This window comes from Salibacter sp. (genome assembly GCF_031581065.1).
In the GTDB taxonomy this organism is placed as follows: Bacteria; Bacteroidota; Bacteroidia; order Flavobacteriales_G; family Salibacteraceae; genus Salibacter.
On sequence record NZ_JAVLBN010000021.1, the window covers coordinates 1 to 40,739 of the forward strand.

Consider the following 40,739-nt stretch of genomic DNA (forward strand, 5'->3'; position numbering starts at 1 on the left):
GAGAGCAGCGAATTTCCCTCGATATTTCATAACTTTAGAATGAAGGGTACACCCAAAAGTCCCACTTTGTAAAGTGAGGTCGTCATCATTCAGTTTTTGTATCTTATTTGTACCTAAATTTTGCAACTAACAGACTATCAATAGCTATTACTTTTTGTATCGGAAAGTAGTATTAAAAGTTTTCACAACCCCGCCTTAATGTAACTCCAACCCTGTTCTTGTTTTCTAACAACTTCAGCAATGCCCATTTTCACATACTTAGCAACATCGATAACTTTGTCTTTTGAAATGTTTTTCGCGCTGAGCGTGTTTTCACAAGCAACAAAGACTACACCCATTTCGCTCAGGTTACGAATTTCATCAGAAAATGCAGACTTATCTTCGATCAAATAACCGATGCCAACTGAGTGAACAACAACTTGAAATTCTGCTTCAGGCCATCCCTGGTTGAGGTTATTCAACTGTCTGGTCAATGATTTTTGACTCTTGATATTATTGTCAGTCAACTGAAATACAATTTTATGCCCAGCTCCATTATCCTGTGCTTTTGCATTGAAAAATGTGAGGCTAAATACCAATATTGTGAGTAACTTAAACCATTTCATACTATCATCTATTTTGTGATTTAAAACTGATACAATATTCAGGATTTTAATTCATTCTGTAAGTGATGAATGTTACAGTTTGTATTGTGTAACTGAATTTAAAATGAGGCTACTCAAAATAAATACATCGAACATGAAATAAATACTTAAACTTTAAAAAAACAGCACTACCTCACCTAAAACGCCTCAACCGTAGACACCTCCTCGTGGTTATTTTCTTCGAGAATACTGAACTGGAAGAATTTAAAAAAGAGGAAGTAAACACAATACTCGACATCGCATCTAAAACAATGGCCGAAAAACTGAGCCACGAACTCGTACAGGCTACTTACGAACTTAGAAATGCCGGTATTCAAACCATCCGTACCAAACCGGAAGACCTCTCGACAAACACCATCAACAAATATTTAGAATTGAAATCGAGGGGGATGATTTAGCATCAAATACATTACTCCTAATTTTTCATTAAATTTGTTACCTGAAAATGAAAAAACTCATTTCCATATCACTATCGATCATCGTGTTGATCGGGAATTTGTGGCTCACGCAGGGCATTCACTTTTGTGGTGGTGAAATTGCAGACATAAGTGTTGCTGCCGGAGAATCTGAATTAGATTGTGGCATGGAGCGCAAAGTTGAAAAGTCGTGTCACCACCATCATCATGACGATGGATCTGACCAAATAAAAAAGAAATCGTGCTGCGAAGATGTTTACCACAGTTTAGTACTCGATATTGATTATCAAATTTCTGATATTCAAAAACTTCCGCTCATAAAATTTGCGGTTGCATTTATCTCTACTTATATCCCTGACCTCATTCAGCCTCAATCGCTTGCTAATCTCGCACATTACGAGGCTCCTCCTCCTGAATCATCCTCATTTCAGGCTCTTTTCCAAATTTTCAGACTGTAGAATTTGGTGCATCACCTTGCTGAAGCGCACAGCGCATTCATTCTAATCGTGTTGTATCAAATTTTTCATCATGCTCAACAGAATAGTTCGTTACTTTTTACAGAATAAACTCGTGACCTCTATCCTACTCCTCGCCTTTATTGGATGGGGAATCGTCACGTCTCCCTTCAACTGGGAAACAGGATTTTTACCGTCAGATCCGGTGACTGTAGATGCCATTCCTAATATTGGCGAAAACCAACAAATTGTCTTTACTGAATGGGCCGGGCAATCGCCACGAGATGTAGAGGATCAAATTACGTATCCGCTCACCTCTTATTTACTGGGAATCCCGGGAGTTAAATCGGTACGCAGTTCATCGATGTTCGGATTTTCGAGTATCTACCTGATTTTTGAGGAAGACATAGAATTTTACTGGTCACGCTCACGAATACTTGAAAAGCTAAATTCCATTCCACCCAATCTGTTACCGGAAAACGCTTCACCTTCTTTGGGGCCGGATGCTACAGCACTGGGGCAAGTTTACTGGTATACCATTGAAGGTCGTGATGAACAGGGCAATCCGACTGGAGGCTGGGACTTACACGAGCTGAGAACCATACAGGATTATTACGTAAAATACGGCCTCAACTCTACTTCCGGAGTCTCTGAAGTGGCATCAATTGGCGGGCATGTCAAGGAATATCAGATTGATGTTGATCCCGCAGCACTCAAAGCCTATGACATTTCATTGAGCGAGGTTGTCAATGCTGTTCGCCAATCAAATCGCGATGTAGGAGCTAAAACACTTGAGATCAACAAGGCAGAATACCTTGTACGCGGACTCGGCTACATAGAAAAGGTTGAAGACATCGAACAATCGGTTCTGAAAGTGAACAACCACAAACCGATTAAAATCAAAGATGTAGCACGTGTCAAAATCGGTCCTGCTCAACGTAGAGGTCTGCTCGACAAAGAAGGTGCTGAAGCTGTTGGCGGAGTTGTAATCGCCCGTCACGGTGCAAATCCGATGAAAGTGATCGAAAACGTAAAAGCAAAAATCGCTGAAATTTCGCCCGGCTTACCTTCAAAAAAACTAGATGATGGCACTTTGAGCAAACTGGAAATTGTGCCGTTTTACGACCGCTCCGGACTCATCCAGGAAACGCTGGGAACGCTGGAAGAAGCGCTGACACTTGAAATACTCATTACCATTATCGTGGTTATTGTCATGGTTTTCAATCTGCGTGCCTCGCTCCTCATTTCAAGTCTGTTACCCATCGCTGTTCTCATGGTTTTCATCGCCATGCGCTATTTTGGGATCACCGCCAATATCGTAGCCCTTTCGGGAATTGCTATTGCCATTGGGACTATGATCGATTTGGGTGTTATACTCTCAGAGAATGTGCTCAAGAAAATTGATGAAGAAAGAGATAACGGTCAGAGCCGTAAGCCAGCTTTTCGTCAACTGGCAGACTCAGTTTACAATGGCGCTGCCGAGGTGAGCACCGCAATCGTAACGGCTGTCATGACAACCATCGTGAGTTTCATCCCCGTTTTTGCATTGCAGGGAGTCGAGGGGAAACTCTTTACACCGCTGGCTTTCACCAAAACATTTGCGCTTGTTGCCGCACTTATCGTTTCGTTGCTAATCCTTCCGGCACTGGCGCATTGGTTTTTCGGAATTAAAGTCAGGCGTAAACTGTGGCGCTCGGTTCTGAACAGTTTGCTATTGATCACAGGAGTCGTAGCACTGTTTTACAACAAGTGGTGGGCGGGACTCACACTGTTTGGTTTTGGTTTAACCGGACTCATGCGAAATGCTGATTGGGTTAAAAATAAGGTTAATAACACAATTGAAAATACGAGCGGGATTTGGCAAAAAATGTGGCAAATTTATCGCTGGAAACTGCAGTACAGCGCGTTGCTTATCACTGTTTTTTCAGCTTCCTGGTTATTAGCGATCAACTGGTTGCCGCTGGGAGCGCAAAACTCAAACTGGGCAAACTTCTTCTTTGTCATCATCCTGATCGGGATTATCCTCACAGGCTTCAAACTGCTCGAATACTATTATGGGCAAATTCTGAACAGAATCCTCAACCGCGCTAAAACATTTTTAGTGATTCCGGCTGTGCTCATGCTTTTTGCTGTCGTTATATGGCTGGGATTTTCAACCGTTTTCGGGTTTGTTGCAAAAGGATTTGATCAGGCGGATGTCAACATTCGTAAAACCAGTGCCTGGTCTGCAATGAATCACACATTCCCCGGAATCGGTAAAGAATTTATGCCGGCACTTGACGAGGGAAGTTTTTTGCTAATGCCTACTTCCATGCCACATTCCGGAATGGAATACAACAAAGAAATTGTGCAACTTCTCGATACACGGGTTTATGCTATCCCAGAGATCAAATCAGCCGTTGGAAAAATGGGACGAGCAGAAACAGCTCTCGACCCTGCTCCTATCTCGATGTTCGAAAACATCATCCGCTACAAACCAGAGTATATACTCGATGAAGATGGTCGAAAAGTTCGTTTTGCAGTCAATGAAAACAGTCATTTTATTCTGAGCGATAGCAATAACTTTTTCAATTACTCAAACCAGGAGTTCACAAATAAAAATGGTGAAGCTCTCGGTCAGAACCGACAAGATTCGCTTTTCACAGCTATCGGGAAAGACTTTAGTACAGCATTGATTCAGGATGCTAACGGACGCTACTTCCGTAATTGGCGACCTAAAATTCAATCTACTGATGATATTTGGAATGAAATCGTAAGGGCGACAAAACTGCCTGGAGTTACAAGTGCTCCAAAGCTCCAGCCTATTGAAACACGACTCGTCATGCTGCAAACCGGCATGCGGGCACCAATGGGGATCAAAGTTTTTGGTCCGGATCTGAAAACGATTGAAAACTTCGGCTCTGAACTCGAAAAAATTCTAAAAGAAGCTCCGGGTGTGAAAGATGAAGCGGTCTTTGCCGAGCGAATTGTAGGTAAGCCTTACCTCAATTTGGATCTGAAGAGAGAAAAAATGGCGCGTTACGGATTGACAGTGGATGATGTTCAAAATACCATCCAAACCGCAATTGGTGGTATGAAAGTCACGTCAACCGTTGAAGGCCGCGAGCGATTTGATGTGCGAATCCGCTATCCCCGAGAGTTGCGAAATAATCCTGAAACGATTGGCAATATTTACATCGAATCGGCAAGTGGAGTGCAAATTCCACTTTCAAATGTAGTCGATATTCAATATGAACGCGGACCGCAGGTTATTAAGAGTGAAAACACTTTCAAGGTTGGCTATGTGCTGTTCGATAAAACCGATGAAACAGCCGAGGTTGAAGCAGTTCAAAATGCTCAACGATTGATCGATGAAAAGGTGGAAAGTGGTGAATTAACCATTCCGAGCGGAATTAGCTATGAATTCTCCGGTGACTATGAAAACCAGGTAAGAGCTGAGAAACGACTCTCCGTTATCATCCCAATTGTTCTCGTGGTAGTATTCCTCATTCTCTACTTTCAATTCAATTCTGCCAGCACATCCTTTATGGTTTTCACCGGAATTGCGATGGCTTTCAGCGGTGGCTTCATGTTGATCTGGCTTTACGGACAGGGCTGGTTCATGAACTTCAGTATTCTCGACATGAACTTCCGGGACATCTTCCAGATCAAAACCATCAACCTAAGTGTTGCCGTGTGGGTTGGTTTCATCGCGCTTTTCGGTATCGCAACTGATGATGGAGTATTGATGGGAACCTATCTCGATCAGAGTTTCAGGAAAAGGAGTCCTGAGAGTTTAGGTGAAGTCAAAAAAGCAGTTATTGAAGCCGGAAAAAAACGAATCAGACCGGCAGTTATGACTTCGGCTACTACGCTGATAGCACTACTCCCGATTCTTTCCTCAACAGGAAAAGGATCTGATATCATGGTACCGATGGCAATCCCTGCATTTGGCGGAATGATCGTAGCGGCTGTTAGCTACTTTGTGGTACCGGTACTGTATTATTTGAAGAAGAAAAAGGAGTTAGTAGAAAATTGAAATATGCGTTTTTAAGCGCGAATAATTCAACAATAAAAGCGAAAAAATGAGAATTTTCAAACAACATAAAATAGCAGGAAGAACTGGTTTAATGACTGGAAATCTTGCTGCTTCTGGCTTCGTTCAGGAGCGTAAGCGGATGAACGTATCTCGTCCCGAGCTTGCCGAGGGACATATTCCTCATCTATTCCTGATGCTGGTAACAACGCTGATAATGGTTTTGGCTACCATAAAACCAGTTTCAGGTCAGTCGTTAGACTCTCTATACAAAGAGGCTCTCGAAACAAACCCGGGAGTGCAGGCTCAATACCAAAAGTTTGAAGCACTGATGCAAAAATCAGCCGCTGTGAGCGGAATGCCCAGTCCGCAGTTGTCATTGGGTTACTTCATCAATCCAATTGAAACGCGTGTTGGTCCGCAAAGAGCGCAGATTGGCCTTTCTCAGCAGTTCCCGTGGTTTGGTACTTTAAAGGCAAAAGAAAGCGCTGTTGCCTACCAGGCCGAAGCGCAGTTTCAAAAGTTTGAGGAAGCAAAACTCAAACTCTATGCTGATCTCTCCAGGGCTTACTACCCGCTGGTTGAGTGGAGCGAAAAACTAAAAATACTCGAATCTGAAAAAGCTTTACTAAAAGAGTTGAGGCAGCAGGCGATCTTTCAACAGGAATCTGGTAATGCCAGCAGTGTTGATGTGATTCGGGCAGATTTACTGATTGACGATATCAATACTGAAATTGATATTCTCAAAGCTGAACGTTCAGCTCTTCAATCTCAGTTAAATGAGTTGATCAACAAAGAGGAAACTTTCAAAATAGAACCGACAGACAGCCTCAACAGAGCATTTTCGCTTTCCGGCTCTGACCGTGAATCAATGAAGAATCATCCTGCAGTAAAGCGTTATGAACAGGAACAAAAAGCCTTTGCTGAACAGGAAAATGCAGCGACAAAGGCAGGATTACCGCAAATTGGTGTGGGCATCAATTATTTTGTGGTTACGGAACGTTCAGATGCTCAGTTGCCAAAAAACGGACAGGATGCATTGTTGCCACAGCTGTCTATTTCTCTGCCAATCTACAGAAAGCAGTACCGGGCAGCACGAAAAGAAGCTATTCATCTTCAAAAAGCTGCTGAGTTTGAAGCTCAGCATGAAGTTAACCAACTCCAGAGTGAATTGGATAATGTATTATTCGCTATCGACCGTGAAATGAAGCTTATTGCCCTCTACAAAACAAAGATCGGAAAGGCTGAAATGGCAGTTGAATTATTGCTGGATCAATACCAAAACGGACAAACAGATTACGAAGAAGTACTGCGATTACAATCAAAACTTTTCGACTTCAAACTGAAAGAATTAGAATCAGCTAAAAAACTAAATATCAAACAGTCAGAACTCATTTACTTAACTAACGATTTAACTAAATAGTCATGAAAAATATCATTCAAAATAAATACGTCATCGCGATTATCTGCCTTGCGATCGGTATCGCTGCCGGATTGTGGTTTGCTCCAGATCAACAAGCTGTAAAAACACATCAGCACGAAACGAAAGAAGGTGAAACCTACACCTGCTCCATGCATCCACAGGTTCGTCAAAATGAGCCGGGCGACTGCCCCATTTGCGGAATGGATTTGATTCCGGTTGAAGAGTCCGGTAATGATGAATCTGCGAGCGCAGTTAAAATGTCGGCAACCGCTAAAAAACTGGCAAACATTCAAACATCAGTTGTAAAACGATCAGAGCCGGTTAAGACTCTCCGGCTCGATGGTGAAATCGTGCCGGATGAAACAGCAGATGTTAGTCAGGCCGTGCATTTTGAAGGTAGAATTGAAAAGCTCTATGCAGATTATGAGGGAAAATACATCTCGACCGGAGATGAAATCGGGAAAGTTTATTCGCGAGAAGTGATGGTCGCACAACGCGAACTCTTGCAGGCTATTGAAAGCGGAAATGAATCGCTCAAAGATGCTGCTGTAGCAAAGCTCCGTAATTACAAGATCTCAAAAAAATCAATCGATAAGATCTTAAGCTCCGATAAAATTTATGAAACACTCCCCATCTATGCGCATAAAAGCGGAATCATTACTAAAGTTAATGTCAGCGAAGGAGATCACGTACACAAAGGAGATGCACTCTACACATTGACCGATTTATCGAGCGTTTGGCTTATGCTCGATCTTTTCGAAAAAGACCTTCAGTGGGTTGAAACCGGTGATTCTGTTCAGTTTGAAATAGAAGCTCTTCCAGGTCAATCTTTCAATGGTATTATCGATTACATCGATCCTATTATTGACTCCAAAACACGAACAGCCGAAGCCAGGGTTATTGTTCAAAACCAAAAGAGAAATCTCAAGCCCGGCATGTTTGCCAATGCAACAGTCAAAGCAAGGTTGAGCGGCAACTCACAAATTACAATACCAAAATCTGCTGTATTGTGGACAGGCAAAAGAAGTGTCGTTTATGTATCTTCAAAAAGTGATGAGTTTGAAATGCGTGAGGTTGAATTAGGAAATAGCCTTGGCGAAAAGCAAATCATCGCTGGCGGATTAGAAGTTGGCGAAGAAATTGTGACAAATGGTGCTTTTTACGTGGATGCAGCAGCTCAACTGGCGAATAAACCCAGCATGATGAACAGTTCACAGTCAGAACCGAAATCAAACGGAGAATCTGATAAACAAATATCTCAACTTATTGTCAGCTATCTCGCACTCAAGGATTCTCTTGTCAACGACAATTTTAAGGGAGCTAAAAAAGCAGCAGAACAAACGTTGAAACTGACCGAGAATATGAACATGAAAGCTATGAGTCACCAGGCACATACGGCTTATATGGAACTGAATAAAACCATGAAATCAAATCTCAAAAAAGCTGTAAACGCAGAAGATATTGACCCTTTGAGAAATGCTTTTCTGGATATTTCTAATTCAATGATCAAACTCGTAAAAAGTACGGCTCTGACCGATAAACTCTACATCCAGCACTGCCCTATGGCTAACGATTACGATGGTGGTGACTGGCTGAGCAAAGAGAAAAAGATCAGAAATCCGTATTTTGGATCGAGTATGTTGACCTGTGGTTCTGTAACAGGTGAAGTGAAATAAGTTTAAAAGTTTAATGTTGAAGGTTTGAGCGTTTAATTTTAGTCAAATGAAATTATTTCCCCTGTAATCATTATAATTGCATGCTTTAGCAAACCCTCTTATCGAGTCACGTGAATAAATCAAAGCCACGCGTTGCAATAGTATTGCTCAGCTATAACAGTCTCAAATTAGTCCGCGAGTTTTTACCCAAAATCATCGCGACAACCAATCATGTTGAAGGTGTTGAGATTGTGGTAGTTGACAATGCTTCAACTGATGATCTATCGCCCTGGATGGCTGAAAATCACCCCGATATTCGCGTGATCAAGCTGGAAGTCAACAAAGGCTTTACCAATGGCTACTGCGCTTCTCTCCCACAAATTGAAGCAGAGAATTACGTACTTATCAGCTCAGACATCGAAGTGACTGAAGGTTGGTTAGAACCCGGACTCGAATTACTCGAGTCAGACCCGAAAATAGCGGCTGTTCAACCAAAAGTCATGTCCTTTGACAAACGCGAATATTTCGAGTATGCCGGTGCAGCAGGAGGCTACATCGATCACCTCGGATTTCCGTTTTGCCGCGGCCGACTTGTTGACAAGGTGGAAAAAGATGAAGGTCAATACGATGATGTACGCGAAATATTTTGGGCTTCAGGAGCTTGTTTGTTCATCAATGCTGATGCTTACCACAAGTCTGGTGGATTAGACAACGACTTTTTCGCACACATGGAAGAGATCGACCTCGCCTGGCGACTCAAACTGATGGGTTACAAAATCATGTTTCAGCCCAAAAGTAAGATCTTCCACATGGGCGGATTTGTGATTCAGTATGGCAGTCCGGGAAAGGTATTCCGCAATCACCGCAACAACCTGATCATGCTTACCAAAAACCTACCTGCTTATCAGTTGTTCTACAAAATTCCGTTCAGGCTCCTCCTCGATTATGTGGCTATGATCAAGATGATTTTAGATGGCAATCCAAAATCGAGTCAGGCCGTATTTAAAGCGCACTGGCAATACACGATGATGCTGGGCAAATGGCTCAAAAAGCGTAAAATCGTGAATTCTCTCAGATCAAAAACACCCAACCATTTTGGTATTTGTCCTAAAAGCCTTGTGTATCAATTCTTCATCAGGAAGGTTCGCAAATTCCCTGAACTAAAATGGGACCCGGCTGAGAAACGATAACCTGCAAAATCTGGCTCTGATCGTTAATTGATGATTTTCTTCAGTTATGTTTCTCTGACGTTTTTGTATTTCATCCATTACTAATGAATGACTTTATCCATTAGTAAACAATAATTTTACATCTTTGCTTTAAATGACAAAGAATGCTTAGACAAGAACAAATAAGCGAGATAATAGATAGTCAACAGGAAACATTTCTTCAAAAAGGAGATTTAGTTACCAGAAAGGCTTTAGCAGATGTACCTGTTGTAGATAATTTTGCAACTATCATAACAGGGCTAAGGAGATGTGGTAAAAGTACTCTTTTACTGCAATTACTAAGAAAAGATTTTAATGATGCCCTTTATATAAATTTTGAAGACATTAGGCTTACAGCTTTTGAAACTTCTGACTTTGCCAGACTTCAAAAAGAAATTGAAAGAAGAGAATTGCGAGTAATCTTTTTTGATGAAATACAGTTGATAGATAAATGGGAAATATTTGTTCATCAGCTTCTCAATTCACATTTTCAAGTTTTTATAACAGGTTCTAATGCTTCTTTATTGAGTAAAGAAATGGGCACACATTTAACTGGTAGACATTTATCAATGGAATTATTTCCATTTTCATTTACTGAGTTTCTTTCATTCACGAAAACAAAACCTAATAAAGATTCTTTGTCTCTTTATCTTCAAAATGGCGGTATGCCAGAATATGTCAAAAATAAAGAGCCGCTCATACTTGGTAAACTCATTGATGATATTTTAATCCGTGATATTGCTATCAGATATGGAATTAGAGATGTTGAAACTCTCAAAAAATTGACAATCTTTTTGATTTCCAATGTTGGCAAACCAGTTTCGGGCAATAAGCTTGCAGGAACTTTTGGCATTAAATCTACTACGACAATTGTTGAATATTTCAATTATTTACGAGATTCATACCTGATTGACTTCTTACCCCAATTCAGTTACTCGCTTAAAGCTCAAGCCAGAAATCCCAAAAAAGTTTATGCTATAGACACTGGGTTTATTGATGCTGTTTCAGCTTCATTTACTAAAGACAAAGGAAGAAAGTTAGAAAACCTGGTATATCTGCATTTGAGAAGACAAACAAAAAACCTGTATTCATTTAAAGACCAGGGCGAATGTGACTTTGTAGTTTTTGATAAAGATAAGGCTACTAAAGCAATTCAAGTTTGTTATAAAATCACTGACGAAAACTTTGAAAGGGAATATTCAGGTTTAATTGAAACAATGAACTTTTTTAAATTGAAAAAGGGAATAATGGTGACAATGGATCAGGAAGATAAGTTTGATAAAGATGGTTCTTCAGTTGAACTCATTCCGGCATATAAGTTCTTGACAATAACAGAATAATAATCTATGAGACGATAAGCTGCAAAATCTGGCTCTGACCGTTACCATCTTGAGCATTTGTAATAGCTTTGAGCCTCCATGGAGACGAAGTTTGTAGATGTTATTTTGCCGTTGCCCGTACCGCGTCCTTACACGTATCGCGTGCCCAGGGACTGGAACGAAAAAGTTTGCGAAGGCGCGCGGGTTTTGGTTCAGTTTGGCAAGAAAAAGATCTACACGGCTATCATCTACAAGGTTCACCACACGCCTCCACAGCATTACCGTGCAAAATACCTAAGTGATCTGGTTGATGAATTTCCTATCGTTCAGCCTAAGCAAATTGAGTTGTGGCGATGGATTGCCGATTATTACATGTGCAGTTTGGGAGAAGTGATGGCTGCTGCACTCCCGGCCGGACTCAAAGTGAGCAGTGAAACCATCATCATGCTCAATCACCACATGGAAATCGATTTCGATCAACTAACAGATCGCGAATACCTGATTGCTGAAGCACTCGAGAGCAATGAAAAGCTCACTATGCAGGAAGTCTCTGATATACTGCAGCTCAAAACCGTTTATCCCATCGTTCAGGGACTTATCGCCAAACAAATTATCCTCATCGAGGAAGTTGTTAAGGAGCGCTACAAACCCAAGATGAACGATTTTGCAACCCTCTCTCCCAACTACCAAAGCGAAGAACAACTCAAGCAAGCATTCGATGAGCTCAGCAATGCGCCAAAGCAGATGCACGTGCTCATGAAATTGCTCCAACTGGGCAAAACACCTCCCGAAAAAGTTGAGGCAGTAAAAAAGACCACATTGCAAAAAGAAGCACAGGCTTCATCGGCACAGGTAAAAGCCCTGGCAGAGAAAGGAATTATTGAAATTGAATCGCTGGAAGTTGGCAGGCTCCCCAGTTATCAGTCAGAACCGGGCGAAAAACAGCTCAACGATGAGCAGCAGGCTGCTTTGGAGTCGATTGAGTCACAGTTTGAAAAGAGCCGAAAACCTGTTTTACTGCAGGGCGTAACAGGATCGGGAAAAACCGAACTCTATATCAAGCTCATTCAAAAAACACTCGATTCTGGTCGGCAAGCTCTCTACCTCTTACCCGAAATCGCGCTCACCACGCAAATCATTTCCCGACTCGAAAAACATTTTGGTGATCAAATCCTGGTTTACCACTCGAAATTCAATGCCCAGGAACGTGTAGAGATCTGGCAGAAATTACTCAAGACTGAACAGCCCAAACTCATACTGGGAGCCAGATCGGCTATTTTCTTACCGATGAACAATTTGGGTGTGACCATTGTAGATGAAGAGCACGAACAGTCATTTAAGCAGTACGATCCGGCACCGCGCTACAACGCTCGCGATACGGCTGTTGTACTATCGGCTATGCACGAAGCCAATATGCTCCTCGGCTCTGCCACACCGAGTATCGAAAGCAGGTTCAATGCTCACAGCGGAAAATACGGCTACGCCTTTATGGGGTCAAGACACGGAAATGCCCAAATGCCTGATATGGAAGTCGTTGATCTCCGTGAACAGTACCGCAAGAAAAAGATGAAAACGCACTTTGGCGAACCACTCTACGAAGCGGTTAAAAAAGCTTTAAGTAATGGCGAGCAAGTGATTCTTTTTCAGAACCGTAGAGGCTTTTCGCCATTCGTTCAATGCAATACGTGTGGGTGGACTCCGGAGTGCAAAAACTGCGATGTTACGCTCACCTATCACAAGTTTTTGCAAAAGCTGAAATGTCACTATTGTGGGTACAATATCCCGCATCCAAAGACTTGTCCCGCTTGCGGATCACCGGAAGTTCAACTGAAAGGATTCGGAACAGAAAAAATCGAATCGGATATTGAGATCTACTTTCCTGAAGCACGCATCAAACGAATGGACCTCGACTCTACCCGTGGTAAAAACGCTCATCAGCAAATTATCAACGAGCTTGAAACCGGTGAAATCGATATTCTGGTGGGAACGCAAATGATCACAAAAGGACTCGATTTTGAAAAAGTAAGTGTCGTGGGAATCCTCAACGCTGATCTCATGCTCAATTTCCAGGATTTCAGAGCACACGAACGTGCTTTTCAACTCATGACACAGGTTGCAGGCAGGGCCGGCCGAAAAGACAGGCGCGGAAAGGTGTTTATCCAAACCTTTGATCCCGATCACCCTGTGATCAAACAAGTGAAAAAGCACAACTACGATGCAATGTACAATGTGCAGGACCACGAGCGTTTAAACTTTCATTACCCGCCCTATTACCGACTCATCAAGCTGACAGTCGTCCACCGCGACAAAGACCTTGTCCTCAACGGCTCCAACGAATTAGCCGGTATGCTGAGGCGTATCCTGGGCGATCGCATTTTAGGTCCGGAATACCCTGCCGTTGCCAGGATCAAGAACAAGTACCACCGTCAGATCCTCATCAAGTTAGAAAAGCAATTACACCTCGGTAAAATCAAGGAACAAATCGCTTCCCTCCTCACCGACTTCAACCAAATAGACAATTTCAAGAGTGTGCGGGTTATTGTGGATGTTGATCCGGTTTAGTTGAACAATTAGATCACTATTGGGTCAAAAAAAATCAATAAAGCTAATCGTATGAAAGCATTTTTAGATTAGTAAAAACAAGCTCATTATTAATTTAACCCTTATTTTCCCCACCTTTGCACAAAATCGACAACGTTGAAATTCAGAAAACTGACAAATCGCGAGCTGGAAGCGCTCGAAAAAGACTTTATCACGTTCCTGGCGGCTAACAGTATTACGGCTGCAGATTGGGAAAAACTCAAGAATAATGAACAGAAAAAGGCCGATGCGCTCATTGAACTGTTCAGCGATATTGTGTTTGAAAAAGCATTCACGAATTGCAAATGTTTAGAGCAAGTTGGCTCGCACGAGTTCCGCACGTACCGCTTTTTCGATGACGAGGTAAAGATGATCGCTGTGCGGGTTTCCCGCGATCTGACCGTAAACCTCACAAAAGGAAAACTGGGCGATACGCTTAATGACCTGCTAAAAAACAAAACAGATTCGGTTGAGATTTACGAGGCTACTAAAAAGTACAACAAACTGCGCGAACAGGAAATGTTTGATATCATGGAATCCGGTGCTTACATGGCCAATGACGAACTCTACAACCAACTGAAAGAGCTCATTTCTTAAATTGCGGTATTTTTTCAAAACAAAACGCTGTTCCTTGCGTCTATTCACGAATGCACTTTCTTTGCAATAGATTTACAATGACCGCATGAGTACCATAATTTCCAATCAAAATCAACGGGATTTAGAGTTCGACAAACTGCGCGATCTGGTAGCGGATTATTGTGAAACCAATACCGCTGCTGAAATCGTGCGCGACCTCTCTCCTATGACCAACGTGAAATCGCTGGAGTTCGAACTCACGTGTGTCAAAGAATACGTTGAGTCGTTTGAGGAAATTACGATTCCGGGCTTTCAGAGCGGAGAGATCAAAACTGAGCTCAAGCGCCTGCAGATAGACGATGTGGTTCTCGAAGCTGAGCAGTTCATGAACATCGCGGCACTTTCGCGCGGAATCAACAGGCTCATCGTGTTTTTCCAAAAGAACGAAGAGCTCTATCCCACCCTGGCTAAGCGAATCGCTCACCTCGAACAGTCGAATGAAATTGTGGCACTGGTAGAAAAGGTACTCGACCGCCACGGTACGGTAAAGTCCTCAGCATCACAAACGCTCAGTCAGATCCGGAAGTCTCTGCAATCGGTGCGCAAAAGTGCCGAGCGCGAATTTCAAATAGCGCTGTCCCGCTACCGCGATGCAGGTTTTCTTGACGACACGAAAGAAACCTACATCAACGGAAAACGCGCTTTGGCAGTACCGGCTGAGCACAAACGCAAGATCAAGGGCATGATCCTGGGCAGTTCAAACTCTGGGAAAATCGCCTTTATAGAGCCTCAGAGCGCTATTCCGCACAACAATGAGCTGGCGATGCTCAAGCAGGAAGAACAGGACGAGATCTACCGCATATTGCGTCAGCTAACGAATGACATAAAAGTACATGTCCCTGTTTTGGAAGCCTATCAGCACGTACTGGTCGATATGGACTTTGTGCAGGCCAAAGCACATTTCTCAAAACGCATCAATGGCATTTTGCCCGAGCTGCACCCCAATGAACTGCACATCAACTTTCAAAAGTGTCTCCACCCGCTCTTGTGGCTCAAGAATGAAGAAAAGAAAGAAAAGACCATCTCGCAAAACATCACGCTCGACAAGGAAAAGCGCATCCTCGTGATTTCTGGTCCCAACGCTGGCGGAAAAAGTATTTCCCTCAAGACAGTGGGATTGTTGCAAACCATGCTGCAAAGCGGATTGCTCATTCCGGTTGAGGAAGGCTCTAGCTGTGGTATTTTTGGTCAGATCCTGACCGACATAGGCGACAACCAGAGTATCGAAAACGAGCTCAGCACTTACAGCTACCGACTCAAAAACATGTACCACTTCCTCACTGTAACCAACAAGAAAACGCTCTTCTTAATCGATGAATTCGGAACCGGGTCAGATCCGGAACTGGGTGGTGCACTGGCCGAGGTGTGTTTTGAAGCACTCTACAAAACCGGAGCTTACGGAGTCATCACAACGCACTACGCCAATATCAAGATCATTGCTGATCAACTCGAAGCAGCCCAAAACGGCAGCATGCTCTTTGATCGCAAAACACTGATGCCGCTCTACAAGCTATCGGTTGGTCAGCCCGGTAGTTCCTTCACTTTTGAAGTAGCTGAGAAAAACAAAATACCAAAGGAGATCATCGAACAAGCGCGCAATCGCGTGCACTCCGGCAAGCTCGACCTCGATGAGTCAATCGGTACGTTACAACGCGAGAAACTGGCTCTGACCGAAAAGAAAAACGAACTGCATAGCAAAATAGAAAAAGCAAAACGCTCAAAGGAAGATTTTGAATTCAGACGTGAAGAACTCGAATTTAAACTCCTCAGACTCCAGCAAACGCAGCAGGAGAATAATGACTTCATCAATTTCGGCAAGAAACTGAAAGGGTTTATCGATTCCTACAACGGTAAGAACCTCAAGAAGGTGATCAAAGATTTTGTGAAATTCCTCAAGATTGAATACACCAAGAATCAAAAACCTGAGCAGAAAAAAGAGAAGCAAAAAAAGAAGTTAGCCCCTATTGAAAAGCAACGCGAAAAGAGCGATTTGATCAAACCAAAAAAACGAAAGTATCAAAAGATTGAGGTGGGCGACAAAGTAGTGATTGAAGGCGGAAGCCAAAAAGGCGAAGTTATTGATATTGAAGGTAAAAGAGCTACTGTGCTCTTTGGGAACTTTAAGACTACTGCAGACCTCAAAAAACTTCACCAGGCGTAATATTTTAGAAGATGAAAGTTTGAAAATGGATTTTGAATCCATAACCAGTATCTATTTTATTTGTAAAACTTTTTGTACTCATTTCAAATAACTACAGAAAAGGCAACATCTATATTAAGGAGTAATTATAATAAGTCGTCAATTAACAAAATAAAGAGTGACAAATTTTTTTTTAAATAAAAAGTAATTAAATTTGAATATGTCAAATTAAAAAATTATAATGCTTATGAAAACTACAAGTTTTTTAACGTTCATTACCCCCCCTTACTAGTTGCAGGGGTGTTCCTTTCTTCATGCACTAAAAATCAGGATATTTCTGAAAGTCTTGTAAAAGAAAAGAACGCTAATAGAAATAATAAAGTGAATTCAACATCACCAGACGAGAAATACGGTTCGTCTGAAATAAGTACCCTAGAAGAAAAGAGAGCATATGAATGGGTAGATGACAAGCTTGATTGCTCTCAGCCTGGTTCAGGATGTAAAGTACCCTCTTCAAGTGCTGATGCACAAGATCAATTTGTTGATCAGGTACTTGAATTAATTAACATAGGAAATAATGATCTTGACAATTATTTTTTAAATAACGATTTAAGTACTGAATTCCCTAATCTATACAATGATGATTTTTTAGGGAAACTTGTCTCAGGAGAACGCAATTTAAACTTTGAGTTCCCATATCTCTTTATCAACAATGATCAAGATGAGTTAGTAGAAGTTTACAATTATGAATCAACTTTGTCTGATAATAATGTTTTAGCTCAACTCCAGATTGCAAGTTACAGTAAAGAAGTAGCATTTAGTGATGATGAGGGAACTGTTTGGGAGTGTCTTCAATCAGGAAATAATTGCAAAGTAAGTAGTGTAAGCTTTCATGCTCAATGGCTTGCTTCAAATCCCTCTTATACTTTTGCTCCTAATATTGAAGATATAGACGACATTGAAATTAGTCAAGATGGAAATAGTAACAGAATTTTAATCACCTCATCTTCAAATGAATATTATGGAGTTGAATTTTAAAGTGTTTAATATTGATTTTATGCAACCCAAATACTTATTTGGGTTGTTTTTTATTATAGCTTTAGTGTTAATAGGTTGTAATAATTATGATGAAAATATACATAAAGATGAAATTTCTTATATTATTCCAATTGATAGTATAGAGTTCAACTATAATTTAGATAGTTTAGAAAATAAAAATGACAAAGGATATAAACTAAACTTATACGGTCAACACATAACAGTACTACCAAATCAAGATTTTCGATACACTAGCATTACATCTCAAAATGAGCTACATACATTCTACTCTAGCACAAATAGACATGTGTTTTCTGATCCTGTTTTAAAAAGTAAAATAGACGCATATAAGGTTGACTCTTCATATCTATATTTACTTTCAAATAATACTTTATACAAAAAAGATCATAAATTAAACACAGTTGATTCTTTTAAGTTTATTACTCCCACTATAAATAAAAAGCACGGTGTAGATTTTTCTTTGCAAAATAATTCTAATCTATTTAAGATTAAAGATTATTTTATATTATTATACTATGTTGTTGAAAGAAATACAGATAATTCTAGTGTTTACAAGAATACAAATCCAATATTTTATTATTTCAATCGAGATACTTCGTATTTTGCAGGTAGTGGATGTAAGTCTGATTCTACATATCAGTATTTTAGATACCCAGCTATAGCAGCTGATTCAAACTTTTTATATCACGCACCAAGAGTGCTAAATTGTATTTCAAAATCTAATGAGTTCAAAACCTTATTAACTGCACCAATAGATACATTAAATGGAAATTACCTAACAATTAATTATGATGATCAATATCAAATCTCTAAATTAAAAAGATACAGATTTACTACTGACTACAACAAAGACATAATTGTTACTAAAAGCAATTTATTTCTTTTAAAAGAATATGCTAGTAAGATATTTTACCGAAATAATATTAGAAATTATAATCGAAATATAGAACTCAAAAAATTTGATAAAAAATTAAATCTAATCAAAACTTATCATATTAAGAATAACAAATATTCTTACGCCTTAATCAAGAAGGGAAAGTTGTATTTGTTAAGTCTAAGAAATAATAAATGTTATATATATGAAATATAATTCTATTGTGTTTTTAGTGTCTATTCTCATTATAGGTAGCTGTAAACAAAGCGATAAAGTTAAAGTTATTGTATATCCAGAATATTGCAAAGGCTGTGTAATAAAAAATTTTTCATCTATAAGTAACAATAGTAATTTAAATAACAAAGTAAGTATATATTTTGATACAACAGATTCTTTTATACTTAACACAGCAAAGAAATATCATCTAGGTTATAAACATATAGATAATGCGAACATTCCATTAGAGTTTGGTGATTATGCAAATGTGGTTGTTATAAATTTAGAAGGAGAACCTACTGAGCTAAGAACAAATGAAGTATTAGAAAAAGGGAAACATTTTTAATCTCCTTATTTATTTTTCATAAAAAAACCGACTTTCATGAGTCGGTTTTTTTATGAAAAAATTGCACTAAAGTCTTACGGCTTCTTCACGATAAATTTACCGTTCATCGTAGCGTAGTGTCCCGGGAAGCTGCACATGAAATCGTATCCGCCAGCTTCAGGAGCTTCAAATTCGATAGTTGTTTCTTCGCCACCGCCAAGAAGTTTCGTGTGTGCGATGATGTCTTCGCTTCTGTCTGCTGGAATGTGTCCGTTTTCAATTCCGTTTTCCATTCCGGCTGCTTCAGCTCCAAAAGCTGCTTTATCTACACCTTTAGCCAAAAGAACCCAATTGTGTCCCATAGCTTTTTTCGTCATTTTACCAACGTGCTTGAGTGTAAGTTTCACAGTTTGACCTTCATAAACTTCAATCTTTTTCATGTTGAACTTCATTTGGTCATCACCTTCAATAGTGATTTCAACTGTTTCCGGAACATCTTTCTCAGCTTTCTCCTGAGTTTTTTGTTCGATCTTCATTCCTTCTTCTTTAGAAGAATCTTTTTTAGACTCTCCTCCACCACCTCCGCATGAAGCGAGTAACATTGTGGCTGCTGTAATTGTTAGAAATACCTTGTTCATAGTTTTTAAATTTTTTACAAAATTAACAATTGAGCGTTTAACTCAATGTGACAAAAATCATATTTACAATTATTGTGTTATTAATTGCTGTTATAACAGGATTAACCAAGATTGGTTCAGAGAATTCAAGGTAAAATAAATGATTTTAAAAAATTGAATAATCTTACAAAAAAAGCCCCTGAATTTCAGAGGCTTTCGAATATTAATCTTCTTTAGTGAGCTTTTTGTATTTGAAGCGTCTGGGCTCAACATCTCCCATACGTTTGCGCTTATTCTCTTCGTATTCAGTAAACGAACCTTCGAAGTAATAAACCTGAGAATCTCCTTCAAATGCCAAAATATGCGTACAAACGCGATCGAGGAACCAGCGGTCGTGTGAAATAATCACTGAGCAACCCGCAAAGTTGTTGATCGCCTCTTCGAGTGAGCGCAGCGTATTCACATCAATGTCGTTAGTAGGCTCATCGAGCAGCAGCACGTTGGCCTCCTGTTTCAAACTCATCGCGAGGTGCAATCTGTTTCGTTCTCCACCGGAAAGCGTTCCCACTTTTTTCTGTTGGTCAGATCCATTGAAATTGAAACGCGAGCAATAAGCACGGCTATTGATTGAGCGACCTCCCAGTTCGATGTGTTCATTTCCGCCAGAAATCACTTCCCAAACAGATTTTTCAGGGTCGATATCTTCATGGGTCTGATCGACATAAGAGATCTCAACCGTATCTCCGATGCTGAAGTCTCCGGCATCAGGCTGTTCCTTTTCCATGATCATCCTGAAAATTGTGGTTTTACCGGCTCCGTTTGGTCCAATAATCCCAACAACTCCAGCAGGCGGAAGATCGAAGTTCAAATCTTCATAAAGTAATTTATCTCCGTAAGCCTTTTTGACGTGCTCAGCCTTGATCACTTCATTCCCGAGGCGTGGCCCTGGCGGAATCCAAATTTCGAGATTCTTCTCTTTTTCTTTTACGTCCTCATTGAGCATCGATTCGTAGTTCTTGAGACGCGCTTTCGATTTCGACTGGCGACCCTTAGGTCCCTGACGCACCCACTCGAGCTCTTCTTTCAATGCTTTTTGGCGCTTGGTTTCCTGCTTTTCTTCCTGCTCTAATCGTTTTGATTTTTGATCGAGCCAGCTCGAGTAGTTCCCCTTAAACGGAATCCCTTCACCCCTGTCGAGTTCGAGAATCCAACCCGCAACATTATCGAGGAAGTAACGGTCGTGCGTTACTGCAATGACGGTTCCTTTGTATTCTTGCAAGTGGTGCTCTAACCACAGTACTGATTCGGCATCGAGGTGGTTGGTAGGCTCATCGAGCAACAAGATGTCTGGTTTTTGTAAAAGCAAGCGACAAAGCGCCACACGTCTTTTTTCACCACCGGAAAGGACTTCAATTTTCTTGTCTTCTTCCGGACAATTGAGCGCATCCATCGCGCGGTTGAGCGTTTGATCGATTTCCCACGCTCCTGATGAATCTATTTTATCCTGCAGCTTACCCTGGCGCTCCATGAGCTTCTCCATTTTATCTGGATCTTCATAGACCTCAGGCTTTTCAAACTGCTTGTTGATATCTTCATATTCCTCAAGGAGCCTGATCGTATCAGCAACTCCTTCTTTCACTACTTCTTTTACTGTTTTAGCTTCATCGAGCTCAGGTTCCTGTTCCAAAAAGCCAACAGAATAACCCGGTGTAAACACAACATCTCCCTGGTAACTTTCATCTTTCCCGGCAATAATGCGTAGAAGCGTTGATTTACCGGAACCGTTTAAACCGAGAATACCGATCTTGGCTCCGTAGTAAAAGCTCAGGTAAATATCTTTGAGAACCTGTTTATTTGGCGGGTGTATCTTGCTGACACCCTGCATCGAAAAAATAATCTTTTTATCGTCAGACATTGAAGTGTTCGTTTAAAAATTGCGAGGACAAATTTGCAACAATTTTGTTGAAAGCTTGCATGGCTGCGATGAATGTATAGCGTCATTAGCATAATCACTATTGAGTGCACGTACTAACACAATTAAAGATCAAAATAGTGATTGCAGCCATGAATAACTTTTATTAATGCGGATGATTATGAGGTGAAGGAGGTTGTGATTATTTCTCGGGTTTACGAGTTACTTATAACCACGCGATACAATCGCGCGGGAGGTGGCGAGACGGAGTGAATGACGCTCCTGCCCTGGCCCAGGCCGATATTGGCATAGCCGTGGGCTCGGGAACAGATGTGGCTGCTGAAACGGCAGATATCGTGTTGGTCAACAGCAATCCAAAAGATATAGCATCGCTGATCCTCTTTGGCGAAGCGACACACAAGAAAATGGTTCAGAACCTGTTTTGGGCTGCCGGTTACAACATTGTGGCTGTTCCACTCGCAGCAGGCGTACTGGCATGGGCAGATATTGTTTTGAGTCCGGCAGTGGGCGCTGTCCTCATGAGCCTGAGCACCATAATTGTAGCGATCAATGCGCAGTTGTTGAAAAGGAGTTTGAGGTGATGGGGGTGTGATTATTTCTCGGGGTTAGAATGATAACCCACGCGATGCAATCGCGCGGGAGCTGGGGTGAAATCAATCCCTGAGGCAACGAACAGACAAGCCTAGTTCCTTATCGCCATCGTACCTTACCACACCGCTATTGTCGTAACCCAGATAGCGGGACCAAGCACTGCTCGTATCGCCCTCCGAAGAACTCCACCAGTAACCATAATAGTCAATGGTGAGAAACGTCCCACTAAGTGGGACGTTAAACGTCCCACTGTCGGCACGGACACCGCCCGGAAGTCCAGAAAATCCGCTTTCGTTGGTACCATTACCTTCTTGTTCCCAACCTCTGGTGCTTTTCATTTTTTCACCTGCTATTTCTTCACCACCCAAATAATCGGTAAGGGTTGTCCAATCCTCATCAGATGGAATTTTCCAACCTTCTGGCGCTAATCCTCTTGAGTCATTTACCGCATACCAATTGTAAAGTTTGCCGTACTTTTCACCGTTGACCGGGTCGTTATGGTAATAACACCAGGCAGGTTCACCATTCTCTCCTGCTTTTTCCCATTCATCCTTAGTTTTAGCTTGTGGTATAGGGTCGCCATTTCGAAATTTATGCACGTTGAGGTTATTGGTCATCCATACCTGGGTTCCAATGGTTACGGTTTGGGCATAAGAGATAGAGCTAAATCCGATTAAAAGGGTTAAAATTAAACTTACTTTTTTCATTCTTATTTATTTTTATCTTCTTACTTACACTGTAAAAAAGGTTTTCAGGTTTCACCTTTCAATTTTTTTATTCTCTGTCTTGTTTCTAATGTACGCTAACGTTTTGCAGCTAAAAAACGTGGGGCTTCATTTTAAAGGCATCTAATTGGCCACCTTTAAAATTGAGGTTGCTGATTTTCTCCCATAATCCAAAAAAAACTCAATCATGCTGCGGCTCAGCATCCAGTTTTTGACTTTAAGTCGGGTAAATATATAAAATGATTTAGAATGTATGGTCTTGAGCGTTCGTTTTTTGGTGTTGGTTGAATGAGGAGCGGTGTGCTTAATTTTATGAGTTGGGAGTAAAATATGCGGTTTAATTGGGTTGGAGCTGGTATTGTGGCCTTATAACCACGCGATACAATCGCGCGGGAGCTGGGGTCTGTTCTAAACAGTTATTTTCTTCAATATCTTAAAATTTACTGAATTGCCCCAGCATTAGTTGTAGCCACTTGTTGTGCGGTGAGCATTAATGTTGTTACGCTAATTTTCGATTACTGAGTTCTACATTAAAATTCACTTTGGCTCCCAACACTTTAAACACTTTTAAAATGGTGGAAAACCTGGCATCGGTAACGCTATTTTCAATCTTGGAGATTTGTGCTTTCTTGACACCAACAAGTTTTCCAAGTTGATCTTGAGTTAAGTGACGTTCTTTTCTTGCTTGTTTAATGGAATGTCCCAGTAAGTCAAGACGAAGTTCATAATCGAATTCATCTCTTTTTTTTGTTCCTTTTTTACCGATGTGTTTATCAGTCATCTCTTCTAAACTGTATGTCTTCATTTTTCTTTGTTTTTGCTGTTAATATCTGCCTGTCGGTAGGCAAGGTATTGTTGTCTCAATCGTTCTGCTTTGGCAATTTCGCTTTTTGGTGTTTTATCCGTTTTCTTGATAAGTCCGTGTGTTGAAACTACCACAGTGTCTTCTTTGTCAGTTTTGTCCCAAAATGCAAAAAGTCTATAATAGGACTTGCTGTATTTAGTTCTAAATTCCCAAATTTCGTCTTGAAGTTTCTTGAAAAGCTTCTTGTCGTTTGTCCTTCTAGCTTTCCAAATATTGTAGTAGACTTTTTCTCTAGCCTTTTCGTCAAGCTTGTCAAGGAACTGCTTTGCATCTTCCATAAACTACACCCGGAATTTATAATCGTCCATTCATTTTTTTTTTCAGCAAAGATAAAAGTTTCCTAATTGAGAAACAAGTGTTGTTTTAAAAGGAAGGTTCTTATTGTTGCCTCACAACGTTTCGCAGCTGAGAAAAGTGGGACTTCATTTTTAAAGGCATCGAATTCGCCCCCTTTAAAATTGGGGCTGTTGATTTTCTCCCATAATCCAAAAAACTCAATCGTGCTGCGGTTCAGTATCCCGTTTTTGACTTTAAGTCGGGTAAATATATAAAATGATGCGGAATGTATGGTTTTGAACGTTCGTTTTTTGGTGTTGGTTGAATGTGGTCTGTTTAATTTTTAGGAGATGGGAGTAAAACAAGCGGTTTAATTGGGTGTTAGTTTAGTTGGAGGTATATAAAAAACCTTAGGTTAACAGCTAGTCATAGACACATTCTTCGCTAACGAAAATCCTCAATGGCGTGAATAATGTTATATTCTATATTCTATTTCCTACTTAGTTATTGCAAATCAAATTTCTTAAGGTGTCGCATCACTTCTCGTTCTACTTGCTCAAAGTCTGGCAGGTCTATTATCTGATCAGCCATTGATTTTTGCCAACGTCCTTTATATTGAGGTATCCGCTGTTTCAGCTTAAGGTGAAAGTCGTCCGGCTTTATATCTTTATTCTCACATTTTACACGAAATTCCGGAATGTAAAAACTAATATCCATTCCATGAATTTCTAACAAGTACCAGATGTCGTAAAAATCACGGGCTTGCATACGCTGCATGACCGAACGTAATTTTTCAACTAATACTTCTTCCAGGGAATAAGAGAGTATCTGATGCTCTTCCTGATCTGAATAAGAAATGATGACATCTCGTTTAACTGTATCAAAAGCCAGTTTTTCACTTCTGGAAATATCAACTTTCACTTTTTTATTGTTTCCCTGACCACCCAACGGACCTATATAGGAGATGTAAAAGTTAATGCCTCCGTCTTCATGTTCATTGTCATCAATTATTTCGAGCGGAATGTTGGCTTCATCCTTTATAAATTCAAAAACGGCTGAAAACCATTCAAAAATCTGTTCTTTGAAAATAGTATCATCAAGTAAAGTGAAATCTAAATCCTCAGAAAAGCGATAATCGTCAAAGTACATTTTCTTCAGTACCGTTCCGCCTTTGAATGCCATTGACTTTGCAAGACTTTCATGTTGAGCAATACCTTGTAGTATCCATGAAAGTATGTAGTCCTTTTCTATCTGCTGGTCACGAACCCCCACTTCACGGGCTTTATTTTGTATTTCTCCGGGTTTAATCATGTGTAAATGGCAGACTTAATGGTTTCCGTTTCTAAATTTTGTTGAATACTCCAACGGCTGATGTGTTTGCCTTGCCTGGGTAATTCGGTATCTAACAATACATAGGATGCAGTTTTTGATTCGTGTAATTTTTGAATAATATCTGTATTGATCTCCAGAATTTCTAATAAAAAACCAAGCCTTTTCATAACTGCCTGAGAATTGAACTTTTCAGTGTATTTCATAAGCTTATCAAATTTTAATCTGTCTTTTGAAATATAAAGTGCCCTGGCAATTTCCACTATGCCCCCGGCATAATCTGGTTTAAAAAGACAATCGACAAAGGTTTTTTCCAGGTCTGAACACAATACTTTATGAAAACTGTCAATCCACACCTTTTTTGCACCAAAAAAATGATTGCTATTGTGATAGATGAACTGAAAAGACACTCCCTTAACTTCTATTTGTGTTGGACGCATTTGTTTGGCGACTACGATTTGTTCTTTCAGTGAAGGTTGAGTGATCAGGTTATGGATTTGCAGAGCTGAATAGTATCCAATATAGTGATCGATTCCTTTGGTTAACGGCTTAGCTAATAAATGCCAGTCCGGCATAAAAGCATCCGGGTCCTGCTCGTAGGGAATCAGGCAGTAAAAACCTCTTTTCAATCGCATAAGAAGTCCACGCCTGACCATATCACTCAGCAACTCTTTTATCGCGCTTTCGCTAGAATTTGGAAGTACCTTTTTTGCTTCATTGAAGTCAAAACAATCTTTTCCGAGTATATTGAAATACCCTAATATCTCACTGGACTGAGTTGATATGTTTTTATTATTCATAGTTATTTAGTCAGCTTAAACCTGACTACAATGATACAAAAAATAAATTTTGTTTTTGAAAACACGATTCAGTAAAGCTGGACGTAAACCACGGGATGTAATTGAGCGGGGCTGGAGGCTACCTCCACCACTTCACCCCTATTCCAATTTATTTCTTTCAGATTTAAACCTTGTAAAAAAGCAGACGTTTACTTTTGCCAGGTATGATGATGAAAAACAAGGAAAAACTCACATTTTACAGAGTAAGCAGGTCAACAACTGTTAAAAGGCCTTATTTTGAAGTTGGCGTAAAAGCCGGTTTTCCCTCTCCGGCTGAGGAATACGAGGAAAACCCAATAGACTTGAACAAAGAGCTGATTAAAAATCCGCCCTCAACTTTCTTTTGCCGGGTTGACGGTGTTTCCATGCAGGACCTTGGAATTGACGATGGCGACTTACTCGTAGTGGACAGGAGCGTTGAACCTACAGATGGAAAAATAGCCGTCTGCTACATCGATGGTGAATTTACACTCAAGAAAATCAAATTTGAGAAAGATCACTGCTGGCTCATTCCCGGAAATAAAAACTACAAACCCATCAAAGTAACCGAAGAAAATGAGTTCATCATTTGGGGAATTGTTGTACATTCCGTAAAATCATTTTAAGATGTACGCGCTCGTAGATTGCAATAACTTTTATGCCTCCTGTGAATCGGTCTTTCGGCCAGATTTAAAAGGTCAGCCCATTGTGGTGCTCTCCAACAATGACGGCTGTGTTATTGCGCGCAACACTGAAGCCAAGGCACTTGGCGTTCCCATGGGCGCTCCCTGCTTCAAGTACGATCGCTTTTTCAAGCAACACAGCATTCGCGTTTTCTCATCAAACTACCCACTCTACGGAGATATGAGCAAGCGCGTGATGAGTATTTTAGCCAACTCAACGCCAGATATCGAGATCTACAGCATCGATGAAGCTTTCCTTTATTTCGGTCAGAGCCTGTCCTTCCAGCCGGCTATAGATGGCGAAAAGCTGCGGAGAAAGGTTCTGAAGAGTACAGGAATACCTGTGAGCATAGGCTTTGCTCCCACCAAGTCGCTCGCAAAATTAGCCAATCGCGTAGCCAAAAAATTTCAGGATTACACTGGAGGCGTTTACATTATTGATAGTCAGGAAAAAATAGACAAAGCGCTCAAGTGGCTGAAAATTGGTGATGTGTGGGGAGTTGGGAGACGAAATGCCCGCAAGTTACTCAGAGCCGGAGTTCAAAATGCTTACCAGTTCACGCAACTATCTGATCAATTTGTGAAGCGGGAACTTTCAATTGTAGGGCTCAGACTAAAATACGACTTGAGCGGAAAACCTACCCTGGGACTGGAAGCTCTACAACCCAAAAAGAACATCGCCACAACCCGCTCGTTTGATCGCGATTACAACGACTTTTCTCATTTAAAAGAACACGTTTCCAGCTTTGCTGTGGCCTGCGCCAAAAAACTGCGCAAGCAGCGGTCAAACTGTAATGCCGTAACCGTTTTCCTGCGAACCAATCCGCACAAAATAGAGCAACCGCAGTACTACAACAGCATCACCGTTGAGCTGCCCTACGCGTCAAACTCTGACCTGGTTATCGCCAAATACGCACTCATCGTGCTGAGAAAAATATACTACGACCGCTACCACTACAAAAAAGCCGGAGTCATCATTTCTGATTTCACTCCTGAATCACAGGAACAAACCAATCTCTTTGAACAAAAAGATCCGCGACACAAAAAGCTGATGAGTACCATCGACAAACTCAATGATAAAATTGGGGAAGATAAAATCAGGCTTGGATCTCAGTACCTCGGCAAAGAAAAAAGATGGAAAACTCGCCAGGAAAGACTCTCAAAAAAATATACCACCAATATCAATGAGATTATTCGGGTGAAGGTGTAAACTCAATCAATCAGGTGTCAAACTACCTGTTCCTCAAAGTTAAACGCTGCTCAATTTGAGAAAATAAAGATATTTTTTACATATTTTGTTATGCGTGCATACCTTTTTTATTAAATTTGAACACGATGAAACCGGAAGAAACGATAGATTTCCCAATTAGATGGGCCTGGCACAAGATATCACGCCTCTACAATATAGAGGCTCAAAAGCACGGATTTACCATGTCTATTGGATATGTGCTGCTGAACATAGATCGTGATAAAGGCACACCATCCACAAAATTAGGTCCGCTCATGGGGATGGAATCGAGAAGTTTGACCCGTACACTAAAAAGTATGGAAGACCTCGGCTTCATCGAACGCAAACCCGATGAATTCGACAAACGAAAAGTTCGAATCTTTCTCACCGATTTAGGAGAGAAAAAGAGAAAAGTAAGCCGCGATACCGTTTTAAAGTTCAATGATGCTGTTCACTCGGCTCTGACCGATAAAGAACTCAATCAAATGCTAACAACGATGAATAAAATTAATCACCTACTCGATAATGAGGATATTTTCCAATTAGAAACAGAAACACTTAGAGGGTGAATCAATACCGAAAAATAATGGATTTTTCGGTATTAAAAGGCAAGGTGTTAAAAAATTAAATAGCTGATTTATGAGGATTAAAACTTGTGATCATCTGTATTTAAATTTTAAAACGCCTTTTGATACACCCTCTTTTTATCAAAAAATAAAATTCAATTATGAGAAGAAACATCAATAAGGTAGCTGTTTTGGGATCAGGAGTAATGGGCTCCAGAATAGCCTGCCACTTTGCCAATGCCGGATGCGAAGTTGTGCTGCTGGACATTGTACCCAAAGAGGCAAAAGATAGTGACGGCAAAAACGCGCGCAACAAGCTCGTGAATGACGCGCTCAAAACGGCATTAAAATCAAACCCCTCTCCTATTTATGATCAAAAGCTCGCCAAGAATATCGTGACGGGAAACATGGAAGACAACATGGATCTCATCAGCGATTGCGACTGGATCATTGAGGCGGTAATCGAACGACTCGACATCAAAAAAGAAGTTTTCACTAATGTTGAGAAACACCGCAAGCAGGGAACTATCATTTCCTCAAACACTTCGGGGATTCCTATAAACATGATGCTCGAAGACAGAAGCGATGATTTCAAAAAACACTTTTTGGGAACTCACTTCTTCAATCCGCCAAGGTATCTACAACTTATGGAACTCATCCCGACAAAAGAAACTGATCAGGTTCTCATTGACTTCTTATTAGATTACGGGCGAAAATTCCTCGGCAAAACAACCGTGCTCTGTAAAGATACACCGGCATTTATCGCGAACAGAATTGGTGTTTTCTCCATCATGTCGCTCTTCCACACGGTGAAAGACATGGACTTCACTGTTGAAGAAGTTGATAAATTGACTGGTCCGGTTTTAGGCAGACCTAAATCAGCTACGTTCAGAACCGCAGATGTGGTTGGCCTCGACACGCTGGTCCTCGTAGCAAAGGGATTGAAGGACAACACGCCCAATGACGAAGCCAATCACCTTTTCAAGTTGCCAGACTACATCCAAAAGATGGTCGACAACGAATGGTTGGGTTCCAAAACGAAACAGGGCTTTTATAAAAAGGTAAAAGATGATGACGGTAACAGTCAGATCCTGGCCCTCGATCTCAACACGCTCGAATACAATCCAAAGAAGAAGGTGAAATTCGACACGCTTGAGCAAACGAAACAAATCGACAGCCTCAGCGAACGCATGCCGGTATTATTCAAAGGAAAAGACAAAGCCGGAGAATTTTACCGCACTACTTTCACTTCACTCTTCCAATACGCAACAAATCGGATTCCTGAAATCTCTGACGAGCTCTACAGGATTGACGATGCACTCAGAGCCGGTTTCGGCTGGAAGCAAGGTCCGTTCGAGGCATGGGACGCAATTGGCTTTGACACGGTTCTGACCGAAATGGAAAAAGCTGACAAAAAGCCGGCAGACTGGCTTTACAAGATGAAAGATGCCGGTCACAAAGCGTTTTACAAGATCGAGAACGGTCTCAAGCTCTATTACGATATCAACTCGGGAGATTACAAAGAGATCCCCGGACAAAAAGATACAATCAACCTCAATACAATCCGCGAGGGAAATACGCTGTGGAGTAATTCAGGCGCTACAATTGTCGATTTGGGTGACGGAATTATAAACCTTGAGTTCCACACCAAAATGAACACGATTGGTCAGGAAATTATCCAGGGTATCAACAAAGCGATCGACATGGCTGAAGAGAGCTATAAAGGATTAGTGATATCCAATACAGGAGATAATTTCTCAGCCGGGGCTAATGTGGGCATGATCTTCATGTTCGCAGTTGAACAGGAATACGATGAGCTGGAGTTCGCTATAAAATCATTCCAAAATACCATGATGCGCGTTCGCTACAGTAATATTCCGGTTGTGGTTGCTCCTCACGGAATGACACTCGGTGGCGGATGTGAACTATCCATGCACGCTGATAAAGTAATCGCACACGCTGAAACGTACATCGGATTAGTTGAGTTTGGTGTTGGCCTTGTACCGGGCGGTGGCGGAACAAAAGAATTTACGCTGCGCCTGAATGACGATCTCAACGAAGGTGATATTCGCGTCAATCAGTTGCGCAACCGATTCCTCACAATCGGACAGGCGAAAGTCGCGAAAAGTGCTCACGAAGGATTTGAACTCGGCTACTTACGTCACGGACAGGATGAAGTGATCATCAGTCGCGATCATCAACTCGCTTACGCAAAGCAAAATGCTCTCAACCTCTTTGAAAAAGGATATTCTAAACCAGTTATGCGCAAGGATATTAAGGTCCTCGGGAAAGAAGGTTTGGGAATTGTCTATTCCGGTGCCGATAGCATGAAATCTGGTCATTACATCAGCGAACACGATCAACTTATCTCTGAAAAATTAGGTTGGGTAATGTGTGGCGGTGATCTGTCAGAACCGACCGAAGTCGATGAAGAATACCTACTCAAGATGGAGCGCAGAGCTTTCTTAGAGTTGTGTATGCAAAAGAAGACGCTCGAACGTATTCAGAGTCTCCTAAAAACCGGAAAAATATTAAGAAACTAAAAAAGACATTCAATTATGGACGCATATATAGTAGCAGCAAAAAGATCGGCCGTAGGCAAAGCACCGAGAGGTAGTTTCCGCTTCCTCCGTCCCGATGATTTGGCCGTTCAGGTTATAGAAGGCATGCTCAAAGAAGTGCCTAATTTAGAAAAAGAACGCATCGATGACTTCATCGTGGGAAATGCAACACCTGAAGCTGAACAGGGATTGAACATCGGTAGAATGATCTCACTTATGAGTTTGAAAACCGATAAAGTTCCGGGAATGACAATCAATCGTTATTGTGCATCCGGACTGGAGACAATCGCAGTGGCAGCATCAAAAATTCATGCTGGTATAGCTGATTGCATTGTAGCCGGTGGTGTTGAAACGATGTCACCTATTCCGTTTGGCGGATGGCGAATTGTTCCCAACTCAAAAGTGTCTAAAGAAAACCCAACATGGTACTGGGGAATGGGACTTACAGCAGAAGCTGTTGCCCGTGATTACAAAGTGAGCCGAGAAGATCAGGACAAATTTGCGCTGCAGTCTCACCAAAGAGCGGCCAATGCCATTGAGAACGGACACTTCAAAAACGGAATCGTACCGATTGATGTTGAACAGACATACCTCGATGAAAACGGCAAAAAGCAAAATCGCAATTACACAGTAGATACTGATGAAGGTGTCCGTAAAGACACTTCTGTTGAGAAGCTCGGCAAGCTCAGACCCGTATTCGATCAAAAGGGATCAGTGACAGCCGGTAATGCTTCACAAACAAGTGACGGAGCTGCTTTTACACTTGTCATGAGTGAAAAGATGGTGAAAGAATTAGGTGTAGAACCAATTGCCAGACTCCACTCCTACGCGGCTGTAGGTGTTGACCCCAGAATAATGGGAATTGGACCGGTAGATGCGGTACCTGCTGCTTTGAAAAAGGCGGGTCTGACCAAAAACGACATCGACCTCATTGAACTCAACGAAGCATTTGCTTCTCAATCATTAGCCGTTATTCGTGAGCTGGACTTAGATCCTGAACTCGTGAATGTAAATGGCGGAGCAATTGCCCTGGGTCACCCGCTGGGTTGTACAGGCGCTAAACTCTCTGTTCAAATGATCGATGAGTTGCGCAGGCGCGACAAAAAATACGGTGTTGTAACAATGTGCGTGGGTAGCGGACAGGGAGCAGCCGGAGTTTACGAATTATTGAAATAACCAACTAAAACAAAGAATTATGAGTGATAATAAAAATAAATCAGTACTGATGGGCGGTGAATTCCTCATCCGTGAATCAGATGCTAAAGATGTTTTCATCCCTGAAGAGTTTGATGAAGAACAATTGATGATTGCACAAACCTGTAAAGATTTTGTGGATAAAGAGGTTACACCAAATCTCGATCGTATTGATGCACTCGAAGAAGGATTGATGTCCTCAATTTTAGATAAAGCTGGCGAACTGGGAATGCTGGGAATCTCTGTTCCTGAACAATACGGAGGTTTTGGAAAAAACTTTGTGACATCTATGCTTTCTTCAGAAGCTACAGGTGCCGGGCATTCATTTTCTGTTTCTTATTCTGCTCATACCGGAATAGGTACATTGCCTATCCTCTATTACGGAACTGAAGAACAGAAAGAGAAATACCTTCCAAAACTGGCATCGGGAGAATGGAAAGGTGCTTACTGCTTAACTGAGCCCGGATCAGGATCTGACGCAAACAGCGCAAAAACAAAAGCCGAACTCACTGATGATGGCAAGCACTACGTGATCAAAGGACAAAAGATGTGGATCACAAATGGTGGGTTTGCCGATGTATTCACTGTTTTTGCTCGAATTGGTGACGATGAAAACCTCAGTGCTTTTATCGTTATGGCTGATACTGATGGCGTTTCATTAAATCCTGAAGAGAAGAAAATGGGAATTAAAGGTTCCAGTACTCGCCAGGTGTTTTTCAATGATGTTAAGATTCCAAAGGACAATCTTTTAGGAAAACAAAATGAAGGATTTAAGATTGCACTTAACATTCTGAATATTGGCAGAATCAAATTAGCTGCAGCAGTTCTTGGCGGCTGTAAAGGAACTATTTCACAGGCTACGAACTACGCCAATGAGCGCAATCAGTTTGGCAGACCAATCTCGAAATACGGAGCGATAAAAGATAAAATCGCTAAAATGGCGATTAAAACTTACGCGTCTGAATCGGCTACTTATCGAGCATCTCAAAACATTGAAGATCACATCAAATACCTTCACGAAAAAGAAGGCATGGATAAAGCCAAAGCCGATCTCAAAGGTATAGAGCAATATGCTGTTGAGTGTGCCATGATGAAAGTCCACGGATCTGAAACGCTCGACTTTGTTGTGGATGAAGGTGTTCAGATTTACGGTGGAATGGGATACTCTGCAGAGTCTCCTGTTGAGCGTTCTTACCGTGATGCGCGAATCAATCGTATTTTCGAGGGAACCAATGAGATCAACAGAATGCTCACGGTTGACATGATGCTCAAGAAGGGTATGAAAGGCGAGTTAGACCTGATGGGTCCGGCTAAGAAAGTTGGTGAAGAACTCATGTCAATCCCCGATTTTGATAACGATGACAGTGGTTTGTTCGGTTCTGAAAAGCGCTACATTAAAAACTTCAAGAAAGCTGTATTGATGGTAGCCGGATCTGCCGCTCAAAAATTCATGATGGAGCTCGCCAAAGAACAGGAAATACTGCTCAATATTGCAGACATGCTTACTGAAACGTATGTGGCTGAATCTGTTCTACTGAGAGTTGAAAAGCTGGCCGGGATGAAGGGCGAAGAAGAAACAAAGCTTCAGCAAAACATGGTCAGAGCCTACATTTACGAAGCAGCCGAAAAAATTGGCAAATGCGGTAGAGAAGCACTGATGAGCTATGCTGAAGGTGATGAACTTCGCATGCAAATGATGGGAATCAAACGATTTACTAAAATCGAGCCATTCAATATCAAGCAAACGAGAAGAGAAGTTGCTGAAGCGATTATCAAAGAGAACAAGTACATTTTCTAGTTCTCAATACACATACAGTAATGTAGAAAAAGACCGTATTATTGCGGTCTTTTTTGGTATTGGATATAATACTTGTTACTTTAAGAAAGCACTCAACCATTTAAATCACAACAATGAAAAAATTAATCGTCTTATTTTTTGTAGCGTGTAGTACATTTAGCTATTCACAAAATACAATAGGAAAAGGCTCTAAAATGGCAGATTTTGGTGTTGGTTTGAGTACATGGGGAATTCCTGTCTATGGAGGAATTGAAGTTGGTGTTGATGACAATATCACTGTAGGAGGAAGACTTTCCTGGAGATCCTGGAATGAAAGGTATTTTGGTACAGGATATCGCCATAACATCTTTGGATTTTCAGTCAGAGGGAACTATCATTTGAATGAGGTTTTAGAACTTCCTTCAGACATAGGCCTCTACGCTGGATTGAACGCAGGTTTTTATGTGTATGATTCGCCATCTGAATACAGTGGTGACCGAACATCGGGTATAGGCCTTGGTGTCCAAATAGGAGGACGATATTACTTTAAAGATACATGGTCTTTGAATGCTGAACTTGGTGGAGGTTCTTCATTTTCCAGTAGTAAAATCGGCTTAACGAAAAACTTCTAAAAAGAATCTTAGTAAGGGAGGTGAATTTCACTCCTTTACTTTTTTGTCAATGTAAACGTTTTCAAATGCTGACCAACAACAACTGTAATGTAATAGATCCCGCTTTTATCAGGGGCTTTTAACTCAATTGAATTCTGTCCTGGTTTTATTTCTCTTTTTAATTGATCAATAACCCTTCCTGACTGATCATAAATCATGACATCAGCACTTTCACCTCTCACTTGTGATTTAAATGAAAGTGTTACATAGTCTCCTGACACAGGGTTTGGGTAAATGTTTCCTCTATCAAAAAGTTGTTTTTTGTTTATTAAACTTCCTGTTGATAGTTTATCAACCAAATAAACTTCATAAACAACCTGTGTAGCCCAACTTTCTGATCCTGTATTGATGAAAAAGATATTCTTAGCGCTACTTTCTATCCCACCTACAACATAACCGATGAGAACTGAATCCAGTGATAGATCTAACTCGCTAACATCAATTATTCCGTGCTCGTAAAAAGTAATATCATTTGCAAGTATAAATTCAGAGCCCGAACCTAACAAACCAGGCATTTCTGCAACTTTTTCCTCATTCATAGAACCGTCATCAAGTCTTCTAACCCTGGCAATGGTATTCACAAATGGAACGTCAGTATCTTCGATCAAACTATCATTTTCATCCAAATAAAACTGACTGATTCCACCAAAGAATAAATTATCCATGACCTTACTATCAGGATCATACAAAGCTGCTGTAGCACAGTGATAATGATTAAGATATTGAGTGAAGTTATTATTGACCTGATGTCCGCTTTGTTTGACATCAACAGAGTTTAAAAAAGGTAAATCCTGAGTTGGCTGAAATACACCACTAAACATTGTAAAGCCGTATGAATCGTCAGGAAATATTTGAGGAATCATATTGTAATCTCTCCTGTGCAAATTGACAGGATCAATAAAGTCTGGCAACCTGGATATCACCAAATTACCACTTGAGTTTTCATTCACAGTAAACCGCATTACTTTTTCGTGGTATTGCTGAGTAAAAGTGGGATTTCCCATTGGGTTGTATCTACCAGTAAACTTCTGTCCACCAGCAAGGTAAAAGGTGTCACCAATCATTTCTAACTGACCTCCCGTGTTTGCCATATCAGCATGTTGAACTGACTTGAAAGATGCAGAAATAGAAGTATTATTCTTAACAGCCGGAATCAACGTACTCATATCAATTCTTGTTAGTCTGTCATGTGTAATATGATCGCCTGCTGTATTACTGTATCCGTAGCCTCCAACATAGTACAGATACTTACCATCCTGATGAAAATTTGGATTTGTAGTTTGAAATTGCTCCTGAATAGCTGTTGGTAAACCTGTTAAAGATTTCTGAAATACTTCTTCAGTAGCAGGATCAACAACATATATAAATGCGTTGTTATTACCAGCATCAAAAGAAGCCCAGGGTTGCCTGCGATGAAGTCCATCTAACCTACCTCCTACTAAAACCCAATTACCATCATACTGACCAAAAGCATAAGATTGTAGCCCGGGCATGTTTTCAAACTCAACCGGTTTTACAGCAACACCGTAATTTGGAGATTGTGAAAAAATGAATAATGTTGAAAATAGTATTAGAATTAGCGATATAGATTTTTTCATTTTTTTGTGTATTTTGTTCAAAAATAAGTCTAATTAAATCGACTAAAGTGATAAAAATCACAATCGAATTATGATCGAACTCACATCAAGCAACAATGTCATACTACCAAAACATATAGTTGACGATGTATTTGAGGGTAGCCTTCACTCATTCATCTGTCAGTTTGAAAATGTTGATGAAGACAAGTATCTGATAACAATCAGAACCAAATATGCAGCCGGAGTTGATAAAATAACGCGAAAGTTAGCTGAAATGGGATTTTCATTTGATGAGGCTTCAAATAAAAGTGGCCAATTTACAGTTTTCGCCAAAGAAGGAATATGGTGGGAGGTGCCTTGGCTGGTAGAAAAAAACGGAGATGTTTGGTTTATCGCTGATGTTGAAGCTCCAATTTGATATTTTTAATCACAAGTTGGTAACCCATTCTCCTCCTATGTCGTTATTTGCAGCATATCTTTTTTTAATCTGATATTCATTAAATCATTTCAATTGTGATCATTTTAATCTTCTTTTTAGCACACTGGTATTTATCACTCTTTACCCAAACGTTTTTTCATCACCGCTACGCAGCTCACCAAATGTTTACGATGAGTAAGAGCTGGGAGAAAATTTGGTTTGTCCTCAGTTGGTTGTGGCAGGGATCATCTTATTTAAGTCCCAACACGTATGGAGTTCTCCATCGTCAACATCACGCCTATGCTGATACTGAGAAAGATCCACACTCTCCAAAATATTCGAAGAACCTCTTTGATATGATGTGGAAAACAAAAGTTATTTACAGTGATATTTTCTACGGTCGGGTGAAGACAGATGAAAAGTTCACGAAAAACCTTCCCGAATGGATCAGCTTTGAAAAATTCGCTGACAACTGGATGGTTCGGATCTCATGGGGATTGTTCTACATCGGTTTTTACGCCATTTTCGCAACTCATTGGTGGATGTTCCTCCTACTCCCCATTCACTTTGTAATGGGACCATTTCACGGTGCTATCATCAACTGGTTTGCCCACAAAATTGGGACTGTCCGTTTTAGAGTAAGTGACACAAGTAAAAATCTCATCCCTATAGATTTTCTCATGCTGGGTGAGAGTTACCACAACAATCACCACACAAAACCAAACAGCGCAAACTTTGGCCATTCATGGTATGAACTCGATCCGGTATATTACTTCATCAAACTTTTTGAAAAGATGAAGATGATCGAGATGAAACCAAAACCTGTAATGGTCAGAGCTAAATAATTGCGAAACAGGTATGTGCACGCTGACTTATTTGCCGGAAACTCACAGCTCTCCACGCCTCATTACATCAAACAGAGATGAGAGCCCTGAGCGTAAAAAAGCAGGCTTACCGGACTGGCACAATGTTGAGGGATCAGAGCTGTATTTTCCTAAAGATGGTTTAGCCGGTGGAACCTGGTTAGCGATCAATACAAGCGGGATTATTGCCTGTTTGCTCAACGGAGCTTTTGAGCAACACGATCACAATCCGCCTTACCGCAAAAGTCGCGGACTCATCTTAACCGAATCGTTAGCTACAGGAAATACAGTCAAATCTCTGGAAAACACGGATCTGACCGATATTGAACCTTTTACATTGGTCATCTTCAATGACGGAATAAAGGAATTTCGCTGGGATGGCAAACGGAAACATTACGATTCGTTTGACCCTGCAAAACCGCATATTTGGTCATCAGCTCAACTCTACACTCCTGATACAATCGAAAAGCGCAAAAACTGGTTCAATGAGTGGCTCATGAATCACGAAAATCCAACGAGCAGTGAAATTCTGCATTTCCACCATTTTGGTGGTGAAGGCGACATTTACAACGACATCAGGATGAACCGTGACGGACAAGTGCAAACAACAAGCATTTCGTGCATTGAACAGGGATCTGACAGAATCACTTTTCATCACAATGATTTACTCCTCAATGAGGAACAAACCAATTCGTTTAATACTACTAACTGATTTTATTACACCTTTGCCGGCATGAGTGAGTTAGAATGGTACGCATATCTCATTTTCTTTGCTGCCGGTGCAATGGCCGGAATCATTAACGTGCTTGCCGGAAACGGCTCTGCGATTACGCTCTCCACACTTATTTTATTCGGAATTTCGCCTACCATTGCCAATGCTACTAACCGTGTTGGCGTTTTTGTTTTGGCCGTTACCGTCCTCTTTTCTATCAGAAAATCTCCCTCGACAGTAGGCTTGTTCAAACGAAATGCCTGGCTGTCAATACCCGCTTTGGTGGGATCCGGAATTGGGGCTTACGGAGCCACATTAGTTAGCGATAAAATGCTGGAATACATGGCAATTGGGGCGTTGGCTCTAATTCTCTTATCCATGTTGCTACAGCCAGGAAAATGGGGACGGGAAGATCGTGGATTGAGAGGTGCAAACAAGTGGCTCACCGGCATTTCGATTCTCGTTGCCGGGTTATATGCCGGATTCATCCAAATGGGAGTTGGCATTATTCTGCTCGCTTCACTGGTGCTTTTGAGTAAGTTTTCATTCAGGCAAGCTAACCTCATCAAGCAAATTCTCGTTTTTGGCCTCGCCTCTGTCCCACTCATCGTTTTTGTTTTCAACGATATGATTCACTGGGGTGCCGGACTCGCTCTCGCAGTGGGACAAGCCACAACCGGCTGGGCTGTTGCTCGCTATGCCCTTCAAAACCCAAAGGCACAAATCTGGATAAGGCGACTTGTTGTCGTCATCATTATTGTAGCTCTACTCGGGTTGTTAGATGTGCATGAGTATCTATTTTAAACAAGAGTTCACATCATCTATTTCGATATTCAATTAATTTCACAACTTTGAGCGAAAATAACACCAGGTGGTACTGAACTATATTTTCATCGGTTTTTTTGTGATCGCGTTTGTCGTGGCTCTGGTCAGAACCATTGGCTACTTCTTTCGCGATCAACTCGAAGCAATCGGACTGGTATTTGACGAGAGTGACCTCTACGTCTTTCGTGATATGGTGCAGTCTACTTTTGACATGGCCGATACTTCCATCGCTATTGTTCTTACGCTCATCGGTGTTATGACCTTTTGGCTCGGATTATTACGGGTTGGAGAAAAAGCGGGAGTCATCGCCTGGCTATCCAAAAAAATAGAACCATTTTTTATTCGCCTCTTTCCTGAGATTCCGCGCAATCACAATGCGCACGGAGCTATCATGATGAACTTTGCTGCCAACATGCTGGGTCTCGACAATGCCGCTACACCATTTGGTATCAAAGCTATGGAGCAACTCCAGGATGCTAATACCAACAAAAAAACAGCCAGTAACGCGCAAATCATGTTTCTGGTTCTGAACACGAGCGGATTGACACTTATTCCCGTCAGTGTGATGGCCTTGCGTGCTGCAGAAGGCGCTTCTACTCCAACCGATGTCTTCTTACCGATTCTGCTCGCTACGTACTTCGCTACAATTTCGGGGTTGATCTTCGTCTCAATCAGGCAACGCATCAACCTGTTCAACAAAACAATGCTATTGGTTTTGGGCGGACTCACCGTTTTCGTGCTCGCCCTCGTGACCTGGCTCACCCAAATGCCCGATAATTTTGCCGAAAAATTCTCAGTCGTTTCCGGTAACATGATTCTTTTTTGTGTGATCGTAGGCTTTATTCTGCTAGCGCTTAAAAGAAAAGTAGATGTTTACCAAACCTTCATCGATGGCGCAAAAGAAGGTTTCAATGTTGGGGTGAAAATCATTCCTTACCTCGTGGGAATGCTCATTTCAATTGCAGTATTCAGAGCCAGCGGTACACTCGATTGGATTATTGGCGGAATAGAGTTCATCGTAAGCGGACTCGGGTTCAATACTGATTTTGTGGGAGCATTGCCCACAGCTGTGATGAAACCGCTTTCAGGTTCCGGAGCTCGTGCCATGATGGTTGAAACCATGAGCAATTACGGTTCAGACTCATTCCAGGGATTTTTATCAGGCGTATTCCAGGGAAGTACTGAGACAACATTTTACACCATCGCGGTTTATTACGGAGCAATCAACGTAACCCGCACACGCTACACCGCAACAGCCGGCCTCTTTGCCGATTTCATGGGAATTGTGGCAGCGATCATTATCGCGTACATTTTTTGGTAAGAACCAATTAAAATTAATTCTATTGAAATCACCTGCATTCATTAGCTTTGTGCGCCAATGAACTTTTTGTATCCACAATTTCTGTACGGGTTACTCGCAATCGCCATTCCGGTTGCTATTCACCTCTTTAATCTCAAGCGGTACAAAACAGTTTATTTTTCCAATAACCAGTTTCTCAAGTCGGTTCAGCAAAAGACGCAGTCGACATCCAGGCTCAAGCATTT

At 41.1% G+C, this 40,739-nt stretch carries 35 protein-coding genes and 1 pseudogene; 27 read left to right on the plus strand and 9 right to left on the minus strand.

Annotated features, from left to right (window positions below):
- Positions 1 to 182: 182 nt before the first annotated feature.
- Positions 183 to 605: a DsrE family protein gene (locus tag RI557_RS06710; RefSeq protein WP_310682875.1), complete on the minus strand. Its 423-nt coding sequence runs from the start codon at positions 603 to 605 to the stop codon at positions 183 to 185.
- A gap of 206 nt (positions 606 to 811) precedes the next feature.
- On the opposite strand from RI557_RS06710, the gene RI557_RS06715 reads away from it, so the two are divergent.
- The 13 genes from RI557_RS06715 to RI557_RS06775 all read left to right on the plus strand — a co-directional run bounded on the left by RI557_RS06715 (position 812) and on the right by RI557_RS06775 (position 18,986).
- Positions 812 to 1,042, plus strand: coding sequence for a hypothetical protein (locus RI557_RS06715; RefSeq protein ID WP_310682877.1), 231 nt, complete (start codon positions 812 to 814; stop codon positions 1,040 to 1,042).
- A gap of 47 nt (positions 1,043 to 1,089) precedes the next feature.
- Positions 1,090 to 1,518 carry an HYC_CC_PP family protein gene (locus tag RI557_RS06720; RefSeq protein WP_310682879.1) on the plus strand — a complete coding sequence of 143 codons (429 nt, stop codon included), beginning with the start codon at positions 1,090 to 1,092 and terminating at the stop codon, positions 1,516 to 1,518.
- Between the two features lie 70 nt (positions 1,519 to 1,588).
- A complete protein-coding gene (locus tag RI557_RS06725) occupies positions 1,589 to 5,533 on the plus strand; it encodes an efflux RND transporter permease subunit (protein ID WP_310682881.1) in 3,945 nt (1,314 codons plus the stop codon).
- 46 nt (positions 5,534 to 5,579) lie between these two features.
- Positions 5,580 to 6,953: a TolC family protein gene (locus tag RI557_RS06730; RefSeq protein ID WP_310682883.1), complete on the plus strand. Its 1,374-nt coding sequence runs from the start codon at positions 5,580 to 5,582 to the stop codon at positions 6,951 to 6,953.
- Positions 6,954 to 6,955: 2 nt separating this feature from the next.
- Entirely contained in the window at positions 6,956 to 8,629 is a 1,674-nt protein-coding gene (locus RI557_RS06735; RefSeq protein WP_310682885.1) for an efflux RND transporter periplasmic adaptor subunit, read from the plus strand.
- A gap of 110 nt (positions 8,630 to 8,739) precedes the next feature.
- A complete protein-coding gene (locus RI557_RS06740) occupies positions 8,740 to 9,798 on the plus strand; it encodes a glycosyltransferase family 2 protein (protein WP_310668875.1) in 1,059 nt (352 codons plus the stop codon).
- 143 nt (positions 9,799 to 9,941) lie between these two features.
- The gene (locus RI557_RS06745) at positions 9,942 to 11,156 is read left to right on the plus strand and encodes an ATP-binding protein (RefSeq protein ID WP_310682887.1); all 1,215 of its coding nucleotides are present in this window, start codon (positions 9,942 to 9,944) and stop codon (positions 11,154 to 11,156) included.
- 78 nt (positions 11,157 to 11,234) lie between these two features.
- Positions 11,235 to 13,697: a primosomal protein N' gene (gene priA / locus RI557_RS06750; protein WP_310668877.1), complete on the plus strand. Its 2,463-nt coding sequence runs from the start codon at positions 11,235 to 11,237 to the stop codon at positions 13,695 to 13,697.
- A gap of 135 nt (positions 13,698 to 13,832) precedes the next feature.
- Entirely contained in the window at positions 13,833 to 14,312 is a 480-nt protein-coding gene (locus tag RI557_RS06755; protein ID WP_310668878.1) for a DUF6495 family protein, read from the plus strand.
- A gap of 85 nt (positions 14,313 to 14,397) precedes the next feature.
- Positions 14,398 to 16,512: an endonuclease MutS2 gene (locus RI557_RS06760; protein ID WP_310682889.1), complete on the plus strand. Its 2,115-nt coding sequence runs from the start codon at positions 14,398 to 14,400 to the stop codon at positions 16,510 to 16,512.
- A gap of 360 nt (positions 16,513 to 16,872) precedes the next feature.
- Complete coding sequence (locus RI557_RS06765; protein WP_310669103.1) at positions 16,873 to 17,529, plus strand: hypothetical protein; 657 nt, start codon at positions 16,873 to 16,875, stop codon at positions 17,527 to 17,529.
- Positions 17,513 to 18,640 (plus strand): hypothetical protein, encoded by a 1,128-nt coding sequence (locus RI557_RS06770; protein ID WP_310669104.1) that lies wholly within the window; start codon positions 17,513 to 17,515, stop codon positions 18,638 to 18,640. Before RI557_RS06765 ends, RI557_RS06770 begins: the two co-directional genes overlap by 17 nt.
- Positions 18,630 to 18,986 (plus strand): hypothetical protein, encoded by a 357-nt coding sequence (locus RI557_RS06775; RefSeq protein ID WP_310669105.1) that lies wholly within the window; start codon positions 18,630 to 18,632, stop codon positions 18,984 to 18,986. Before RI557_RS06770 ends, RI557_RS06775 begins: the two co-directional genes overlap by 11 nt.
- Positions 18,987 to 19,060: 74 nt before the next feature.
- Here RI557_RS06775 and azu read toward each other — a convergent pair whose 3' ends face one another.
- Together azu and ettA are read right to left on the minus strand one after the other, a co-directional pair.
- On the minus strand, positions 19,061 to 19,603 hold the full coding sequence (gene azu / locus RI557_RS06780) for an azurin (protein WP_310669106.1): 543 nt from the start codon (positions 19,601 to 19,603) through the stop codon (positions 19,061 to 19,063).
- Positions 19,604 to 19,805: 202 nt separating this feature from the next.
- On the minus strand, positions 19,806 to 21,497 hold the full coding sequence (gene ettA, locus RI557_RS06785) for an energy-dependent translational throttle protein EttA (protein WP_310682891.1): 1,692 nt from the start codon (positions 21,495 to 21,497) through the stop codon (positions 19,806 to 19,808).
- A gap of 260 nt (positions 21,498 to 21,757) precedes the next feature.
- Here ettA and RI557_RS06790 point away from each other — a divergent pair.
- Positions 21,758 to 22,096: pseudogene (locus RI557_RS06790) on the plus strand (heavy metal translocating P-type ATPase); the annotation flags it as partial.
- Positions 22,097 to 22,168: 72 nt separating this feature from the next.
- Here RI557_RS06790 and RI557_RS06795 read toward each other — a convergent pair.
- The 5 genes from RI557_RS06795 to RI557_RS06815 all read right to left on the minus strand — a co-directional run bounded on the left by RI557_RS06795 (position 22,169) and on the right by RI557_RS06815 (position 26,101).
- Positions 22,169 to 22,813: a fibrobacter succinogenes major paralogous domain-containing protein gene (locus RI557_RS06795; protein ID WP_310682893.1), complete on the minus strand. Its 645-nt coding sequence runs from the start codon at positions 22,811 to 22,813 to the stop codon at positions 22,169 to 22,171.
- Between the two features lie 517 nt (positions 22,814 to 23,330).
- Entirely contained in the window at positions 23,331 to 23,636 is a 306-nt protein-coding gene (locus tag RI557_RS06800; RefSeq protein ID WP_310668714.1) for a helix-turn-helix transcriptional regulator, read from the minus strand.
- Positions 23,633 to 23,974 carry a type II toxin-antitoxin system RelE/ParE family toxin gene (locus RI557_RS06805; RefSeq protein WP_310682895.1) on the minus strand — a complete coding sequence of 114 codons (342 nt, stop codon included), beginning with the start codon at positions 23,972 to 23,974 and terminating at the stop codon, positions 23,633 to 23,635. Before RI557_RS06805 ends, RI557_RS06800 begins: the two co-directional genes overlap by 4 nt.
- A gap of 502 nt (positions 23,975 to 24,476) precedes the next feature.
- A complete protein-coding gene (locus tag RI557_RS06810) occupies positions 24,477 to 25,283 on the minus strand; it encodes a nucleotidyl transferase AbiEii/AbiGii toxin family protein (RefSeq protein WP_310682897.1) in 807 nt (268 codons plus the stop codon).
- Positions 25,280 to 26,101: a type IV toxin-antitoxin system AbiEi family antitoxin domain-containing protein gene (locus RI557_RS06815; RefSeq protein WP_310668711.1), complete on the minus strand. Its 822-nt coding sequence runs from the start codon at positions 26,099 to 26,101 to the stop codon at positions 25,280 to 25,282. The genes RI557_RS06810 and RI557_RS06815 overlap by 4 nt, the downstream gene beginning before the upstream one ends.
- Before the next feature lie 203 nt (positions 26,102 to 26,304).
- On the opposite strand from RI557_RS06815, the gene RI557_RS06820 reads away from it, so the two are divergent.
- The 7 genes from RI557_RS06820 to RI557_RS06850 all read left to right on the plus strand — a co-directional run bounded on the left by RI557_RS06820 (position 26,305) and on the right by RI557_RS06850 (position 34,760).
- The gene (locus tag RI557_RS06820) at positions 26,305 to 26,745 is read left to right on the plus strand and encodes a translesion error-prone DNA polymerase V autoproteolytic subunit (protein ID WP_310668710.1); all 441 of its coding nucleotides are present in this window, start codon (positions 26,305 to 26,307) and stop codon (positions 26,743 to 26,745) included.
- A 1-nt stretch (position 26,746) separates the two neighbouring features.
- Positions 26,747 to 28,012, plus strand: a complete 1,266-nt coding sequence (locus RI557_RS06825) for a Y-family DNA polymerase (RefSeq protein ID WP_310682899.1) — start codon at positions 26,747 to 26,749, stop codon at positions 28,010 to 28,012.
- A gap of 125 nt (positions 28,013 to 28,137) precedes the next feature.
- Entirely contained in the window at positions 28,138 to 28,599 is a 462-nt protein-coding gene (locus RI557_RS06830) for a MarR family winged helix-turn-helix transcriptional regulator (protein ID WP_310682901.1), read from the plus strand.
- Between the two features lie 158 nt (positions 28,600 to 28,757).
- The gene (locus RI557_RS06835; protein ID WP_310682903.1) at positions 28,758 to 31,139 is read left to right on the plus strand and encodes a 3-hydroxyacyl-CoA dehydrogenase NAD-binding domain-containing protein; all 2,382 of its coding nucleotides are present in this window, start codon (positions 28,758 to 28,760) and stop codon (positions 31,137 to 31,139) included.
- A 12-nt stretch (positions 31,140 to 31,151) separates the two neighbouring features.
- Positions 31,152 to 32,333 (plus strand): acetyl-CoA C-acyltransferase, encoded by a 1,182-nt coding sequence (locus tag RI557_RS06840; RefSeq protein ID WP_310682915.1) that lies wholly within the window; start codon positions 31,152 to 31,154, stop codon positions 32,331 to 32,333.
- 19 nt (positions 32,334 to 32,352) lie between these two features.
- A complete protein-coding gene (locus RI557_RS06845) occupies positions 32,353 to 34,149 on the plus strand; it encodes an acyl-CoA dehydrogenase family protein (RefSeq protein ID WP_310682905.1) in 1,797 nt (598 codons plus the stop codon).
- A 113-nt stretch (positions 34,150 to 34,262) separates the two neighbouring features.
- A complete protein-coding gene (locus tag RI557_RS06850) occupies positions 34,263 to 34,760 on the plus strand; it encodes a DUF3575 domain-containing protein (protein WP_310668705.1) in 498 nt (165 codons plus the stop codon).
- Between the two features lie 35 nt (positions 34,761 to 34,795).
- Here the strand turns inward: RI557_RS06850 and RI557_RS06855 are convergent, their stop codons facing one another.
- The gene (locus RI557_RS06855; protein WP_310682907.1) at positions 34,796 to 36,397 is read right to left on the minus strand and encodes a T9SS type A sorting domain-containing protein; all 1,602 of its coding nucleotides are present in this window, start codon (positions 36,395 to 36,397) and stop codon (positions 34,796 to 34,798) included.
- Positions 36,398 to 36,467: 70 nt separating this feature from the next.
- Here RI557_RS06855 and RI557_RS06860 point away from each other — a divergent pair, with 70 nt between their 5' ends.
- The 6 genes from RI557_RS06860 to RI557_RS11745 form a co-directional block, all read left to right on the plus strand.
- Positions 36,468 to 36,794, plus strand: a complete 327-nt coding sequence (locus tag RI557_RS06860; RefSeq protein WP_310668703.1) for a hypothetical protein — start codon at positions 36,468 to 36,470, stop codon at positions 36,792 to 36,794.
- Positions 36,795 to 36,889: 95 nt separating this feature from the next.
- The gene (locus RI557_RS06865; protein ID WP_310682909.1) at positions 36,890 to 37,639 is read left to right on the plus strand and encodes an acyl-CoA desaturase; all 750 of its coding nucleotides are present in this window, start codon (positions 36,890 to 36,892) and stop codon (positions 37,637 to 37,639) included.
- A gap of 13 nt (positions 37,640 to 37,652) precedes the next feature.
- Positions 37,653 to 38,369, plus strand: coding sequence for an NRDE family protein (locus tag RI557_RS06870; protein ID WP_310682911.1), 717 nt, complete (start codon positions 37,653 to 37,655; stop codon positions 38,367 to 38,369).
- A 21-nt stretch (positions 38,370 to 38,390) separates the two neighbouring features.
- A complete protein-coding gene (locus tag RI557_RS06875; protein WP_310682913.1) occupies positions 38,391 to 39,173 on the plus strand; it encodes a sulfite exporter TauE/SafE family protein in 783 nt (260 codons plus the stop codon).
- Between the two features lie 67 nt (positions 39,174 to 39,240).
- Positions 39,241 to 40,515, plus strand: coding sequence for a nucleoside recognition domain-containing protein (locus RI557_RS06880; protein WP_310668699.1), 1,275 nt, complete (start codon positions 39,241 to 39,243; stop codon positions 40,513 to 40,515).
- A 57-nt stretch (positions 40,516 to 40,572) separates the two neighbouring features.
- On the plus strand, positions 40,573 to 40,739 hold a 167-nt coding region (locus tag RI557_RS11745), incomplete at its 3' end, for a BatA domain-containing protein (RefSeq protein ID WP_409079684.1).

What these genes read in the sequence shown, in the direction of transcription:
- RI557_RS06710 (WP_310682875.1), bottom strand. Translation starts at nt 605, where the DNA reads ATGAAATGGTTTAAGTTACTCACAATATTGGTATTTAGCCTCACATTT.
- RI557_RS06720 (WP_310682879.1), top strand. Translation starts at nt 1,090, where the DNA reads ATGAAAAAACTCATTTCCATATCACTATCGATCATCGTGTTGATCGGG.
- RI557_RS06725 (WP_310682881.1), top strand. Translation starts at nt 1,589, where the DNA reads ATGCTCAACAGAATAGTTCGTTACTTTTTACAGAATAAACTCGTGACC.
- RI557_RS06730 (WP_310682883.1), top strand. Translation starts at nt 5,580, where the DNA reads ATGAGAATTTTCAAACAACATAAAATAGCAGGAAGAACTGGTTTAATG.
- RI557_RS06735 (WP_310682885.1), top strand. Translation starts at nt 6,956, where the DNA reads ATGAAAAATATCATTCAAAATAAATACGTCATCGCGATTATCTGCCTT.
- RI557_RS06745 (WP_310682887.1), top strand. Translation starts at nt 9,942, where the DNA reads ATGCTTAGACAAGAACAAATAAGCGAGATAATAGATAGTCAACAGGAA.
- priA (WP_310668877.1), top strand. Translation starts at nt 11,235, where the DNA reads ATGGAGACGAAGTTTGTAGATGTTATTTTGCCGTTGCCCGTACCGCGT.
- RI557_RS06760 (WP_310682889.1), top strand. Translation starts at nt 14,398, where the DNA reads ATGAGTACCATAATTTCCAATCAAAATCAACGGGATTTAGAGTTCGAC.
- RI557_RS06770 (WP_310669104.1), top strand. Translation starts at nt 17,513, where the DNA reads ATGGAGTTGAATTTTAAAGTGTTTAATATTGATTTTATGCAACCCAAA.
- RI557_RS06775 (WP_310669105.1), top strand. Translation starts at nt 18,630, where the DNA reads ATGAAATATAATTCTATTGTGTTTTTAGTGTCTATTCTCATTATAGGT.
- azu (WP_310669106.1), bottom strand. Translation starts at nt 19,603, where the DNA reads ATGAACAAGGTATTTCTAACAATTACAGCAGCCACAATGTTACTCGCT.
- ettA (WP_310682891.1), bottom strand. Translation starts at nt 21,497, where the DNA reads ATGTCTGACGATAAAAAGATTATTTTTTCGATGCAGGGTGTCAGCAAG.
- RI557_RS06795 (WP_310682893.1), bottom strand. Translation starts at nt 22,813, where the DNA reads ATGAAAAAAGTAAGTTTAATTTTAACCCTTTTAATCGGATTTAGCTCT.
- RI557_RS06800 (WP_310668714.1), bottom strand. Translation starts at nt 23,636, where the DNA reads ATGAAGACATACAGTTTAGAAGAGATGACTGATAAACACATCGGTAAA.
- RI557_RS06805 (WP_310682895.1), bottom strand. Translation starts at nt 23,974, where the DNA reads ATGGAAGATGCAAAGCAGTTCCTTGACAAGCTTGACGAAAAGGCTAGA.
- RI557_RS06810 (WP_310682897.1), bottom strand. Translation starts at nt 25,283, where the DNA reads ATGATTAAACCCGGAGAAATACAAAATAAAGCCCGTGAAGTGGGGGTT.
- RI557_RS06815 (WP_310668711.1), bottom strand. Translation starts at nt 26,101, where the DNA reads ATGAATAATAAAAACATATCAACTCAGTCCAGTGAGATATTAGGGTAT.
- RI557_RS06820 (WP_310668710.1), top strand. Translation starts at nt 26,305, where the DNA reads ATGATGATGAAAAACAAGGAAAAACTCACATTTTACAGAGTAAGCAGG.
- RI557_RS06825 (WP_310682899.1), top strand. Translation starts at nt 26,747, where the DNA reads ATGTACGCGCTCGTAGATTGCAATAACTTTTATGCCTCCTGTGAATCG.
- RI557_RS06830 (WP_310682901.1), top strand. Translation starts at nt 28,138, where the DNA reads ATGAAACCGGAAGAAACGATAGATTTCCCAATTAGATGGGCCTGGCAC.
- RI557_RS06835 (WP_310682903.1), top strand. Translation starts at nt 28,758, where the DNA reads ATGAGAAGAAACATCAATAAGGTAGCTGTTTTGGGATCAGGAGTAATG.
- RI557_RS06845 (WP_310682905.1), top strand. Translation starts at nt 32,353, where the DNA reads ATGAGTGATAATAAAAATAAATCAGTACTGATGGGCGGTGAATTCCTC.
- RI557_RS06850 (WP_310668705.1), top strand. Translation starts at nt 34,263, where the DNA reads ATGAAAAAATTAATCGTCTTATTTTTTGTAGCGTGTAGTACATTTAGC.
- RI557_RS06855 (WP_310682907.1), bottom strand. Translation starts at nt 36,397, where the DNA reads ATGAAAAAATCTATATCGCTAATTCTAATACTATTTTCAACATTATTC.
- RI557_RS06860 (WP_310668703.1), top strand. Translation starts at nt 36,468, where the DNA reads ATGATCGAACTCACATCAAGCAACAATGTCATACTACCAAAACATATA.
- RI557_RS06870 (WP_310682911.1), top strand. Translation starts at nt 37,653, where the DNA reads ATGTGCACGCTGACTTATTTGCCGGAAACTCACAGCTCTCCACGCCTC.
- RI557_RS06875 (WP_310682913.1), top strand. Translation starts at nt 38,391, where the DNA reads ATGAGTGAGTTAGAATGGTACGCATATCTCATTTTCTTTGCTGCCGGT.